At 66.2% G+C, this 56,020-nt stretch carries 50 protein-coding genes and 1 tRNA gene (2 of these 51 running past the window's edge); 16 read left to right on the forward strand and 35 right to left on the reverse strand.

Annotation, left to right across the window (positions count from 1 at the left end; all coding sequences use genetic code 11):
* From xrtA to ACFQ24_RS00400, 11 genes are all read right to left on the reverse strand, one after another.
* Window positions 1-588, reverse strand: partial view of an exosortase A gene (gene xrtA, locus ACFQ24_RS00350; protein ID WP_380908234.1) — the beginning only. The gene continues 945 nt to the left of window position 1, outside the view; the window shows 588 of its 1,533 coding nt (coding positions 1-588); the start codon lies at window positions 586-588; its stop codon lies off the left edge, out of view.
* Window positions 585-1,814 (reverse strand): TIGR03087 family PEP-CTERM/XrtA system glycosyltransferase, encoded by a 1,230-nt coding sequence (locus ACFQ24_RS00355; protein ID WP_380908236.1) that lies wholly within the window; start codon window positions 1,812-1,814, stop codon window positions 585-587. Before ACFQ24_RS00355 ends, xrtA begins: the two co-directional genes overlap by 4 nt.
* Window positions 1,811-2,881, reverse strand: coding sequence for a FemAB family XrtA/PEP-CTERM system-associated protein (locus ACFQ24_RS00360; RefSeq protein ID WP_380908238.1), 1,071 nt, complete (start codon window positions 2,879-2,881; stop codon window positions 1,811-1,813). Before ACFQ24_RS00360 ends, ACFQ24_RS00355 begins: the two co-directional genes overlap by 4 nt.
* The gene (locus tag ACFQ24_RS00365; RefSeq protein WP_380908240.1) at window positions 2,878-3,723 is read right to left on the reverse strand and encodes an XrtA system polysaccharide deacetylase; all 846 of its coding nucleotides are present in this window, start codon (window positions 3,721-3,723) and stop codon (window positions 2,878-2,880) included. The genes ACFQ24_RS00360 and ACFQ24_RS00365 overlap by 4 nt, the downstream gene beginning before the upstream one ends.
* A 16-nt stretch (window positions 3,724-3,739) precedes the next feature.
* Window positions 3,740-5,227: an XrtA/PEP-CTERM system-associated ATPase gene (locus ACFQ24_RS00370; protein ID WP_380908242.1), complete on the reverse strand. Its 1,488-nt coding sequence runs from the start codon at window positions 5,225-5,227 to the stop codon at window positions 3,740-3,742.
* Window positions 5,228-5,249: 22 nt separating this feature from the next.
* Window positions 5,250-6,785: a hypothetical protein gene (locus ACFQ24_RS00375; RefSeq protein WP_380908563.1), complete on the reverse strand. Its 1,536-nt coding sequence runs from the start codon at window positions 6,783-6,785 to the stop codon at window positions 5,250-5,252.
* Window positions 6,786-6,844: 59 nt separating this feature from the next.
* Complete coding sequence (locus ACFQ24_RS00380) at window positions 6,845-7,762, reverse strand: P-loop NTPase (protein ID WP_380908243.1); 918 nt, start codon at window positions 7,760-7,762, stop codon at window positions 6,845-6,847.
* Between the two features lie 22 nt (window positions 7,763-7,784).
* Window positions 7,785-9,305, reverse strand: coding sequence for an XrtA system polysaccharide chain length determinant (locus ACFQ24_RS00385; protein WP_380908245.1), 1,521 nt, complete (start codon window positions 9,303-9,305; stop codon window positions 7,785-7,787).
* On the reverse strand, window positions 9,305-9,949 hold the full coding sequence (locus ACFQ24_RS00390; protein ID WP_066767559.1) for an XrtA/PEP-CTERM system exopolysaccharide export protein: 645 nt from the start codon (window positions 9,947-9,949) through the stop codon (window positions 9,305-9,307). The genes ACFQ24_RS00385 and ACFQ24_RS00390 overlap by 1 nt, the downstream gene beginning before the upstream one ends.
* Before the next feature lie 132 nt (window positions 9,950-10,081).
* The gene (locus ACFQ24_RS00395; RefSeq protein ID WP_380908247.1) at window positions 10,082-11,314 is read right to left on the reverse strand and encodes a pyridoxal-dependent decarboxylase, exosortase A system-associated; all 1,233 of its coding nucleotides are present in this window, start codon (window positions 11,312-11,314) and stop codon (window positions 10,082-10,084) included.
* Window positions 11,311-12,822 (reverse strand): acyl-CoA ligase (AMP-forming), exosortase A system-associated, encoded by a 1,512-nt coding sequence (locus ACFQ24_RS00400; RefSeq protein ID WP_380908565.1) that lies wholly within the window; start codon window positions 12,820-12,822, stop codon window positions 11,311-11,313. The genes ACFQ24_RS00395 and ACFQ24_RS00400 overlap by 4 nt, the downstream gene beginning before the upstream one ends.
* Window positions 12,823-12,907: 85 nt before the next feature.
* Between ACFQ24_RS00400 and ACFQ24_RS00405 the strand changes: the two genes are divergently transcribed.
* Both ACFQ24_RS00405 and ACFQ24_RS00410 read left to right on the forward strand, forming a co-directional pair.
* A complete protein-coding gene (locus ACFQ24_RS00405; RefSeq protein WP_380908249.1) occupies window positions 12,908-13,918 on the forward strand; it encodes a GNAT family N-acetyltransferase in 1,011 nt (336 codons plus the stop codon).
* 27 nt (window positions 13,919-13,945) lie between these two features.
* Window positions 13,946-14,239 carry an acyl carrier protein gene (locus tag ACFQ24_RS00410; RefSeq protein ID WP_380908251.1) on the forward strand — a complete coding sequence of 98 codons (294 nt, stop codon included), beginning with the start codon at window positions 13,946-13,948 and terminating at the stop codon, window positions 14,237-14,239.
* A 57-nt stretch (window positions 14,240-14,296) separates the two neighbouring features.
* On the opposite strand, the gene trxB is transcribed toward ACFQ24_RS00410, so the two are convergent.
* Complete coding sequence (trxB, locus tag ACFQ24_RS00415; protein WP_380908253.1) at window positions 14,297-15,259, reverse strand: thioredoxin-disulfide reductase; 963 nt, start codon at window positions 15,257-15,259, stop codon at window positions 14,297-14,299.
* 273 nt (window positions 15,260-15,532) lie between these two features.
* Window positions 15,533-16,444 carry a subclass B3 metallo-beta-lactamase gene (gene bla / locus ACFQ24_RS00420; RefSeq protein WP_380908255.1) on the reverse strand — a complete coding sequence of 304 codons (912 nt, stop codon included), beginning with the start codon at window positions 16,442-16,444 and terminating at the stop codon, window positions 15,533-15,535.
* A gap of 95 nt (window positions 16,445-16,539) precedes the next feature.
* On the opposite strand from bla, the gene ACFQ24_RS00425 reads away from it, so the two are divergent.
* Complete coding sequence (locus ACFQ24_RS00425) at window positions 16,540-17,433, forward strand: LysR substrate-binding domain-containing protein (RefSeq protein ID WP_380908257.1); 894 nt, start codon at window positions 16,540-16,542, stop codon at window positions 17,431-17,433.
* Here ACFQ24_RS00425 and ACFQ24_RS00430 read toward each other — a convergent pair.
* The 4 genes from ACFQ24_RS00430 to ACFQ24_RS00445 form a co-directional block, all read right to left on the reverse strand.
* On the reverse strand, window positions 17,418-19,034 hold the full coding sequence (locus tag ACFQ24_RS00430; protein WP_380908259.1) for an FAD-dependent oxidoreductase: 1,617 nt from the start codon (window positions 19,032-19,034) through the stop codon (window positions 17,418-17,420). The two genes, ACFQ24_RS00425 and ACFQ24_RS00430, sit on opposite strands and share 16 nt — an antisense overlap.
* The gene (locus tag ACFQ24_RS00435) at window positions 19,034-20,035 is read right to left on the reverse strand and encodes a fatty acid desaturase family protein (protein WP_380908261.1); all 1,002 of its coding nucleotides are present in this window, start codon (window positions 20,033-20,035) and stop codon (window positions 19,034-19,036) included. The genes ACFQ24_RS00430 and ACFQ24_RS00435 overlap by 1 nt, the downstream gene beginning before the upstream one ends.
* A 91-nt stretch (window positions 20,036-20,126) precedes the next feature.
* Window positions 20,127-21,467, reverse strand: a complete 1,341-nt coding sequence (locus tag ACFQ24_RS00440) for a sensor histidine kinase (RefSeq protein WP_380908263.1) — start codon at window positions 21,465-21,467, stop codon at window positions 20,127-20,129.
* Complete coding sequence (locus tag ACFQ24_RS00445) at window positions 21,457-22,866, reverse strand: sigma-54-dependent transcriptional regulator (protein ID WP_380908265.1); 1,410 nt, start codon at window positions 22,864-22,866, stop codon at window positions 21,457-21,459. Before ACFQ24_RS00445 ends, ACFQ24_RS00440 begins: the two co-directional genes overlap by 11 nt.
* Window positions 22,867-23,035: 169 nt before the next feature.
* On the opposite strand from ACFQ24_RS00445, the gene ACFQ24_RS00450 reads away from it, so the two are divergent.
* The 5 genes from ACFQ24_RS00450 (at window position 23,036) to ACFQ24_RS00470 (ending at window position 30,299) form a co-directional block, all read left to right on the forward strand.
* Window positions 23,036-23,236, forward strand: a complete 201-nt coding sequence (locus tag ACFQ24_RS00450; protein ID WP_380908267.1) for a hypothetical protein — start codon at window positions 23,036-23,038, stop codon at window positions 23,234-23,236.
* 52 nt (window positions 23,237-23,288) lie between these two features.
* Entirely contained in the window at window positions 23,289-24,605 is a 1,317-nt protein-coding gene (locus ACFQ24_RS00455; protein WP_380908269.1) for an efflux RND transporter periplasmic adaptor subunit, read from the forward strand.
* 11 nt (window positions 24,606-24,616) lie between these two features.
* Complete coding sequence (locus ACFQ24_RS00460; RefSeq protein ID WP_380908271.1) at window positions 24,617-25,309, forward strand: ABC transporter ATP-binding protein; 693 nt, start codon at window positions 24,617-24,619, stop codon at window positions 25,307-25,309.
* Between the two features lie 33 nt (window positions 25,310-25,342).
* Window positions 25,343-27,847, forward strand: a complete 2,505-nt coding sequence (locus ACFQ24_RS00465) for an ABC transporter permease (protein ID WP_380908273.1) — start codon at window positions 25,343-25,345, stop codon at window positions 27,845-27,847.
* 175 nt (window positions 27,848-28,022) lie between these two features.
* Window positions 28,023-30,299 (forward strand): FdhF/YdeP family oxidoreductase, encoded by a 2,277-nt coding sequence (locus ACFQ24_RS00470; protein WP_380908275.1) that lies wholly within the window; start codon window positions 28,023-28,025, stop codon window positions 30,297-30,299.
* Window positions 30,300-30,323: 24 nt separating this feature from the next.
* Here the strand turns inward: ACFQ24_RS00470 and ACFQ24_RS00475 are convergent, their stop codons facing one another.
* The 10 genes from ACFQ24_RS00475 to ACFQ24_RS00520 all read right to left on the reverse strand — a co-directional run bounded on the left by ACFQ24_RS00475 (window position 30,324) and on the right by ACFQ24_RS00520 (window position 41,252).
* A complete protein-coding gene (locus ACFQ24_RS00475) occupies window positions 30,324-30,971 on the reverse strand; it encodes a peroxiredoxin-like family protein (RefSeq protein ID WP_380908277.1) in 648 nt (215 codons plus the stop codon).
* Between the two features lie 194 nt (window positions 30,972-31,165).
* On the reverse strand, window positions 31,166-31,957 hold the full coding sequence (locus ACFQ24_RS00480; protein ID WP_380908279.1) for a class II aldolase/adducin family protein: 792 nt from the start codon (window positions 31,955-31,957) through the stop codon (window positions 31,166-31,168).
* An 82-nt stretch (window positions 31,958-32,039) separates the two neighbouring features.
* Window positions 32,040-33,005, reverse strand: coding sequence for an ABC transporter substrate-binding protein (locus ACFQ24_RS00485; RefSeq protein WP_380908281.1), 966 nt, complete (start codon window positions 33,003-33,005; stop codon window positions 32,040-32,042).
* On the reverse strand, window positions 32,980-35,568 hold the full coding sequence (locus ACFQ24_RS00490; RefSeq protein ID WP_380908282.1) for a TonB-dependent receptor plug domain-containing protein: 2,589 nt from the start codon (window positions 35,566-35,568) through the stop codon (window positions 32,980-32,982). The genes ACFQ24_RS00485 and ACFQ24_RS00490 overlap by 26 nt, the downstream gene beginning before the upstream one ends.
* Window positions 35,569-35,690: 122 nt before the next feature.
* Window positions 35,691-36,653: an ABC transporter substrate-binding protein gene (locus ACFQ24_RS00495; RefSeq protein ID WP_380908284.1), complete on the reverse strand. Its 963-nt coding sequence runs from the start codon at window positions 36,651-36,653 to the stop codon at window positions 35,691-35,693.
* A 3-nt stretch (window positions 36,654-36,656) separates the two neighbouring features.
* A complete protein-coding gene (locus ACFQ24_RS00500) occupies window positions 36,657-37,745 on the reverse strand; it encodes an LLM class flavin-dependent oxidoreductase (RefSeq protein WP_380908286.1) in 1,089 nt (362 codons plus the stop codon).
* 33 nt (window positions 37,746-37,778) lie between these two features.
* Window positions 37,779-39,041 (reverse strand): rhodanese-like domain-containing protein, encoded by a 1,263-nt coding sequence (locus ACFQ24_RS00505; RefSeq protein WP_380908288.1) that lies wholly within the window; start codon window positions 39,039-39,041, stop codon window positions 37,779-37,781.
* Window positions 39,038-39,652, reverse strand: coding sequence for a cysteine dioxygenase family protein (locus tag ACFQ24_RS00510; RefSeq protein WP_380908290.1), 615 nt, complete (start codon window positions 39,650-39,652; stop codon window positions 39,038-39,040). Before ACFQ24_RS00510 ends, ACFQ24_RS00505 begins: the two co-directional genes overlap by 4 nt.
* Window positions 39,649-40,431, reverse strand: coding sequence for an ABC transporter ATP-binding protein (locus tag ACFQ24_RS00515; protein ID WP_380908292.1), 783 nt, complete (start codon window positions 40,429-40,431; stop codon window positions 39,649-39,651). The genes ACFQ24_RS00510 and ACFQ24_RS00515 overlap by 4 nt, the downstream gene beginning before the upstream one ends.
* Before the next feature lie 2 nt (window positions 40,432-40,433).
* Window positions 40,434-41,252, reverse strand: a complete 819-nt coding sequence (locus tag ACFQ24_RS00520; protein ID WP_380908294.1) for an ABC transporter permease — start codon at window positions 41,250-41,252, stop codon at window positions 40,434-40,436.
* A gap of 294 nt (window positions 41,253-41,546) precedes the next feature.
* On the opposite strand from ACFQ24_RS00520, the gene ACFQ24_RS00525 reads away from it, so the two are divergent.
* Window positions 41,547-42,383: a LysR substrate-binding domain-containing protein gene (locus tag ACFQ24_RS00525; protein ID WP_380908296.1), complete on the forward strand. Its 837-nt coding sequence runs from the start codon at window positions 41,547-41,549 to the stop codon at window positions 42,381-42,383.
* A gap of 14 nt (window positions 42,384-42,397) precedes the next feature.
* Here ACFQ24_RS00525 and ACFQ24_RS00530 read toward each other — a convergent pair whose 3' ends face one another.
* From ACFQ24_RS00530 to ACFQ24_RS00545, 4 genes are read right to left on the reverse strand one after another with little or no spacing between them, the layout of a single operon-like run.
* A complete protein-coding gene (locus ACFQ24_RS00530; RefSeq protein ID WP_380908298.1) occupies window positions 42,398-43,345 on the reverse strand; it encodes an NAD(P)-dependent oxidoreductase in 948 nt (315 codons plus the stop codon).
* Between the two features lie 2 nt (window positions 43,346-43,347).
* Window positions 43,348-44,517 carry an acyl-CoA dehydrogenase family protein gene (locus ACFQ24_RS00535; RefSeq protein WP_380908300.1) on the reverse strand — a complete coding sequence of 390 codons (1,170 nt, stop codon included), beginning with the start codon at window positions 44,515-44,517 and terminating at the stop codon, window positions 43,348-43,350.
* A 5-nt stretch (window positions 44,518-44,522) separates the two neighbouring features.
* On the reverse strand, window positions 44,523-45,512 hold the full coding sequence (locus ACFQ24_RS00540; RefSeq protein ID WP_380908302.1) for an ABC transporter substrate-binding protein: 990 nt from the start codon (window positions 45,510-45,512) through the stop codon (window positions 44,523-44,525).
* Window positions 45,502-45,645, reverse strand: a complete 144-nt coding sequence (locus tag ACFQ24_RS00545; protein ID WP_380908304.1) for a hypothetical protein — start codon at window positions 45,643-45,645, stop codon at window positions 45,502-45,504. Before ACFQ24_RS00545 ends, ACFQ24_RS00540 begins: the two co-directional genes overlap by 11 nt.
* Before the next feature lie 103 nt (window positions 45,646-45,748).
* Between ACFQ24_RS00545 and ACFQ24_RS00550 the strand changes: the two genes are divergently transcribed.
* Together ACFQ24_RS00550 and ACFQ24_RS00555 are read left to right on the forward strand one after the other, a co-directional pair.
* Entirely contained in the window at window positions 45,749-47,101 is a 1,353-nt protein-coding gene (locus ACFQ24_RS00550; RefSeq protein ID WP_380908306.1) for an FAD/NAD(P)-binding protein, read from the forward strand.
* Between the two features lie 111 nt (window positions 47,102-47,212).
* Window positions 47,213-48,550, forward strand: a complete 1,338-nt coding sequence (locus tag ACFQ24_RS00555; RefSeq protein ID WP_380908307.1) for an LLM class flavin-dependent oxidoreductase — start codon at window positions 47,213-47,215, stop codon at window positions 48,548-48,550.
* A gap of 68 nt (window positions 48,551-48,618) precedes the next feature.
* On the opposite strand, the gene ACFQ24_RS00560 is transcribed toward ACFQ24_RS00555, so the two are convergent.
* Together ACFQ24_RS00560 and ACFQ24_RS00565 are read right to left on the reverse strand one after the other, a co-directional pair.
* Window positions 48,619-48,933 (reverse strand): hypothetical protein, encoded by a 315-nt coding sequence (locus ACFQ24_RS00560; protein WP_380908309.1) that lies wholly within the window; start codon window positions 48,931-48,933, stop codon window positions 48,619-48,621.
* Window positions 48,934-49,007: 74 nt separating this feature from the next.
* Window positions 49,008-49,547, reverse strand: coding sequence for a MarR family winged helix-turn-helix transcriptional regulator (locus tag ACFQ24_RS00565; protein ID WP_380908567.1), 540 nt, complete (start codon window positions 49,545-49,547; stop codon window positions 49,008-49,010).
* A 125-nt stretch (window positions 49,548-49,672) separates the two neighbouring features.
* Here ACFQ24_RS00565 and ACFQ24_RS00570 point away from each other — a divergent pair.
* Window positions 49,673-49,747 (forward strand) — tRNA-Gln (locus ACFQ24_RS00570).
* Window positions 49,748-49,792: 45 nt separating this feature from the next.
* Here ACFQ24_RS00570 and ACFQ24_RS00575 read toward each other — a convergent pair.
* A complete protein-coding gene (locus tag ACFQ24_RS00575) occupies window positions 49,793-50,551 on the reverse strand; it encodes an enoyl-CoA hydratase-related protein (protein ID WP_380908311.1) in 759 nt (252 codons plus the stop codon).
* 100 nt (window positions 50,552-50,651) lie between these two features.
* Here ACFQ24_RS00575 and ACFQ24_RS00580 point away from each other — a divergent pair, with 100 nt between their 5' ends.
* The 4 genes from ACFQ24_RS00580 to ACFQ24_RS00595 are packed head-to-tail and all read left to right on the forward strand — an operon-like array spanning window position 50,652 to window position 55,604.
* A complete protein-coding gene (locus ACFQ24_RS00580; protein WP_380908313.1) occupies window positions 50,652-51,641 on the forward strand; it encodes a bile acid:sodium symporter family protein in 990 nt (329 codons plus the stop codon).
* A 59-nt stretch (window positions 51,642-51,700) separates the two neighbouring features.
* Window positions 51,701-53,311 carry a phytoene desaturase family protein gene (locus ACFQ24_RS00585; protein ID WP_380908315.1) on the forward strand — a complete coding sequence of 537 codons (1,611 nt, stop codon included), beginning with the start codon at window positions 51,701-51,703 and terminating at the stop codon, window positions 53,309-53,311.
* A gap of 41 nt (window positions 53,312-53,352) precedes the next feature.
* Window positions 53,353-54,348, forward strand: coding sequence for an aspartate carbamoyltransferase catalytic subunit (locus ACFQ24_RS00590; RefSeq protein ID WP_380908317.1), 996 nt, complete (start codon window positions 53,353-53,355; stop codon window positions 54,346-54,348).
* A gap of 32 nt (window positions 54,349-54,380) precedes the next feature.
* Window positions 54,381-55,604 (forward strand): dihydroorotase, encoded by a 1,224-nt coding sequence (locus ACFQ24_RS00595; RefSeq protein WP_380908569.1) that lies wholly within the window; start codon window positions 54,381-54,383, stop codon window positions 55,602-55,604.
* A 47-nt stretch (window positions 55,605-55,651) separates the two neighbouring features.
* Here ACFQ24_RS00595 and ACFQ24_RS00600 read toward each other — a convergent pair whose 3' ends face one another.
* Window positions 55,652-56,020 carry the 3' portion of a polyhydroxyalkanoate depolymerase gene (locus ACFQ24_RS00600; RefSeq protein ID WP_380908319.1) on the reverse strand. 855 nt of this gene lie beyond the right edge of the window, so 369 of the gene's 1,224 nt are visible here — the last part of the coding sequence; the start codon falls outside the window, past its right edge; its stop codon occupies window positions 55,652-55,654.

Below are 56,020 nucleotides of genomic sequence, written 5' to 3' on the forward strand. Positions count from 1 at the left end.
CTTTGCTCCGGAACAGGCTTCGGCCACCTCGAAATAGCCGGTCGGGGTGGTGATGAAGATGCCCTCCATATGCGCGGGGACGCCGGCGAGGTCGAGCAGCAGCATGGCGATGCGCGCCGTCAGCAACTGCAAGGGCGGGACGATCTCTTCGCCGAAGGGAACCATGAAAAAGGCGTAGAAGAGCGGGAACAGCAATGCGCGCGCGACGACAGGGCCGAGCATGGCCAGCACCGCACCCTGCAGCATCATTACCAAAGCGCCATGGCGTACCATCGCAACCCCTGCCGCCGATCCCACCAGCCAGGCCAGCGCGCCAAGGCCGAGCCAGGCGAGGCCGGGCGACCAGGCGACCGGCTGCAACTGGCGGAGCGTGGGCCATCTCTGCTGCACCAGCCAGCCGATCAGGAGTGGGATGAAGAGGCAATGGCCGAAGGTCGATGCGTTCCACCAGATGGTCACCATGCTGGTGACGTCGCGGAAGAACAGCAGGATGATACCGGCCGAGACCACGGCTAGCCCGGCCAGTTGCCTCCGCCATCCATCGATGCCGCGGGTCGCGCCGGCCAGAGGCAACGCCCCTCCGATCATGCCGCGCGAGAACCCATTTCAGCGGCGTCCGGGAACAGCAGCGCAGGCAATCCGGCCAGCGTGGCGGACCAGCGGTAGCGTTGCTCCATGCGACAGCGGGCAGCCATACCCAAATTTTCGGCTGAATTCCGATCGGCCAGCAGGGAGACGATGGCGGCGGCTTCGCCCGACGCATCGGCCGCGACCAGCAGGTGATCGCCATGCTGCGCATCGATGCCTTCGGCTGCCTGCGGCGACGCCACCACCGGGCGGGCCATCGCCATCGCTTCCAGCACCTTGTTCTGGATGCCGCGCGCGATGCGGAGTGGCGCAACGACGACATCGGCCGCAGCCAGCCAGCCGCGCACATCAGGCACGCCGCCGGTGACGATCACGCCGGGCAACGCCGCGAGCGCCTGCACCGCTGCCGAGGGATTGCGTCCGACGATGGCGAAGCGCGCATCGGGATAGGCTTCGCGCACGAGCGGTAACGCATCGCGCGCGAAGCTCTCGACCGCTTCGATATTGGGCCGATAGTCCATCTGGCCCGTGAACACGAGCAGCGGCCCCTCCCCTTTGTCGATCCTGTCGAAAGGCGCCGCTGGACCGAAATAGTCCAGTGCCACGCCGTTTTCGATGGCCACGATCCGGTCCGGGCCGAAACCGGCAGCCTTGCGGAACAGGGATGCTTCGGCTTCGCTGACGAACGCGCTCACATCGGCGCGGGCAGCCGTGCGTCGCTCGAAGTCGAATAGGACGCGACCTTCGCGACGGTTGACCCAGGCCATGGGGCCGCTGCCGGTCTCGCCATAGGCGGCATATTTGGCGGAGTCGTAATCGACAAAATCCATCAGGAAGCGGATGTGTTCGGGAAGAGGTGGCACGAAATGGGCCATCTGTGCCGAATAGGCGACGACCGCGCGAATGGGATGGCGGGCAAGCGTGTCGGCTACCCAGCGATGCAATCGCGGATCGTCGAACAGTGATACGAGCAGCGGCTGCCGATTGATCAGCCCTGCGACCCCGGCGACGAGTTTAGAGCGGTTTCGCATCAGCACGCACTGGCTTGCGGTGTCGCCCGCCATGGCGGCGGCAAAGCCCATGTCCCGGTCGTCATCGGCAAAGGAGCCGACATGGACGGGGGCAAGTTCCGTCAATCGCTTCAGCAGGTGATAGGAGCGGATCTTGTCACCGCGATCGGGTGGATAGGGAATGCGGTGGCAAAGGAAAAGTATGTCGCCGCTCATCCCAGACCCCGCGCGATCGGCGGGCCGATCAGATTGGCGATGGGCAGAGGCAGCTTCTTCCAGAGGTCGATCCGCCGCTGATATTTGGGGTTGTTGGGGCTGATGTCCCGCGCGGCTCCATCGGGGGACCAGCAATAATAACCGAGCGGGTGAGGCTCGAACCCGAAGCTCTTCTTCCATGCCGCCTGCCCGCTGTTCGCCTTGGACCGGCCGAAATCGAAATGGCTCATGCCCCGCGCCCGGCCATGGGCCATCAGGCGATAATACATGAGTTCGTTGGATCGAAGCTGGCGGGCTACAGCCAAACCACCACCCCAATAAGGCATGACGCGGCCGGCATGATAGAGGGTGAGAACCGCCGAGACAGGACGGTCGCCATCCAGCACCAGCAGGATGTCGGCATCGTCGCCGAACGCCTCAAGCACCGAACGGAACAGGGCGCGGGGGAATACGGGCGTGCCGAGGTTGCGGACGCTTTCGGCGTAGATGCGGTAGTGAGCGCGCAGAAATTCCGCATCGCGGCCAACCTTCGCCGTCAGCGAAGAATTGGCCAGTGCCTTGCGCAGTTCGGCGCGATGCTTGCGCGGAATCGCGAGCAGTTCGGCTTCATCATCGGTGGCGATCGGGCGCACGAAGCCCAGATGCTCGCCCTCGCGCCGTTCCCATGTCTCTCCTGGTGCGGCACCGCCGCGCAGTTCGACGGGTATGCCGCCACGTTCCCTCGCCATCTGCTGGGCGGCAGCGGCCAGCGACGCGGCTGCACGTGGATCGTCGGCCAGGATGCCGCCGTCGACCGCGAAGGCGGTCGATATCATCGCGCTGCCGAACAGCCGGCTCTTGAGGTGATGAAGCGGCAGCAGGCCGCTGATCTTGCCCGACGGCACGACGGCAGCCAGCAACAACGGCTTGTGACCGGTCGCACGATGGATGGCGCTGAGCCAGGCGGTCAGGTGAAAGGGCGTTCCATCGGGACGCGCGCGCACGAACGCGTCCGCGGCCGACGCCTGTTCTGGATTGGCAAGGTCCAGCGTGGTGATCGCCATATCGGCGCCCGTCCCGACGATCATGACGCGCGCGCCGCTTCCGCGTCCGCCAGCGCATCGACGCGCGTCCAGGCAAAGTCGCGCGTCAGCCGCCGCAGCTTGGCCGCCATGACGGAAAGGTTGCTATAATGGCGCAGCCGTGACCGCAGCGGTGCGCCGCTAACGCGGGGCTGATCCGGATCGATTTCCCACGGATGGAAATAGATGATGGCCGGCCGCGCCTCTTGCCCGTTCACCTGCCGGATGGCCCAGCGGGAAAAGCCATAGGGCAACAGGCGGAAGAAGCCGCCTCCACCGGCCGCCAAGGTGCGGCTGCCGAGTTTCGCGGTCGTGACCGGGAGTTCGATGAGGGACGCATCCTTCACCGGCTTCCAGGCAAAGCGCGGCGAGTCAGGCCAGCCATAATGGTCGTGCCGAATCGGCGCGACGCTGGAGGAATAGCGATAGCCCTCCTCCGCCAGGATCATATGCGCCCAGGGCGTCCGTGTATCGATGGAAAAGCTGGGTGCGCGATAGCCCGTCACGCGCTGGCCGCTCGCGTCCTCCAAGATGGTGCGGGACTTGCGCAGGTCGGCACGAAACTGGTCCGGCGTGAAGGTGAAGACGCGCGCATGATCATAGCCATGGCTCGCCAGCTCGTGCCCTGCCGAGACGATGCGGCGCATGAGCGCGGGATAGCGTTCCGCCACCCAACCCAGGGTGAAGAAGGTCGCCTTGACGCCGGCGTCGTCGAACAACTGGAGCACGGCGTCGGTGTTCGCCTCCACCCTGTGCGTCAGCCCGTCCCAATCGGCGCGGTCGATCGTGCGCTCGAACGCGCCGACCTGAAACCAGTCCTCGACATCGACGGAGAGCGCGTTGAGCATCGGACCGTCCGCCCTGTCAGGCAACGGCCTGCGCGTCGGCGTGCGGTCCTTCCTGCTCGACCCAGTCGACCAGCAGCGTCAGCACCCGGCGCAATGCGCTGTCCTGTTCCTCGGCACGAAATTCCAGCGCGGCTAGCCGTTCCTCGATCAGTTCGAAGCAGCCCTTGAGCGCTTCTGGATCGATTTCGGACGCGACGGGCGGCGCGAAAGGCGCATGCGACTGCATCGCGCGGAGGGAGGCGATTTCCGCTCGCAGCCCCTCGATCTCGGCCAGCATGTCGGATCGCAACGTTTCGGCCTGTTCCGCGACAACGATGTGGACAGCTTCCCCCACTTGCGCGTCGGCCTGGTCCGAGACAGTGACCGCCGCTTCGACATCATCTTCAGAGACAGCGACGTGGACAGCCTCATCATCGGGAAATGCAGCATCGTCGGCGCGTTCGTCCTCGTCCGACGCCCGGTCCAAGACAGGCTCGGACGCGGCGAATGCGGGGCGCTGGAAGAGCGGCGTCACCACGTTGGAGGTGGCGGGATATTCAGGCTGTTTGCCCTTTGTTTCCTTCGCGATTTCCTGCGCGCTGTCGGCAAAATGATCGCTGGCGTCCTCGACGGCGTCAACATGCTGCCCTGCCGAGGCATCGATATCCTCCACCTCGTCCAAAGCCGAAACCGTCATCGGCGTCGGGGTCACGTCGATGTCCAGCCCCATGTCGGCGACGACTGCTACTACGACATCCTCGTCCAGCACGGCAATCTGCTCGATGGCGCCAAGCAGCAGGACGCGGCTGGTCAGCGCATTGAGCCGGCGCGGCACGCCCGAGGTCGCCGCGTAGAGCGCGGAAAAGGCGTCCGGCGTGAAGATCGGCGTGCCGGTCCAGCCCGCGACGGTCAGCCGATGCAGGATATAGGGCTCGATCTCCCGCTCCATCATCGGTTCGAGATGATGGGTGGCGATGACGCGCTGGCGCAGCTGTTCCAGGTCCGGCGACTTGATGAGGTCGCGAAATTCGGGCTGGCCGAGCAGGAAGATCTGGAGCAGCGACTGGCCGCCCAGCTGGAAGTTTGAGAGCATCCGCAGCTCTTCTATGGCCGAGACGGGAAGGTTCTGCGCCTCGTCGACGATCAGCAGGGTGCGACGCCCTGCGCGCGCCTGCGCATAGAGGAACGCCTCGATCTGCCGCAGCGTCGCCGCCTTGTTCTGCCCGTCCGTCGCAAGGCCGAAGCTCTGCGCGGCGAGCCGCAGCATGTCGTCGCCCTCGACCTGGGTCGACACGATCTTGACCGCCGTCAGGCGCGCCGGGTCGATGGTCTGCATCAGGTGGCCGACAAGGGTGGTCTTGCCCGCGCCAATGTCTCCGGTGATGACGATGAAGCCTTCGCCCTGCGCAAGCCCATAACCAAGGTAGGACAGCGCCTTTCGGTGCGTCGCGCTCTCGAAATAATAATGCGGGTCCGGCGTCAGCTGGAAAGGGCGGCCCTGCAGTCCGTAGAATTGCTCGTACATCTCGTCTTCTCCCCGGCGGCCGTCAGAAGCTGTAGCGCAGGCCGACCTGCCCCATCAAATTGATGAGCGTTTCCAGATCGTCCGCCTTCACCCCGTCGATTCCCAGCGAGGCGGACGCGGACAGGTTGCGGCCGATGTTGCGGTTATAGCTGCCGAACGTGCCGTAGTTCAGCACATCTTCCCGATTGCCGCTGGCATCGAAATAATTGAGATAGGTGGCGACGTCGATGCTGTCGCGATTGCTGGGCGCATAGCTCACCGTGCCGATGCCATACCAGTTCTGATCGCGCGAGCCGCGAATGAGGACGGTCTGGCCGTTCGGGGTGATGAACTTGCGCTGCGAATAGCCAAAGCCAAGGCCGTAGCCCCACTGGCCGCGCTGCAACGCATATTGCGCCGCCACGCCGCGATAGCGGAAGTTGGCGCCGGTGATGCCAGCCAGCGCGTCGTTGAAGCACTGGCCCCCGCCGGTTGCCGAGAAGGCGCAGCCGGTGATGTCGCCGGTGAACGGATTGCGGGCGATATTGAACTGGCTGCCGGACAGTGCGGCCACGTCGCCCGTGATGATGCGGCCAAAACTGTCGATGCCGTCGAACAGCGCGATTGCGAAGCTGCTGTCTCGGCCCTGCCAGTTGAAGCTGCCCTGATAGGTCATGCCGCCGTAGCGTTCGCCCACCCGCGCTTCCAGGCTGGTGCGGCGGCTGGGCCGCCAGAGGACGCCCACGTCCCAGATGATATCGTCGAAATCATAGACCAGCGCGCGCGGCGAACTTTCGTCCGTCACATAGCGGCCGCCGCGAATGACCGGCACGCCGTTCGCATCCAGCAGCGGAGACCGCTGGCTGATCTTGATATCCTCATAGCCGACGCCGCCCACTGCCGCGAGGGTCGGAGACAGGGGCACAGTCGCGTCCAACCGTCCCCAGGCATCCTCGAACCGCTGGTCAAGCTGGCTGGCGTCTTCCCGGTCATAGCCCGCGCTGGCGACGAGACCTACGCCGGGGATGAGCGTGTCGGGCGCGAAGCCCACCGATCCGAGCAGGCTGTGCGTCCAGCTATCGGCGAAGGCGTCGCTGAGCTGCCCGCCGGCAAAATCGCGATGGGTGCTGTCATCGATCCGCGCGTAGCCAAGGCGGTAGGCCGCGTTGACGTCGAAATCGCCGAGCCTGGTCGTGTAGGACGGGCCGACATAGCCAGCATAGACCTGCGTCGAGAGGCTTCCCCGCTGGGCAAAGGCGCCGCTGTAGCCGTCCGTGCGGGCGCGGGTGGCAAGCCCGCCCGCCTGCAGCGCCAGGCCGCGCGCCAGCCTGACGTTGGCGGTGGCGATGCCGCTGATCGTGTCCTGATCGGTCGCCTGTCGGCCCCAGCCGAAGCTGTGGTTGTACTGGACGTCGATAGCTGCTTCGACCCGGCGGGTGTGGACATCCGCCGCGACCCCGGCCACGACGTTGGTATAGGTCAGCACGTCGCCTTCGCCCTTGATGGGGGCGATCACGACCTGATCCATGCCGAGATAGGGCGTCACGTTGACGCGCCGGTCGCTGCCCGACTGGGCCATGGCAGGCGTTGCCGCAACCGCAGCGAGCGACGCGCCCGCCAGGAAGAACCGAGCGAGGATCACCGGGTTTCTCCTTCGGCATAATAGCCGCCAAAGCGGCGACGGCCGCTGTTGAAGCGCACGGCATTGAGCAGGAGGCGAACCTGCGCCCCGCCCTTCACCATGCCGATAGCATCGCGCAGCGTGCTTTCGGATGTCCGGTCGGCGCGCACGACCATCAGCGCGACAGCCGCATGGCTGGCCAGCACCGCCGCGGCTGACGCCGCCAGCAGCGGCGGCGAATCGAAGATCAGGATGCGGTCGGGACGGCCTTCGGTCAGGCGGCCCAGCAGCTGTTCGGTGCGTGCGGACGCCAGATATTCGGTATCATTGTTGCTGGGCGCGCCGGCCGGCAGCACAGCGAGCGACGCGATATCGGTGCGGATCACGCAGTCCTCGATCGCGATCATCGGGTCGGCGAGCGCGTCCATGAGGCCGGGGCCAGCCTGAAGGCCGAGCGCCTGGGGAATGCCGGGCTTGCCGAAATCAGCGTCGATCAGCAGGATTTCTCGGTCCTTCTCCGCCGCGAGGCTAAGCGCGAGGTTGACCGCGCAGAAGCTCTTGCCGTCGCCGCTGTTGGCGGAGCAGACGAGGATGCGGTTGCCACGCGGATGCCCCTGAAGCTGCGGCAACAGATCGCGCTTGAGCAAGCGAAACTCCTCGCTCATCGCCGTGACTGGACCATCCGGGCGCAGGAAACCTGCTTCCGCCAAGGCAATGCGATCGATCGGCTGGACCGGACCGGTCCACGCCTGCGCGCGATATGGGGTGGCGGCAGCGGACGGCTCCACCGAGGCAACAACCGGCATCGGGTCGATCATCGGCGGCGCATCGACCGCAGGCGCGGCGCGACCGCGCAGCGCGGCCTGGAAATCATATATCTCGGTCGCCCTTTCGATCAGCGATCCGCGACCCTTGATGGAGCTATGCTGGTTCATCTTGTCTGCTTCCCTGCCCATCTCAAGCCATGCCGCGCTGGACGAATTCGACCGCGATGAGCAGCAGGCAGGCGGCAGCCAGCCCACCGCTGGCACCCGCGAACCATTTGAGCCGCTGCCGTTCCAGCGCGACCTGTGTGGCTGTGAGCGTCTCGCTGATCGACCCGGCGACGGGCAGGCCCAAAGTCCTTTCCAACCGTGCGGCAGTGGGGAACGTGCCTTTGAGCTGGCTGAGCGCGAAGGCGACGCCAACGCCCGCACCGATGCCCAGCACCAGGACGCCAAGCAGCAGCAGAGGACGGTTCGGCGCGGACGGCGCGGACGGCATGTCTGGCGGCGTGATGACGCGGAACTGAACGGCGCCGGTTTCGGTCTTCACCTCGCCGCGCAGGCGCAGATCCTCGCGGTCGGCGGTCAGCTTGTCATACTGAACTTTGAGCGCGGCATAGTCGCTGTCGAGCTTTTCCTGTTCGGACGCGCCGCCGGGTTCGTCGACCTGGCGGCTCATCATCGCGTTGAGATCGGCCTGAAGCTGAGCCTTGCGCGCGCCGAGCGCCTGCACGGTCGCAGCGCGTTCGGCCTGCATCGACTTGATCGAAAGATAGGCCGGATTGGGCGTGCCGCCGCCACCGGCGGACCCACCCCCGCCGGTGCGGCGCAGGCTATCAACCTCCCGCTGGGCGGCGATGACGTCGGGGTGGTTCGCGGTCCAGCCGCGCGCGCGCATGGAGGCAAGGTTCGCCTGCGCCTGCACCAGCGGCGACGCGCCGCCCGAGGCGGAAACGCCCGGCAGGCTCTGCGGCGTGCCCGCCAGCTGGCCGTTCATGGCGGACAGTGCGCTTTGCGCCTGCACCAGTTGCGAGTCGATCTGGTTGATTTCCATGCGGGCGGCGTCCATCCGCTGGCTGATCGATCCCGCGCCGGGCAGCAGGCCCATATAGCGCTGCGCGAATTCGGTTCGGCGCTGGTCGGCCGCCGCCAGTTGCTTGCCGCGAACGGCGATCTGCTGGTCGAGGAAGGCCAGGCTCTGCTTCGTTTCCCGACGGTCGCCGGACAGATTTTCCTCCTGGAAGATGTCGATCAGCTTTTGCACGACCTGCTGCGCGATGCGCGCGTTCGCTCCGTCCGACAGGCTCGAATCGGCAGACACGGCGCTGATGTCGATCATGCTGGGATCGGCCTGCGCCATGACGGTGATGTTCTCACGCAGCTTGGTGATCTTCGCCGCCACATCAGCCGGGCCGGACACCGATTGCGACAAGTCGGTCGAGCGAACCACCTTTTCCAGATTGTCGGCGCTCGTCAGCGTCTGACGCAGCCGGTCGAGATCCTGCTGCGACTGGACCTGGGTGATGCCGACCTTGTCCTCCAGCAGCGACTGGGTGTTCACATAGACCCGCGCCTTGGACTGGTAGCTGTTGGGGATGAACGCGACGCCCAACCAGCCGAGCATGCACACGCCCCAGGCCACCGCCAGCGCGATCCAGCGGCGGCTCCACAGGCCATGGAGCAGGACACGCAGTTCGTCATATAGAGCGGCCATCAGAACATGCTCTCCGGGATGATGATGACGTCACCGGGCGCGAGCATGACGTTGGCGCGCGTATCGCCCTTCTTCAGAAGATCGCCCAGGCGTACCTGAAATTCCTTCTGCTTGCCGCTTTCCTTGTCGAAGCGGACCAAGCGGGCGCGGTTGCCCGCCGCATATTCGGACAGGCCCCCGACCGCGATCATCGCGTCGAGCAGCGTCATGTTGGCGCGGTAGGGGATGGAGGCGGGCTTTTCGGTCGCGCCGACGATCCGCACCTGCTGACTGAAGGTGCCGCTGAAATTATTGACGATCACCGACACGAGGGGATTTTCGATATATTGCGACAGCGCCAGCTTGATATCCTCCGCCAGCATCTTGGGCGTCTTGCCCACGGCCGGCATGTCGGTGATCAGCGGCGTGGTGATGCGGCCGTCCGGGCGCACCTGAACCTTCGCGCCCAGTTCCGGATTGCGCCAGACGAAGATGGTGAGATCATCGAGCGGGCCGATGACATATTCCTCGCCCGGACCTTCCTGCGTGGAGACGAAGGACGCAGGCGGCAATTGCGGTCCCGATCCGCCCGAGGCGCAGCCCGAAAGCGCGACCGCTGGTAGCGACGCGCCAATCAGAAGCCGGGAAACCGTCAGGAAACGCATAGACAAACCCCTTCACCGGGCCGTGCGCGAACCGCCACCGACTCTGGTTCGGCGACTTGGCGGCACAAGGCTTTGGGCTTCTTCTTGCCGGCAAAGGGTAAAAATAGCGTTAGGAGTTAAGTCTGCGTGAAATCAGCCAAGTAAAAGTTCGCGAGGACTTGGATGACCCAGAAATGCCGCAGGGCTGGCGGAGGCACCATAAGCCCCGGCAAGGAAGATGGCGATGAAATCCCCCTCCCGAACCGTAGGCAGCGCAACCTTGTCGCCTAGCCGGTCCAGCGGCGTGCAGAGGCAGCCGACAACGGTCACCGGATCGGCGGCAGGTGGCGCGCCGAAGCGGTTGGCGACGGCAATCGGATAGTTGCGGCGCACCACCGTGCCGAAATTACCGCTGGCGGCGAGCTGGTGATGCAGGCCGCCGTCGACCACCACGAACGTCTCGCCCTGGCTGACCTTCACGTCGAGGACGCGGGTCAGATAGACGCCCGCTTCCCCGACCAGCCATCGGCCCAGTTCCAGCGCCATGCGGCTGTCGCGCAAAATATCCGGCAGGCTGTCCATTTCGCTGTCCAGCGCCACGCCGATCGGCCGGATATCGAGGGCCGTGTCGCCGGGGAAATACGCAAGACCGAACCCGCCGCCCAGATTGACGAGCGGCGGGGCTGCGCCGACCTGATCCGACAGGCGGGCGGCGAGCGCAATCGTGGCCGACTGCGTTTCGATGATCGCGAGGGGGTCCAGATTCTGACTACCTGCAAAGATATGCCAGCCGCGCCAGTCCGCGCCAGCGTCGATCATCGCGCGCGCCAACGCGGCGGCACGGTCCGCGTCCACGCCGAAGGGCTTTGCCCCGCCCCCCATGCGCATACCCGATCCCTTGAGGTCGAAATCGGGATTGACCCGCACCGCGAGGCGCGGCGTCTTGCCCAGCCGGTCGGCGGCCGCAAGCGCCCGCCGCCCCTCCCCTTCGGACTCCAGATTGATGGTCACACCGGCGAAAATGGCGGCTTCCAGTTCGTCATCCCGCTTGCCCGGCCCCGCGAAACTGATGCGATCTGGAGCCATGCCGGCGGACAGCGCCATGTCCAGTTCGCCGCCCGACGCGATGTCGAAACCATCGACCTGTCCGGCCATGCGGGCGAGCAGAGGCGCAAAAGGATTGGCCTTGATGGCGTAATGCAGATGCAATCCATCCGTCATGGCTTCGCGGAAGCGGCGGACCTGCGCCTCCACAATCCCCATGTCATAGGCGAAGAGCGGCGTGTCGCCTGCCTCATCGACGAGCGCCGCCGCGCCGCAGCCGGCGATCAGCAGCATCCCTTCCTCCGCCGTAAACCAAGGCGGGATGGGTCCGGTGGGCTTCACGCGCCATGCTCCTTCGCCAAAGCAACCCGGTCGATCTTGCCATTGGGATTGCGGGGAAATTCGGGAAGAAGGATGATGTCCTTGGGCTGCATGAAGTTGGGGAGTTCCTGCTTGAGGTGAGCGGCGACCGCCTCCACGGCTTGCGGGGCGGCCGTCCGGATCAGCAGGCGCACGGCCTGCCCGAGCCGGTCGTCCTTTATGCCGAGCGCGACGGCTTCGGCAATGCCTGGGACGGAAACGGCGGCCTCCTCTATCTCGGTCGGGCTGATCCGGTTGCCGGCCGACTTGATCATCGCGTCGTCCCGACCGACGAAATAGAGCAGCCCTTCGGCGTCCCGTCGCACCGTGTCGCCGGACCAGACCGCCATGCCGCCATAGCGCGATGCGCTCGGGGCGGGCCGGAACCGCTCGGCGGTGCGGACGGGATCGCGCCAATAGCCTTGCGCGACCAGCGGGCCGGAATGGACCAGTTCGCCCGGCTCGTCGTCATCGGTAACGCTCCCATCGGGGCGGACCACCAATATCTCCGCGAAGGGAATGGCGCGGCCCATGGAATCGGGATGCGCTTCCACCAGCGCCGGCGGGAGATAGGTCGAGCGGAAGGCTTCGGTGAGGCCGTACATGGGATAGAGATGGGCGTCGGGAAACAGCGCGCGCAGCTTCGCGACAAGTGGGCGCGTCAGCGCGCCACCGCTGTTCGTCAGGCGCTTGAGCTTCTCGGCTGTTTCCGCAGGCCAGTCCAGTTCGGCAAGCTGCACCCACAGCGGCGGGACGCCGGCCAGCGTGGTGATGTCGCGCCGATCGACCAGCTTCATGACGTCGCGCGGCGTCAGATAGTCGAGTGGATAGACGCACCCGCCCGCATACCAGGTGGAAAGCAGCTGATTCTGGCCATAGTCGAAGCTGAAGGGCAGGACGCAGGCGGTGCGATCCTCCGCCGTTAGCTCCAGATAGTCGGCCACGGCGACCGCCCCCAGCCAAAGATTGGCGTGGGTCAGGACCACGCCCTTGGGCCGTCCGGTCGATCCGCTGGTGTAGAGGATCGCAGCGATACCATCTGGCGTGGCGGATGAGGGGCCGAGCGGATCACCACCGCTCATGGCGCAGGCTGCGTCGTCCTCCCTATGAAGCTGGCAATCGGCGGGCACGTCGCCATCCAGCAGGGTATCGAGCCGGGCGGCGGTGCCGATCAGCAGCCGCGCGCCGCTGTCCGACAGGATGTGCGAGACTTGCGCATGTTTGAGCAGCGGGTTGATGGGCACATGGACGAGGCCGGCGCGTGGCGCGGCGAGCGGCATCAGCGCGGCGACCGGCCCCTTTGCAATCCAGCTCGCGACGCGCGCGCCGGGTTCCAGCCCGAAACCGGCTAGCCAGGCGGCCAGCCGGCCCAGCGCCTGCTCCAGTTCCGCATAGTCATAGCTGCCCGACCGCCCGTCGAGCGCCATGCGCTCGGCGCTGCCGCGCAGCAGCAGATGGTCGATCGGACGAAACTCCGCGCCGTCGATCAACGGATGGGCTTCAGTCACAGGCGCTTAACTCCATGGCGATCTTTTGGTCCTACAGGTGGCGCGAGCGTGCGGTGGAGATAGTCGGTTGCTGGCGTCAAGGGAATATCACAGCATGGAGGAGGTGCGGGGCGCGCTTGCGTCCCGGCTGTCCCCCGTGCCCTTGCCTTCGCTGTTCGACCGGATCGAGTGGTATGAGGCGCTGCATCGCCATTGCTTGGCCGGAACATCCCCTCGCATCATTCAGGCGGTGGAGGGCCATGCCGAAGTCTGGATGATGCTGGCGTCTCCCGCGCCGCGGCAGGCGACCGCGCTCGCCAACTGGTATAGTTTCCGCTGGGCACCGCTGTTTCTGGGCGAGCCGGACGGCGAGACGCGGGTCAGGTTGCTGGACGCGGCGGCGCGGCAGATGATGCACGGGCGCGCGCATGTCGATCTTTATCCGCTGGAAGCGCCGGACGAACTGCTGGCGGCGCTACGCCGGACTGGCTGGTTCGCAGTGGCGAGGCCGATGGGCGGACGGCACCTGTTGCGGGTCGAGGGGCGCAGCTTCGCCGACTACTGGTCGGGGCGGCCGGGCCGGTTGCGGGCGCTGGTGCGGCGCAAGGGACGTGCCGATCCATTCGCGCTGTCCATTCACGACATGCTCTCCGACGCGCTGTGGGCGGATTATGTCGCGGTCCATGAGAGTAGCTGGAAAGAGCCAGAGCCGGCGGGCGGGCTGGCGCTGTTGCGGGAGATCGCGGAACGGGAGGGCGCAGCGGGGCGGCTGCGGCTGGGTTTCGCGCGGCGGGACGGCCGTGCGGTGGCGGCGCAGCTGTGGACAGTGGAGGGCGGCGCGGCGCTGATCCACAAGCTCAATCATGATCGCGCGCTCGACGCGCGATCGCCCGGCACGCTGCTCAGCCACGCCATGTTCGCCCATGCCATCGATGTCGACCGGGTCGAGACGATCGATTACGGCACCGGCGACAATGCCTATAAGAGCGACTGGATGGATGTGCGCTTGCCCCTCCACCGCATCGACGCCTTCAACCCGCGCTTCGCTTCCGCCTGGCTGCCAGCGGCGCGGACGGCGATTTCCGCGCTTGTCGGCTGAGCCGGCAGCCATTACGTAGCGCGCACCATGCAAGCCCATCAATCCCAACCGGTCGACCGGATAGCCGATGTGGAAACCCAGCTTCGCACGCTGCTGCGTGACGTGCTTGGCCTGACGCAGGAGCGGGTCGATGGCTTCGACGCCGAAACCGCCTTGTTCGGCGCGCTGCCCGAACTGGATTCCATGGCGGTCGCCGGGCTGCTGACAGAGATGGAGGACCGGTTCGGCATCCTCATCGAGGATGAGGATATCGACGGCGACACGTTCGAGACGTTCGGGTCGCTGCTGGCCTTCACCCGGATGAAGACGGCCGAGGCTTAGAACGTTCTAATTGCCGCATTTCCGAGCCAGCGGACGATTCGTCCGCTTCGAAATTGCTTAGGCCTCCACCAGTTCCTCGAAATCCTGTTCCTGCAGGAAGCGCTCGACATCGAGCGCGGCCATGCAGCCCATGCCTGCGGCCGTCACCGCCTGGCGATAGATTTTGTCGGTGACGTCGCCTGCTGCAAAGACGCCGGGAATGGCGGTGTGGGTCGTGCCCTTTTCCACCACGATATAGCCTTCGTCGAGCGGCAGCTTCTCAGCGAAAAGCTCGGTCGCGGGATGGTGGCCGATGGCGACGAAGCCGCCGTCGGTCGGGACATGGCTCTTCTCCCCCGTCACCGTGTCGATGAGGTCGACGCCAACCAGCCCTTCCGGCGCGCCGCCGCCGACGAAGCGTTCGACCGCCTTGTTCCAGAGTATCTTGATGTTCGGGTGGGCGTGGAGCCGCTGTTGCAGGATCTTTTCCGCGCGAAGCGAATCGCGGCGGTGGATCAGCGTCACGTCATGGCTGTGGTTGGTGAGGTAGAGCGCTTCTTCGACCGCGGTGTTGCCGCCGCCGATCACCACCACCTTCTTGCCGCGATAAAAGAAACCGTCGCAGGTGGCGCAGGCGGAAACGCCCTTGCCCTGCAAATGCTCCTCGCCCTCGACGCCCAGCCATTTGGCCTGCGCGCCGGTGCAGATGACAAGCGTGTCAGCGACATAGAGCGTGCCGCTGTCGCCGCGCAAACGGAAGGGCCGTTCGGAAAGGTCCACGTCGACGATCTGGTCGTACATCATCTGCGCGCCGACATGCTCGGCCTGCGCCTGCATCTGCTCCATCAGCCAGGGGCCCTGGATGACATCGCGGAAGCCGGGATAATTTTCAACGTCGGTGGTGATGGTGAGCTGGCCGCCCGGCTGCATCCCCTGCACCACGATCGGCGCTAGGCCGGCGCGCGCGCCGTAAATGGCGGCGGACAGGCCGGCGGGGCCGGAACCCAGGATCAACATGCGGGTGGAATGGGTGGCGCTCATGTCAGGCTTTCACTTAGATAGCGATTCGATATGGGGCAGAGATAGGCAGCGGGCCGCTCCGCGCCAAGCGAAGGATTTGCTTTGGGGCATGCAAGCGGCGCTGGGGTGGACGTTCGAGCGCTCCTACGAAGTTCATACCGTCTGGCCCCGGAAATCCGCCGAAAACGCTTCCGAAGCGTCCGCGAAGCGCTCCCGACGCTTCCCCGACGCGCTTCGGACGCGCTCGCGACGCCTCCCCGGCTGGTCGGCATGGGTTCCTCGGGGCAGAACGAATCAGGGGCGTTTGCGCTCCGAAGCTAGGCGCTTCGCCAGCAGACGGCGGGACCGTTCGACATAGCGGCGGCAGGCCCCAGGACCGCTGGCATAGCGTCCGCTCCCCGCATTGTCGGGATGTGCCGATATCAAAATGTCGCATTTGAGCGCCTCCATGCCCCGATAGCTGGCCGCGAATCCTTTCAGGATGGGGGCGCTTGACGGCGCGGTGAAGCGATAGCCCGGCGCGGACACCGGGTTGAGGCTGGACGCGAAGACGATCTGGCGACATTTCCGGCCTTCGCACGCATTCCAGCTCCAGCTCATGCTGCCCATCGTGTGCCCCGGCGTCGCATGCGCCGTGATCGCCGTGCGGCCCAGCGTCACGCGCTCGCCGTCGCGTACCGTGCGGACCCGCGCCACGGCCGGCCACGCGCCGCCATAGCCATGTTGCGGGTCACTGGCTGCATGACGACCGGCGCGCAGCCCCTCTGCCGCTTGCACGCTCGCCACCACGACTGCGCCCGTCGCGCGGACCAGAGCGGGAATGCCGCCGGAATGGTCGTAATGCGGCTCGGTGCTCAGAATAAATTTGATGTCTTTGGGATCGAAGCCCAGCTTGCGGACATTCGCCAATATGGCGGGCGCGGCCTGCGGCAAGGCTGCGTCGATCAGGATCAGGCCAGCGCCGGTGTCGATCAGGGCCACGCTCAGTCCGCCGAACCCCACCAGATAGCTGCGGCCGAAAACCCGCTGCGGCGGCACAGGGGCGAGCCATTCCCCCGCCATGTCGAGGGCCATCGGGCGGGTCAGCGGATCGTCCGCCGGAGCGACGCCGTCGCCGGTAGCAATGGGGCGTGCCCCCGCCGCCGTGACGCCGGGGATAAGGTTCAGGACGGCGACCGCCGCCGCGAGGCGTAACACTGCAGACATTTTCATCTCCCTTCGCGACGGAGATGCCGATCCGGTGAGAAGGGCACAAAGCATCATTCCTCGACAAAGCCATGAGATTATTTGATGACAGGATTATGGATCGCGCCCAGCTCCCCCTCAACGCCCTGCGCGCCTTCGAGGCGGCGGCGCGACACCTGAACTTCACGCGGGCGGCGATCGAACTGTGCGTCAGCCAGGGGGCTGTCAGCCATCATGTGGCACAGCTTGAGCGACGGATCGGCGCGCGCCTGTTTCACCGCCTGCCCCGCGGACTGGCGTTGACGGACGAAGGGCATGCGCTGGTCCCCATCCTGGCCGATGCGTTCGACCGCATGGGCGCGACGCTGGATCAGTATGAAGGCGGCCGCTTTCGCGAGGTGGTGAAGATCGGGGTGGTCGGGACGTTCGCGACCGGATGGCTCCTGCCGCGGCTCGATGCGTTCGCCCGCGCGCATCCGGCCATCGACCTGCGGATTTCCACCAACAACAACCGTGTCGACCTGGCGGGAGAAGCGCTGGATTTCGCGATCCGGTTCGGGGACGGCGCATGGCACGGCACCCATGCCGATCCGATCCTGGACGCGCCGTTCACTCCTCTGTGCGCGCCGGCCGTTGCGGCGCGGCTGACCTCGCCCGCCGACCTCGCCCAAGAGCGGTTGCTTCGATCCTACCGCCCCGATGAGTGGACGCTCTGGTTCAAGGCGGCGGGCGCGCCGGTTCCGTTGCAGCGAGGCCCCATGTTCGACAGTTCCGCCCTGATGATATCAGCGGCGATCGGGGGGTTTGGCGTGGCCCTTGCGCCCCCGGCGATGTTTATGCGGGAACTGGCGGCGGAACAACTGGTCCAGCCGTTCCCGATCGTGATCGACGCAGGAGGCTACTGGCTGACCCGCCTGATGTCGCGGCCGGAAAATGAGGCGATGCGATGCCTTCGCGATTGGATTATGCAACAGGCCGCTTTTGAGGGCGGCGGTCAGTCGTTGAGATAGTCCCAGACCCGCGAGATGACCACCGACCCTTCGCCCACAGACGACGCGACTCGCTTGACGGAGCCGGAGCGGACGTCCCCCACCGCGAAGATGCCGGGGCAGGAGGTGGCGTAGGGCGATCCGCCCTCGACCGCGTCCCCGGTCATCACGAACCCCTTCTCGTCCAGTGCGACGAGGCCGGTCAGCCAGTCCGTATTGGGCGCGGCGCCCACCATGACGAACATGGCGCAGGTCGGCACGGTCTGGTCCTCGGCCACGCCTTCCTGCCGGATCGTCACCGCGTCGAGCGTTCCCGATCCGTGCAGCGCCACCACCTGCGCGCCATATTCGATGCTGATGGCGGGATCGGCCTCCAGGCGGCTGGACAGATAATGGGACATGGACGTGGCGAGCGTGTGGCCGCGCACCAGCAGGCGGACATGGGCGGCGGTGCGGCTGAGATACATGGCCGCCTGCCCCGCGCTGTTGCCGCCGCCGATGACGATGGCCTCCGCACCCTGGCAATAGCGCGCTTCATTGTCGGTCGCGGCATAATAGATGCCCGCCCCTTCAAATTCGGCAAAGCGGGGAATCGGCAGGCGACGATATTGAACCCCGGTCGCGACGATGATGGCCCCTGCCCGCACCTGATGCCCATTGTCGAAGGTGGCGCAGAACTGGCCGTCATCCAACCGGTGCAGTTGATCGACCCGGCGCGGCATGACGAAGCGGGTGCCGAACTTCATCGCCTGCACCTCGCCACGCCAGACGAGGTCCGCGCCCGAGATGCCAGTGGGGAAGCCCATATAATTTTCGATCCGGCTGGACGTGCCCGCCTGCCCGCCGATGGCGATATCCTCCACGACCAGTGCCTTCAGCCCCTCCGCGCCCGCATAGACGCCCGCCGCCACGCCCGCCGGGCCGCCGCCGACGATGATCACGTCGAACGCCTCGCATTCGCGCACGTCGCGGTTGAGGCCGAGCAGTTCGGCGACCTTGTGCGGCGTCGGCTCCTCTATCACCCGGTCGCGGCCGAAGATCACCGCCGGACGGTCCGAAGGGATGGCGCAGCTGGCGGTGATGCGGTCTGCCTCCGCACTGCCGATGGGGTGGGACGCGAACGGCAGGCGATTGCGGCTGGCGAATTCGGCGATGCAGCGTATGTCGCGATCCTCTTCCTCCCCGATGAGGACGAGCGCACCGTTGCGATTGTCGAGCTGCCGCCGACGCCGGGCGGACAGGACGGTGATGATGATGTCGGACATTTCAGGCATTTCCGCCATCAGGCGCAGCATGGCGTCGCGCGGCACTTCCGTCACCTGGGTGTCGCGCACGGCCCGCATCGGCATGGTCCACACGCCGCCGCTGAGGAAGGAGATTTCGGCCATGAACTGCGTGGGGCCAAGCGTCGAGGAACCGTAGCGGCCGCCGGTATAGGCATCGACCACCTCGATCTCGCCATCCTCGACATAGACGAAGCTATCGACCGGGTCGCCGGGCTGCACGATTGTCTGCCCCGCCGGATAGTGGGCGGGTGCTCCCGCCGCGCGCAACGCCTGGACATGGTTGGGGGCGAGCGGCACCCGCTGCATCTCATTGAGATCGCGGCCGATGGTCTCCATCAGGCGCGCGCCTTGGGATCAGGGGCGCGAGGCGCTGCGGGCGGCATCAGTTCCCGGATCACGCCCCAATAGCCCTGCGAGATATGGGCGTGCGCGGCGAAGGCGGGATCGGTCATCAGGTGCTGGTGCAGCCGGCGCAGGTTGGTCCAGGGGACCGAGGGGAACAGATGATGTTCCAGATGATAGCTGACGTTGAGCGGCGCGATCAGGAAGCGGTCGAGCAGCGTCGGGATGATCGTGCGCGTGCCGTTCAATTCCCGTTCGTTGGCGACGCCATTATGCTCCGCGATCGCCCTGATCCGGTTGAAGACATTGGCCCAGATGAATTGCGGGATCAGCAGCAGCCCCAATATCTGCCAGCGCCATGGCAGGCAGAGGATGAAGCCGTAGAAGGCGACCGCCCAGACCACGTAGCGGATGCGCAGGGCCAGTGGATAGTCATAGCCGAAGCGGCCGGGATTGTGGAAATTGGCGAAGGGTGCCCAGATGCGGCTGTCGCGCGCCATGCGATAGAAGTTGAGGCCGGTGACGCTGCGCACCAGCAGCCAGGCCATGGCGGCGGGGCTCTTGGGGAAATGCTGGTCGGGATCGCGCCGCTGCACCCGATAATCGCGGTCGCGCAGCGTGTTGGTGTAGCGGTGGTGATAGAGATGATTGGCGCGGTAGAGATGGATGCTGAAACCGAGCGGATAGGCGACGAACAGGTCTCCGACGAGGTCGTTGACGCGGCGATTGCTGAACAACATGCCGTGACACGCGTCATGCATCATCACCGCCAGCACTTGAATGCGCGATCCGATGACGAAGCCTGCGATCAGATAGACCGGCACGCTGTCGACGCGGATGGCGAGCGCGCAGGCAGCGATCATGATGGCCCATTGGAGCAGCAGCAGGATGGCATTGCGGCGATTATCGATGACGGACAGCTGCCGGATCAACGGTAGCGTGCCGCGCCGGGAATAGCGGTATCCCGGCGGACGCTCCAGGGCGATTTCCTCCACGGGCGGGTGTCTCCGATGCCGCAACAAGCCGTGCCGAAGCCCTATGGCCGGTGCCGGGCGGCGTCAAGCGCCCTGCACCGAGGCGCGCAGGCTAGAGCGTCAGGCGGAACAGCGCGCCGCCGGACGGTGCCGCGTCGATCTCTATGCTGCCGTCATGCGCCAACAGCACCTGCCGCCCGAAGCTGAGGCCGATGCCGTTGCCGGTCTTCTTCGTGGTGAAGAATGGCAGGAAGATGTCATGACGCAGCGCTTCGGGCACGCCGGGGCCGTTGTCCGCCACCTCGATCCGGGTGCGGCCGGCGCTGATGGCGGTGATGCCGAGCGATATTTCGGGATTGTCGCGATGGCATTCCGCAGCGTCGGCCGCGTTGCGCAACAGGTTGATGACCACCTGGGCGAGCAGGTCCGGGTCCGCGTCGATACGGTGGTCGGCCGGGCTGACGCTGACGTCGAGGCGGATGCTGGAGCGGTCAATGTCTGCGGAGAAGAGCTTCGCCAGTTCGTCAGCGAAGGGGCGCGCCGCGAAGAGGCGACGATCGACCTGCGGCGGGCGGGTGATGGTGCGATAGGTTTCGACGAAATGCATGACGCCATCCGCCCGGCGGGCGAGCGTGTCGACCGCCGCGCGCGCATCCGCGATCAGCGCGTTCCCGCCATCGTCGGCCTGCTCCATCAGGTCGGACGCGGTGCGGGCGAGCGAGGTGACGGGGGTCATCGAGTTCATGATCTCATGCGTCAGCACGCGGATGAGGTCGCTTTGCGCGGCGACCTCAACGGCATTGAGCGCCTGCTGGATCACCTGAACCGCGATGACGCGGGTCGCGCCGCCAAGCCGCGTCAGGCTGCCGCAGCGGATGAGGACGCGCTGGGGGCCGATGTCGGTTTCGATCAGCATCGTCTGGCTGCGCCCCGGCTCCAGCGCGCCCAGCGTCGCGGCGAAATGGCCGCCATAGCAGGCATAGTCGTCCGGGCGCACGCCGACATGGCGGTTGAACAGCTTGCGCGCCGCCTTGTTCACCGGTTCGATCCGCCCTTCGGGATCGACGGTGAGCAGGGCTGTCGGCGCGTCGTCGGCCAGCGCCTCGTAGAAGCGGGACGCTTCCTGCAAGCGCACCCGGTCGTCGCGCAGCTTGCGGATGCCACGGTCGAGCGCGTCGCCCAATATGTCGAAGCCGCTGTCCGATCCGGGCCGGGCGAAGCGCGCCTGAAGATCCCCGAACTGGATCGCCTCGACGAAGCGGGCGACTTCGTGATTGGCGCGGCGCACATGGCTCCAGAGTGCCATGGCGCTGACCGCCGCGCCCGCCGCACACAGGATGCGGACCGCGCCGAGGCCGGGCGTAAGCAGCGACCAGGCCAGCGCCGCGAGGCAGGCCAGCACCAGCAGAAGGCGCAGGGCGAGGCCCAGCGCGTAGTGACGATCAAAGCCCATGTTTTTCCATGCGGCGATAAAGGGAGGCGCGGGTCAGGCCGAGTTCGGCGGCCGCGCCCGAGATATTGTAGCCATGTTTGGTGAGCGCCGCCTCGACCAGCCGGCGCTCCACCCGTTCGAGGTTCATGTCGTCGGGCGGCGGGGCAGCCTCCACCACGGCGGCGCGATCGACGCGGACCGGCGGCGCGCCTTCGGGCGGGCGGAGGGAAATATCGTCCATGCCGAAGGGCGCATCGCCCGCGAGGATGACCGCGCGCTCGATCGCGTGGCGCAGGGCGCGGACATTGCCCGGCCAGTCATAGGCGACCATCGCGGCCATCAGGTCCGGCGCGATCGGATGGACCGGCTCGCCATATTTGCGGGCGTAGAGCGCGTGATAATGGGCGACGAGCGCAGGGATATCCTCCCGCCTCTCCCGCAGGGGCGGCAGGACGATCTCGACCGTGTTGAGGCGGAACAGCAAGTCCTGGCGGAAGCGGCGTTCGTCGGCGATCTGGCTGGCGCTCAAGTTGGTGGCGGCGATCACGCGGATGTCCACCGGCACCGCCTTGTTCGCGCCCACCGGCGTCACCTTTCGCTGTTCCAGCGCGGTCAGCAGCTTGGGTTGCAGATGCAGCGGCAGATTGCCGATCTCGTCGAGGAAGAGCGTGCCGCCATTGGCCGCCTGCAACCGGCCGATGCGGTCGGCGCGCGCGTCGGTGAAGGCCCCCTTCACATGGCCGAACAGTTCGGAATCAATCACGCTTTCGGCCACCGCGCCGAGATCGACCGGCAGCATGATGCGGTCGGCGCGGCCGGAGCGGCGGTGCAGTTCGCGCGCGACCAGTTCCTTGCCCGTGCCGTTTTCGCCCAGGATCAGGACATTGGCGTCGGTGGGCGCGGCGCGGTCGATCAACTGCTGCACCCTGACCATGGCGCGCGATGTGCCCAACAGCGGCGTTTCCCCGGTGGGTGCCGCGGCGATCATCGCCACCTTGTCCTTTTCCGCCACATCCCGGCGCGATGCGCGCAGCGCGGCTGCGGTCCGCACGGTGGCGAGCAGCCGCTCGTTCGACCAGGGCTTCGTCACGAAATCGGTCGCCCCGCGCTTCATCGCCTCGATCGCGACCTGCACCCCGGCATGGGCGGTGATCATCACGATTACGGCCTGCGGATCGCGCGCGAGGAAGCGGCCGAGCCATTCGAACCCTTCGGCCGCATTGGTCGCGCCGCGCGAGAAATTGGCGTCGAGCAGGATCGCTTCGGGCGTGAGGCCCGCCGTCGCCGCGAATGCGGCTTCGGGATCGGGATAGGTCTGGACGTCGCGGAACAGACTGCGCAGCAGCAGGCGGGCGGCCAGCAATATGTCGTCATCGTCGTCGACGACGACGCAGAGGTCGAAGGGCTTAGCCGGCGTCATCTGTCCGCTCCCGCACAGTCACTGTCCGGAACCGCGCAATCAATAATCGTGCCATATGCGCGTGGCTTGCCCGACAGCGGCGAAAGATGCGCTGTTGCCGCAAATGGCACGCCCTTTGCGACGGGATAGCCGAACGGCCCGGCCGCCAAAGCCAAAGGGAGATTTGAGAATGTATCCGCGCCCCCGCTCCTCATTATCCCCATTCCTCTTCGTGCCCCTTGGCATTGCCGCCATCCTGCTGGTTTCGGGCGCGCCGATGGCCGCCTCCCGTGCTTTTGGCTGCGAAACGCCGCGCCAGATGACGGCGCGGGACGCCACGCCCCGTTGCCCGCTTCGCCCGGCGGCGACCTGCAAGCCCTTTCTGGCCTGATGTTCGGGATCGGACAAGGGATGATCGAAATCGGACAGCATAGGAAGCGGGCATGAGCGTGGTCAGCATGGCAGCCGAACCCAAGCGCGCCGAACAGCCGCGCAGCGGCGGCGCGATGGACAAGGTGGTGCAGCGGCGGACGCTGCCGCTCAAGGCCAAGCTGGCGCTCGGCGCTGTGGGCGCGGCCGCGCTGCTGGGCGTCGCGTGGTTCGCCATGCCGGACAGCAGCAGCCAGACAGTGCCGACCGACCGCGTGGTCGTATCGACGGTGACGCAGGGGCGGTTCGACGACTTCCTGCCGCTGCGCGCGCGGGTGACGCCGCTCATCACCGTCTATCTCGACGCGATCGAAGGCGGCCGGGTCGAGGAGGTTCTGGTCGAGGACGGCGCCACCGTGCAGAAGGGCCAGCTGCTGGCGCGGCTGTCCAACGCGGAACTGCAACTGTCCGTGCTGGCGCGCCAGACGGAAGTGACGCAGCAGCTCAATTCCATGCGCAGCCAGGAACTGGCGCTGTCGCAGACCCGGCTGGCGAACAGCCGCGCGCTGCTGGAGGCCGATCTCGCGCTAAAAAAGGCGCAGCGGCAATATGACCGCGAGGCGCCTCTGGCCGCGCGCGGCTTCGTGGCGGGGCGCACTTTTGAGGACACGCGCGACGACATCGCCTATCAGCGCGACCGGCACGCCGTGCTGGCGACGACCCAGCGGAACGACGAGCGGCTGCAGACCAGCCAGCTCGCCCAGTTGCGCGCATCGGCCGACACGCTGCAATCCAGCCTGGCGGTGGCGCGCGGCAGCCTGGAAGCGCTGAACCTGCGCGCGCCGGTGGCCGGGACGGTTTCCGCTTTCTCGATCCAGGTGGGCCAGTCGATGGCGCGGGGCGAGCGGCTGGGGCAGATCGACAGCCCGGGCCGCAACAAGCTGGTGGCCGCGATCGACGAATATTATCTGCCGCGCGTGCAGCTGGGCCAGACCGCCAACGTGGAGTGGAACGGCAAGCGCTACCCGATGAAGGTCGCGAAAATCTATCCCACGGTGCGCAACGGGCAATTCGAGATCGACCTGCAGTTCCTGGCAGGCGAGCCGCCGCAGATCCAGCGCGGCCAGACGTTGCAGGCGAAGCTGACGCTGGGCGATCCGGTGCGTGCCCGGCTGATCCCCAACGGCAGCTATTATAATGAAACCGGCGGTGCATGGGTGTTCGTGGTGACGCCCGATGGCCGCGAGGCAGTGAAGCGCGCCGTGCGGCTGGGCCGCCGCAATGCCGATTACATCGAAATTCTCGACGGGCTGGAGCCCGGCGAGAAGGTGCTCACATCCCCCTATTCCGGTCTCGCCGACAAGGATCGGCTGGTTCTCGAACAGAAATGAAAGGCAAAGACATGACCCAAGCGATGCTCAGCCTGCGTGAACTCAGCCGCGTCTATCGCACCGACATGGTGGAGACGACCGCGCTCGACGCGATCGACCTCGACATTTTCGAAGGCGAGTTCGTGGCGGTGATGGGACCGTCCGGCTGCGGCAAGTCGACACTGCTGAACGTCATCGGGATGCTCGACAGCCCGTCGAGCGGCTCCTACCGCTTTGGCGACATCGAGATTGCGGGACTGCCCGAACCGAAGCTGGCCGGCATCCGCAAGACGCATCTGGGCTTCATCTTCCAGAGCTTCAACCTGATCGACGAGCTGACCGTGGCTGAGAATATCGAGCTGGCGCTGCTGTATCACGCCATGCCCGCGTCCGAACGCAAGGCGAAGGTCGAGGCGGTGATGGACCGGGTCGGCATCGCCCATCGCGCCCGCCATCGGCCGAGCCAGCTGTCGGGCGGCCAACAGCAGCGCGTGGCGGTGGCCCGCGCGCTGGTGTCGCAGCCGCGCCTCATCCTGGCGGACGAGCCGACCGGGAACCTGGACACCAGCCATGGCGAGGAAGTGATGAAGATGCTCCAGACGCTGAACGCCGAAGGATCGACCATCGTCATGGTCACCCACTCGCCCGCCCATGCGGATTATGCCAGCCGCGTCGTCCATATGCTGGACGGCCGCGTCCTGCAGGAACGGCGCCGCGCCGCCTGACCCCCTACCCCTCAAGCGCACGGAGACGAGCCCATGTGGCGCAATTATCTGACGGTCGGGCTGCGGTCGCTGCTCAAGAGCCGGACCTATGCGGCGATCAACATATTGGGACTGGCGACCGGAATGGCCGCCTGCCTCATCATCCTGCTGTTCGTGCGCAACGAGCTGACGTTCGACGGGTGGATGGGGCATGCGGACCGGACATTCCAGGTCCAGACCTATTATACCGATCCCGAAAACGGCCAGCAGAATAATTTGCAGATGGCGCCCTATGTTGCGCAGGCGGCGCTGCGGAAGGATTTCCCGCAGATCGAGGCTTCGGTCCATATGCTGTCGGCCGGGCCGGTCGTGCTGCGCAACGGTGAGGCGAGCGAGGTTGAGGACATGCAATATGTCGACGGTCCGCTGTTCGACGTGCTGGACCTGCCGCTGGTCAGGGGCGACCCGCGCACCGCCCTCGCCAAGCCGGGCGACCTGGTGCTGAGCGAGAGCGAGGCGAAGCGGCGGTTCGGCGACGAGAACCCGATGGGGCAAACGCTGACGCTGATCTCCCGCGGCAATTCGGCCGACTATCGCGTCACCGGTATCTTGAAGGATCTGCCAAAGGCGTCGCACCTCAAAATTTCCATGCTCGCGCGCTACGATCCGGTGAGTTTCTGGGCGCAGCTGCCCGATTTCCTGCGCGAATATGGCTGGCAGTCGGGCTGGATCTACACCCGGCTGAAGCCCGGCGCGGACGTGGCCACGATCAATGCGCAGCTGCCGCAATGGGAGAAGCGCAATATTCCCGACCAGTTTTTCGGCGGCCGCCGGCTCAACCAGGGCGACGACATGGATTTCGCGCTGGTCAATGTGCGTGACGTGCATCTGGGCAAGGCGCAGAACGGGGCGATGACGCCGGGCAACGATCGCCGGTCGATCGTCACTTTCGCCATCGTCGCGCTGCTGATCCTGGGCATGGCCTGCGTCAACTTCGTCAACCTGGCGACGGCCCGCGCCAGCCAGCGCGCCCGCGAAGTGGCGCTGCGCAAGGTGCTGGGCGCGAATCGCCGGCAGCTGGTGCTGCAATTCATCGGTGAATCCATCCTGGTGTCGGCGGTCGCGATGCTGGTGGCGCTGGCGCTCACGGAATTGCTGTTGCCGCTCGTCAGCCGCTTCCTCGACGCGGAGCTGACGCTGCATTATTTCGGCAGCGGCGGGCTGATCCTGCCCATCGTCGGTCTCGTCCTGTTCGTCGGTGTTGCGGGGGGAGCCTATCCGGCCTTCTACCTGTCGCGGTTCCAGCCGGCGCGGGTGCTGAAGGCGAACAAGTCGGCGGCGGACGCGGAAGGATCGGGCCGGTTGCGCAGCGCGCTCGTGGTGGCGCAGTTCGCGGTGTCGATCGGGCTCATCATCTGCACCGCCGTCGTCTATGCGCAGACGATCTACGCCCGCAATTCGGACCCCGGCTACAAGCGGGAGGGGCTGATCCAGATTTCCGGGATCAGCCGCCCCCAGCTCAATCCCGTGCTGGACACCATGGTCGCGGAAATCGGCAAGCTGGACGGCGTGACGGCGGTCGGGCGCACCACCATCGGCATCAACACCAAGAACAGCACCAACAACGGCATCATCGTGCCGGGGCGGCACGACCCGATCAACATCGGCAGCTATCAGGTCGACACCAAATTCTTCGACACGATGGGCATCAAGCTGATCGCCGGACGGACATTCGACATCAACCGCCCGATCGACGATGCGACGCGGCCTTTTCCCGCCGATCCGGCGGCCGAGCGGGCCTTTGCCGCGCGGGGGGCCAATGCGGTCATCAACGAACTGGCCGTCCGCCGGCTGGGCTTCGGATCGCCGCAGGAGGCGATCGGCAAGCAGGTCCGGGCCAGCCTGGTGCAGGACGAATATGGCGGCAGCGTGCCCGTCACCATCATCGGCGTGGTGCGCGATTCCCGCTTCCGGTCGATCCGCGATCCGCTGGACCCGATCTTCTTCTACTATGACCGGGACAATCATAACGAGATGCTGGTGCGCTATAGCGGCAATCCGGCGACCGTGCTGGCGCGCATCGAGGCGGTGTGGAAGCGGCTGGCCCCCGACGTGCCGTTCAGCGCGCGCTTCGGCGACGACATCGTGCGAGACCTCTACCATGCCGAGGAATCGCGCGCGCAGGCCTTTGCCGCCTTCGCCCTGCTGGCGGTGATCGTGGGCTGCCTGGGGCTGTTCGGCCTCTCCGCCTTCACGGCGCAGCGGCGCACCAAGGAGATCGGCATCCGCAAGGTGCTGGGTGCGAGCACGGGACGGATCGTGCAGCTGCTGGTGTGGCAGTTCAGCCGCCCGGTGCTGATCGCCAACATCATCGCCTGGCCGATCGCCTGGTGGGTGATGCGCGACTGGCTGAACGGGTTCGACGCGCGGATCACGCTGACCCCATTGCCCTTCATCCTGGCGGGCGGGCTGGCGCTGCTGATCGCGGTGGCGACCATCGGCGCGCACAGTTTTCGCGTCGCGCGCACCAATCCCATCCATGCCCTTCGCTATGAATAGGCAGGTCCGCCACGCCCGATAAAAATTGCCTCTCCCGCCAGTTTCCGGCAACCAGCGACGGACGCGTTTCTTGTTTCGCCCGAGCGGCGATACGACCGACGCGTCCGTCCTCAAAATGAGGATCGGTCGCGCCGCGTGCCCGATGCGCAATCGATCGCACCAGGAGACTGCCCGGATGGCGAAGCGGAAGGATACGGTCCATTACAACGGGACCAAAGGCGGATGGGGATCGCTGAGGGGCATAGCGGAAGTCGCGTGGCGCGAGCGGCCCACTCTCGCGGCGATCGACACGCTGCGGCGGATGAACAAGGCGGGCGGCTTCATGTGCGTGTCGTGCGCGTGGGGGAAGCCCGAACATCCCCATGCCGCCGAATTCTGCGAAAACGGCGCGAAGGCAACGCTATGGGAACTGACCAGCCGCCGCTGCACGCCCGAGGTGCTGGCGAGGCACAAGGCAAGCGACCTCAAGACATGGAAGGACCATGATCTCGAGCAGCTTGGCCGCCTGACCCACCCGATGCGGTTCGATGCGGAGCAGGACATCTATGTCCCCTGTTCCTGGGACGAAGCGTTCGCGGCGATCGGCCGGGAATTGAAGGCGATCGATCCCAAGTCCGCCATATTCTATGCGTCCGGGCGGGCAAGCCTGGAAACCAGCTATCTCTACGCGCTGTTCGCCCGCGCCTATGGCCACAACAACCTGCCCGACAGTTCCAACATGTGCCACGAAACCACGTCGGTGGCATTGCGGACCGTGATCGGTTCGCCGGTGGGCACTTGCGTCCTGTCCGACTTCGACCATTGCGACGCCATCTTCTTCTTCGGCCAGAATACCGGCACCAACAGCCCGCGTTTGCTGCATCCCTTGCAGGAGGCGGTGAAGCGCGGCGTCAAGATCGTCACCTTCAACCCGATCGTCGAGAAGGGGCTGGAGGTGTTCAAGAATCCGCAAAGCCCGGTGGAGATGCTGACGCCCAAGGCGACGCGCATCTCCAGCCTTTATCTGCAGGTCAGGACAGGCGGCGACATCGCGGCGATCACCGGCCTCATCAAATATGTGCTCGCGGCCGAGGAACGGCGATGGTCGCAGGAGCAGGCCCATGTCCTCGACATCGACTTCATAGAGCAGCACACGGCCGGTTTCGCCGCGATGAAGGCGCATGTCGACGCGACCGGATGGGACGAGATAGAGCGGGAGAGCGGGTTGTCCCGCGCCGATCTGGAAGCGGCGGGGCAGATCTATGTCGAGGCGGAGCGCGCTATCTGCATGTGGGGCATGGGGCTGACCCAGCATGTCCACGGCTTCGACAACCTGACCATGTTGACCAACCTGTGGCTGCTGCGCGGCAATGTCGGGCGCGAAGGCGCGGGCATATCGCCGGTGCGCGGTCATTCCAACGTACAGGGGCAGCGCACCGTCGGCATTTCGGAGAAGCCCGAGCTGGTGCCGCTGGACCGGATCGCCGCGCAATATGGGTTCGAACCGCCGCGCGACGAAGGGATGAACACGGTCGAGGGATGCGAGAAGATCCTGTCGGGCGAGGTGCGCGCCTTCATCGGGCTGGGCGGCAATTTTCTGCGCGCCATTCCCGAAAGCGAGAACATGGAAGCGGCCTGGACCAAGCTCAACCTGACGGTGCAGATCGCGACGAAGCTCAACCGCAGCCACCTCGTCAACGGCAAGGTCGCCTACCTCCTCCCCTGCCTCGGCCGGTCGGAGCAGGACATGCAGGAGAGCGGCGCGCAGGCGGTGACGATGGAGGATTCGCTGTCCTGCATCCATGGTTCGTTGGGCAAGAACCGGCCGGCGTCGGCGCATCTGAGATCCGAGGTCGCGATCGTCGCGGGCATGGCGAAGGCAACGCTCGCGCCCAATCCGAGGCTGGATTGGGACGCGTGGACGGCCGACTATGCGCGCATCCGCGACGCGATCGAAGCAACCTATCCCGAGCAGTTCCACGACTTCAACGCGCGCGTGTTCACGCCCGGCGGCTTTTACCGCGGCAATAGCGCGCGGGAGCGGATATGGAAGACGAAGAGCGGCAAGGCGCAGTTTACCGTGCCGACCCGGATGAACGCCCTCGGCTTCGCGCCGGCGGAGGGGCGTTTCCGGCTGATGACGCTGCGATCCAATGACCAGTTCAACACCACCATCTACGGCTATTCCGACCGGTTGCGCGGGATAGAGGGGACGCGCGACGTGGTGTTGATGAACCCGGACGACATGGCGGCGGCGGGCCTGACCCGGGGGCAACGCGTCAGCCTGGCGAGCGACGCGGGGGACGGCGTCCATCGCCAGGTCGACGGCCTTGCCGTCACGCCCTTCCTGCTGCCGCGCGGCTGCCTGGCGGGCTATTATCCCGAGCTCAACCCGCTGATCCCGCTGTGGCTGCACGACGAGCAGTCGAAGACGCCAGCATCGAAGGGCGTGCCGGTCCGCATCCTTAGCTGACGGATGGATCGAAAGGGCGCGGCCCTAAAGCAGCGCCAGGATGCTGTCCGCCTCGGGCCGGTCGAGCCAGTCGGGGCTGACCTGAAGCGCGCGGACGACGCGGCCGGGGCCGACCAGCAGCACGGCGGGTTGGGGCAGCGTCCAGCTGCCCGTTCCGGTGACTTCGCCGATCCATCCGACCGGCGGCGGCGAAGGCCGGTCGTCGGGATCGAAGGCGATGCCGATGTGGCGGGCAAGGCCGTTGTCGGTGTCGGTCGCCACGGCGAAAGGCAGATCGTGCCGGACCTTGATGTCCATCAGACGATCCGCACGCTGCGGGCTGAGCGCCACCAGCGGGATGCCGCGCTCCGCCAGTTCCGGGTACAGCGTTTCGGCATAATAGGGCAGCGCGATGTTGCAGGCGGGACAGCCCGCGAAGCGGAAGAAGATGAAGAGCGCGGAGCGACTCTGCGTCAATTCCTCCAGCGTCAGCCGCTCTCCGCCGACCTCCTGAAAGGCGAAGTCGGGAAGCGCGTCGCCCGGCTGCGCGATAGCCGTGGGATCGAAGCGCTCCGTCAGGACGCGGCGCTGGCCGGCGTTCGCTTCCAGCTGGGCGGGCGCCCAGCTCCGCTCTCTTTCCGCCTGCAAGGCTGCGTAGCGGCTTTTAAGGGAGTGGGTGAGAAGTGTCGCCATAGTCGGAGCTCCATACGGGTTCGATCCATGATGATGGCGGAGCGTCATTGCCGCCAACGAGAGTTGCTGCTGAAAAAGCGATGATTTTTCATAGATTATGTGTCTGCGCGTCAGGGAGCGTCCTGCCGCGCGGACTGGCGCTGGTGATGGGACGAGGCCTAGCTTCAACTGCCGCTTGGTCATGGCGTGCCCTTTCAGGCGTCGAAGCCGGGCGACTGGCGTTCCGCCTTGCGCAGGGCGGCCTCCCAGACGAGGTCGTAATGCGACTTGCCGCCCTCGACCGGCTTGCGCTGGCGGCTGATCTGGCGGCGCACTTCCTCCTGCGCGGCTTCGGGCGCGATCAGGACATTGTCGCGGCCGACGGCTAGGCTGCGGACCTGGGCCTTGCAGGCTTCCTCCAGATGATAGATGCCACTGAATGCCTCGCCCGGAGACGATCCCAAGGCCAGCGTGCCATGGTTGCGCAGCAGCATGACCTTGGTGTCGCCAAGGTCTGCGACTAGCCGCTCGCGCTCGTCCAGGTTCAGCGCCACGCCTTCATAGTCATGATAGGACAGGCGCGGGATCAGGGCGAGCGCGCGCTGGTTCAGCGGCAGCAGCCCTTCGGCATGGGCGGAAACCGCCATGCCGTCGGCGCTGTGGAAATGGGCGATGTAGTGGGCGTCCTCGCGCGCGCCGTGGATCGCCGAATGGATCACATAGCCGGCATAGTTGATGCCATAGTCGCTTTCCCCGATGACGTTGCCATCGAGATCCACCTTTACCAGGCTGGACGCCGTGATCTCGTCGAACATCAGCCCGAAGGGGTTGATGAGGAAATGATGGTCCGGTCCCGGCGCCCGCGCGGAGATGTGGGTGTAGATGAAGTCATCCCAGCCATAGAGGGCGGAGAGGCGGTAGAAGGCGGCAAGATCGACGCGGACCTTCCATTCGGCTTCGCTGATGTCGGAATGGCGGAACCGGTCGTCTTTCAGGACTGTAGCCATGGCGATGCTCCTTTGGGCGCAAGTGTAGAGGGACGGCATGGGGCCGCCCAACGAGGATTTCTGAAGGGTCGCGAAGCACCGCTCATGCCGGGAAGATGCCGGGATCGATGATGGACGCCACATCGACATGAGCGGGCAGTTCGCCATCGGCATGGAAGCGATCGACGACGCGCTGAAGCGGCGCGATGACGGCGGCGTCAGGCGCGATCAGCACCGGATTCTGGCGCTCGACGATCAGTTTTGCGAGCTTGGGATCGACGCCGGTGGCATTTGCGAAGACGGCGGCATAGTCGGCCGGGTGCGCCTGCGCCCAGAGGCTGGCCTTGCGGAAGCGGGCGAGCACGTCCTTGAGCGCGGCCCGCTTGGCGGGATCGTCCAGCGCGGCCTGCGACGCGGCGATGAGGGTGAGGCCGGTGTTGATTCCCTGCCCGTCCCGCAACACGCGCGCGCCGCGTTGTTCGGCCGCGATCTGATAGGTGCCGAAGGTGGCCCAGGCGTCGATCCGCCCGGCGGCGAAGGCAGCGGCGGCATCGTTGGGCAGCATGAAGCCGATGTCGACCTTCCGCCGGTCGAGCTTCGCTTCCTTGAGCGCTTGGAGGAGGAGATAGTGCGAGATGCTGCCGCGCGCGCTGGAGACGATGACGCGGTGGCCAGCAAGCTCGGCCACTGATCGGATCGGAGAGCCGGGCGGCACGATGATGCCGATGTCGCGGGTGGAGGAGACGGCACCGGCGATGATCTTCAACGGCACCTTCGCCGCTGCCGCGAGCACGACCGGCAGGTCGCCCGCCGGCGCGATATCGACCGCCCCGGCGTTGAGGGCTTCGAGCAAAGGCGCGGCTCCGACGAAATTCGCCCATTCTATGTCGTAGGACAGGTTGCCAAGTGCATGCGCCGCCTCCGCCTTCGACTGGAGGAGATGGACCTGATCGCCCAGCACCAGCTTGGTGCCACCGCCCTTCCCGCCCCCGCCACAGGCGGACAGGGCAAGGGCGGCCGCGCCGGCAAGGAAGGTGCGCCGGTCAGAATGCAAGAGCGATCCGTCCATAATAATAGCCGCCTGCCGGGTTGAAGGGCGACGGGCCATAATAGCCCTGCCCAGTCTGGGGATTGCCCGGCCCGTTGGTTTCGGGGCGGACGTCGAAGAGATTGGTCGCGCCGACCGAGAGGGTTGCGAAGTCGGTCACCTTCGCGCTGATGCTGGCATCGGTGATGATCTTCGCGCCGAAATAACGGTCGTCGCCGGCCGCCGTGCGCTGGGTATATTTACCGTAGCGGGTGGCGGTGACGCTGACGCCGAAAATGCCCTTCGACCAGTTGAGCGTGCTCACCAGCTTGGTGTGGGGCTGGAGCACTTCCAGTTCCCCGATCTTGTCGCCGCCGAAGAAGACGGAGCCGGCGCCGAGCAGCGACGTGCCGTTGGCGGCGAAGAGCTGCGACGGGGTGGCGACGACATCCGTCACGTCCGTCTTGGAATAGTTGAACGCCAGCGTCAGGCCGAACTTGCCGAGATCGCCAATGGTGCGGCTATAATCGGCGACGAGGTCGAACCCCTTGGTTTCCGTGTCGGCGGCGTTGATGAAATATTCCGCCTGTTCGATGTCGGAGAGGCCATTGGCCGCGAGGATCGCTGAGATGCCGGGGCCGAACAGGCGGCCGGTCCTCTCCACTCGGTCCTTGATTCGAATATAATAGCCGTCGAGCGTGATCGAGAGCGCCGGCGTTGGCGTGAAGACGAAGCCGAGGCCGGCGTTCCAGGTCTTTTCCGCCTTGAGCGGCTTGGCGCCCAGCAACTGGCCGACGGTCGAGTCCGCCGTCACCAGCTTGGCGACGGTGGGGCGCAGTTCGGTCTGGCCAGTGGCGGGGTTGAAGAAAGAGGAGGTGCGGCCGTCCGTCTGCGCATAGCCGATCTGCGTCAGCGAAGGCGCGCGGAAGCCGGTGCCGACCGTGCCGCGGATCGCCAGCGCGGGGCTAAATTCGTAACGGCTGTTGAGCTTGAGGCCGATGGGGCTGCCCGATCCGTCGTCATAATGTTCGGCCCGGATTGCCGCGCCGATATACCAGGCGTCGGCGGGGTAGATGCCAAGGTCGACATAGCCGGCATAGACTTTCCGGCTGATGTCGGCTTCGTCCGCCGGCGAGAGGACGATCGCGCCCTGCACCACCGGCGAGGCGATGCGCCCGACATTCCAGTCATATTGCTGATCGCCGGGTTTGAAGGTGTAGGTCGCGGGCTGATAAGCGAGCGGATCGCCGGCGAAGGTGCGGAAGCGGTCGAGCCGATATTCGCCGCCGATCGAGATTTCGAGCGGCTTTGCGAGGCCGATGTCGACGCTGCGGTGCAGGTCGGCATTGTGGGTCCATTGGCGGAACTCGAAATTGGCGAGGTTGGGCCATTCCGTGGGGCCGGTCGGCCCGAGCGAGGGACGGACCGACAGCTTGGAGAATTGATGGCTGTAATTGCGGCCGAAGGAGGAGGAGACGTCATAGTCCCACCCTGCCAGCGTGCCGCGCAGGCCACCGACGAACTGGAAGTCGTTTTCCTCGATATTGTTGAGCGGATAATAGCCGTCCGGGAACTGCGCCGTGAAATTGGCGGTGCTGTTGGGGCGACGGAAGTTGTTGCCGATCTGCGCGTCACGCTCGCCATAGGTGCCGAAGCTGTAGAGGGTGACAGTCTCCGTCACCGGCAGCTCGGCATTGTAGCTGAGGTTGAACGCCTTGATCTGAGGATCGCCATTATGCGCGCCGTCGCGGTTCCACTGCGCGTTGCGGGCGTTGGCGGCGGCGACGTTCGCCTCCACCTGGGCGCGGGTGAGGCCGCTCGTCGCCACCACCTGGTCGATGGTGCGGCCGGGCGGAAGGCCATAGAGGTTGGTGTCGGTGGCGGGCAGGTTCCACCATGCGCCGCCCCGCTTGCGGATGTCGCCGCTGATCGTCAGGAAACCGCCATTGTCGCCGATCTTCGTGCCGTAGCGGATCGTCCCCTTCCAGCTGTCCGGCTTGCCATTGGCGTCGTAGAGCGTGCCGTAGGTGAAATCGCCGCTCAGCCCTTCCTTCTTGGCGAGCTGGATGTTGATGACGCCGGCAATCGCGTCCGTACCATATTGGGCGGCGGCCGAATCCTTCAGCACTTCGATCCGGTCGATCGCGCTGGTGGGAATGAGGTCGATGTCGACCGGGTTCGCGCCCGATGTGTCGGCCGTCGAATTGTTGAGAAACGCGCCGTTGTGCCGCCGCTTCCCGTTCACCAGCACCAGCGTATAAGCGGGCGCGAGGCCGCGATTGGTGACGGGGCGGCCGATGGAGAAGACGCCGGCATGGGTCGCGCCGAAATTGAGCGACGGAAGCAGCTTCGACAGCGCCTCGCCGAACTCGGCCGAGCCGGTCGCCTGCAGCTTTTCCGCGCCCACGACATCGATCGGCGCAGGGCTTTCCGCGACCGTGCGGGGCGCGCCACGAACGCCGGTGACGATGATCGTGCCGGCGTCGGCCGCGGCGTCCGCGGCGGCCTGATCGGGCGCGGAGACGCTCTGCGCGCCGGCCGGCGAGACAGCGAAGGTGACAGCCGAAAGCGCTGTCGAGAAAAGAAATAGGCGGCTTTTGATCATTGTAATGAGTCCCCCACAGGATGTTGAGGGCGGTCTATTCTCTATGGATTTAGTTGATAAATGAGTTCGGTCATCCATCGATGACTTCAGCTAAACTGAAGATCGGCTTGGTTGCGGAAAACTTATTCTTGGCCCTTGCCGAAGCTGCCGTCGAAGGCGAGCCGCACGTCGCGCGGGCCGGTGATGAGGCCGGCCTTCTGGAAGCGGGCGGTGATCGCTTGCTCATGCGCGACGATGCCGGCGTCGATCGGACGCGAAACGCGATTGCTCCGTTCGAAACTGGCGCGCGCGATGTCGAGCGGCAGACCGGTCTCCTTCGAGAGCACCTGCGCGAACTGATCGGGATGCTGCCGCGCCCAGGCCACGGCCTTCGCTTCCCGTTTCAGGAAGTCGGCAAGCAGGGCGCGCTTGGGATCGATCGAATCCGCATGGGCGATGTCGATATAGAGCGGCAGGCCATAATCCTTCGCGTCCGCGACGGCGCGCGCGCCTTCCTTGATGGCGACGTTGGTATAGGGCGTCCATGTGGCCCAAGCGTCAATGGAGCCGCTGTCGAACGCTGCCTTCGCATCGCCCGGCGGCAGGAAGGTGACGCGCACCTTGTCCACCGGGATTTTGGCGCGCTCCAGCGTCTGGAGCAGCAGATGATGGCCGATCGACCCGCGCGTAGTCGCGACGGATTTGCCCACCAGATCCTGCGGGCCGCGCAGGGGCGAACCGTTCTTCACTAGGATGGCGAGCGCTTCGGGCGCCTGGTTGGCGGGGGCCTGCACGGCGATGGCCTTGACGGGGCTGCCGCTCTGATAGGCGAAGATGAAAGGCGCGTCGGCAGCAAGGCCCAGATCCGCAGCGCCGCCGCCGACCGCCTCCAGCAGCGGCTGGGCGGCGGGAAATTCCGACCACTCGACGGTGTAGGGCGCGCCTTCCAGAGCACCGGAGGCGAGCATCATCGCCTTGACCTGCCCCTTCTGGTTGGCGACGCGCAGCACCTTGTCGTCGCCGCGATGAAAGGTCGCGGCGGCAAGGCCGAGGCCCGCCACCGCGACAATGGCCGCCGACAGGAAGGCGACTTTTCGTTTCGACATGGATCAGCCCGCCAGTGCGAGGCCGGCCGCGTCGCGCTGCGCCACCTTGGCGCGCACGAGCGGCAGCAGTTCGCGGCCGTAAAGGACGGAATCACCCAGCGGATCGAAGCCGCGGATCAGAAAATGGTCGATGCCGATGTCATAATAGTCGAGCATGGCGTCTGCCACTTGCTCTGGCGTGCCGACGAGGCCGGTGCTGTTCCCAGCCGCACCGGTCAGCGCCGCGACGCCAGTCCACAGGCGCTTGTCCTGCCGGTTGCTGCTGGCAGTTTCGAGGAGGCGGAGCGAGCCTGTATTGGGCGGCCGATGGCCAGTGAGCGGCAGGCCGGCGGCGACGCGATTTTCGCGCACCTGTTCCTCGATCTCGGCAGCGCGCTTCCAGGCTGCTTCCTCAGTGTCGGCGATGACCGGGCGGAGCGAGAGCGAGAAGCCGGGGCTGCGGCCATAGCGCACGGCGGACTTGCGGACGGCGCGGACCGTGTCCTGCACGGCGGCGAGGGTTTCGCCCCAGAGCGCATAGACGTCGGCATGGCGACCGGCGACATCGATCGCCTCGTCCGACGATCCGCCGAAGAAGACGGGGAGATTGTCGGGCTTGATCGCGCTGAACGCCTGGCGGATGTCGTAGAACTTGCCCTGATGATCGAACGGGTTTGCGGCGGTCCATTCCTGCCGCAGGATGGTCAGATATTCGTCCGTGCGGGCGTAGCGGTCGGCCTTCACCGTCTTCGTGTCGCCGTCGCGCGCCATTTCTTCATCGGGGCCGCCGGTGATGATGTGGACGGCGACGCGGCCACCCGACAGCTGGTCCAGCGTCGCGAGCTGGCGCGCGGCGACGGTCGGCTGGGTGAAGCCGGGGCGATGCGCGACGAGGAAGCCGAGGCGCGTGGTGCGCGCGGCGGCATGGGCCGCGACGATCTGGCTTTCCGGGCTGTTGGAGCCGAAGGGGATGAGAACGCGGTCGAAGCCGCCCTCCTCCTGCGCCTTCGCCGCCGCATCGACATAGTCGATGTCGAGCGCGCGGCTGCGCACGGCCGACTGGGTTTCGGAAGCGTTGTTGAAGCCGATATAGCCGATGAATTTGACGCTCATGATGCGTCCTCCTCGATCCTGAGTTCGGTCTGGTCAGATGACGTAGAAGCCGTGGGTGCCGTCGCGCTCCAGTTGGGCGACCAGGCCATATTCCCAGTCGAGATAGGCCTGCATCGCGGCGGCCTTGTTGTCGGTGCCTTCATAAGGGCGCTTGTAGCGACCTTCGGGACCGCGGGGCGACGGCGCGCCGTCAGGGCCGCGCTCCAGCTGCGCGGCGGACCAGTCGACGTCCAGAACATAGACTTCCCAGCCCAGCTGCGCGAGCCACGAGGCGGTCATGTCGGCGCGCACACCAGTGGGATCGGTGACGACGATGCGCGCGCCGCGCACTGGCGCATTATGATCGGTTTCCTGCACGAGCTGGCCGCCCTGCGCGTTGCGGAAGCCGGGCAAATGGCCGCTTTCATATTCGCGCGGCTGGCGCACGTCGTAGAGATAGAGGGTGCGCGCCGTTTGGGCTTTCAGCGCCTCCAACTCGTCCCAGCCGATCCGCTTGACGCCGGCGCGATAGGCGACGTCGCGGGCATGGGCGCGCGCTTCCTCGGTCGCGGCGTCGTCCACTTCAGGCGCGGCGCGGGTCTGGCCGGTTTCCAGATCCTGCCCCGCGAGCGTCCAGCCGATCGTGCCGTTGCGCAGCGCGTAGACCTTGTTCGGGATGCCGGCATTCACCAGCGACTGCGCGCCAATGATCGAGCGGGTACGGCCGGCGCAGTTGACGATGATCGTGGTGTCGGGATCGGGCGCGATGGTCTGCGCGCGCAGCACCAGTTCCGCGCCGGGCACGCTGGTGCCGGTCGGGATGCTCATCGTGTTATATTCGTCGTAGCGGCGGGCATCGAGGATGCGGATGTCGGCCTTTTCGCGGATCAGGGCCTGGACTTCCTCGGCGGGCAGGCTGGGGGTATGGCGGCGATGTTCGACCAGTTCGCCGAACGCCTTGCTGTAGCTGTTGACGTCCTCGAACAATTCATAGCCGGCGTCGCGCCAGGCGGTGAGGCCGCCTTCCAGCTCACGCACATCGGTATAGCCCAACGCCTCCAGGCGAACGGCGGCCTTGTGCGCCAGGCCTTCGCCATTGTCATAGACGACGATCGGCGTGTCGAGACGGGGGATGCGCCAGCGCGCTTCTTCATCGACGCGGCGGAGGGGAATCTGTGCGGCGAAAAGCGGATGACCCTGCGCGAACTCATGCTCCTCGCGCACGTCGATCAGGGCGATCTCGCTGCCGATCAGGAGCGCGTGGCGGATGTCCTGCGGGGTGGACGTCTGGATGCGGTCAAGCGTGTCGGTGGTCATGCGTTTCTCGATCTGTCCCAGAGGTTGGGGATGACGCGATTGGCGTATCCCGAGATGAAGGTCTTGGGCGTGCCGTCCAGAGCGTAGGTCGCGCGTTCGACCGCGCCGATATTGGCGCCATAGACGTGGATGCTGACGGACGGCCGGTCTGCAAGGCCGTTGGTGACGCGGTGGATGTCGCCGATGCGCGGCGAGACGGCGTCCACTTCGCCGGCGCGCAGAAGCTCCTCCCCCTGCGCCACCAGTTCGCCCGAAGGGAGGCGGTCGAAGCGCTCCACCTTCTCCACACCGCGCAGGACGCCGACGAGTCCCCAGACGCTGTGGTCGTGGATGGGAGTGGACTGGCCGGCGCCCCAGACGAAGCTGACGACGCTGAAGCGTTCGCGGCTGTCGCAATGGAGCAGATATTGCTGGTAGCGATCGGGATTTGGCTGGGCGAACTCTTGCGGCAGCCAGTCGTCGGTGGCGATCAGGCGCGCGAGCAAGGCGCTGCCGCTGTCGAGGATCGCCTGTTCATCGCGGGTTGCCGCCAGCAGATCGGCAAAGGCGGTGACGAAGCCGCGCAGACGGGTCGTGTCGATCGGCCGTTCGAGGGTGGCTGCTGCCGTCATTCGGCGGCTTCCAGCGTGGGCGCGAAAGGGACAACGCCATGATCGTCGCCGCCCAGGGTGGAGAGCAGCTTTTCGCGCAGGCGGGCGGAGAAGCTGGCGCGCTCGCCGCGCGGTGCGGTGATGCGTTCTTCAGCGACGATGCGGCCCTTGTCGAGCACCAACACGCGGTCGGCGAGCGCGATCGCTTCCTCGACATCATGGGTGACGATCAGCACGGCCGGGCGGTGCCTGCGCCAGAGCGACAGGACGAGGTCGTGCATCCTGTAGCGGGTGAGCGCGTCAAGCGCGGCGAAGGGTTCGTCGAGGAGCAGCAGCTTGGGTTCGCGCACCAGCGCGCGAGCGAGCGCGGCGCGCTGCGCCTCCCCGCCCGAGAGGGTCAGCGGCCAGGCGTCGATGCGGTGGCCAAGACCGACTTCCTTCAGCGCCGCTTCGGCGCGGGGGCGGATGTCGCCCTTGAGGCCGAGACCGACATTCTTCCAGACGGGTTTCCAGGGAAGCAGGCGCGCGTCCTGAAACACGACGGCGCGACTGTCAGGCACTTCGACATCCTGCCCCTGCACTTCGTCGAGGCCGGCGAGCGTGCGCAGCAGCGTCGTCTTGCCTGAGCCGGAGCGGCCCAGCAGGGCGATGAACTCGCCGGGCGCGATGTCGAGATCGAGGCCGTCGATGATCGTGTTGGGGCCGAAGCGGCGGGTGAAGCCGCGCAGGCGAACGACCGGATCGGGACGGGGCTGGTGGACGGCGGTGTCCACCGCGGAAAAGCCGAGGCGAGCATCCATGCTTATTGCTCCACTATGCTGGGGCGCCAGATGAGGGCGCGGGCTTCGAGGGCGCGGACCAGCCAGTCCGCGCCGAGGCCGAGGATCGCGTAGACCATGAGGCAGACGACGATGATGTCGGTGCGCATGAAATCGCGGGCGTTGTTGATGAGGTAGCCAAGACCGGCCGAGGCATTGATCTGCTCCGCGACGACCAGGACCAGGATGGAAACCGAGAGGGCGTAGCGCAGGCCCACCAGCAGCGAGGGGAGCGCCGAGGGCAGGACGATATGCCAGATCTGTTCGGCGCGGCTGAGGCCGAAGCTCTTGGCGGCGTCGAGCAGGCGCGGATCGACGCCGCGGATGCCGCTGTAGAGGTTCAAATAGACCGGGAAGATGGTGCCGAAGGCGATCAGCGCCACCTTGGGCGTTTCGCCGATGCCGAACCAGACGATGAAGAGCGGGGTGAGCGCCAGCGCGGGGATGGTGCGCTTGATCTGCATGAGCGGATCGACCGCCAGCTCGCCAGCGCGGGAAAGGCCGGCGGCGAGGCCGAGGGCAAGACCCAGCCCTACGCCGATCAAAAGGCCCGCGGCGACCCGGGCGAAGGAGACGAGCAGGTTGGAGGGCAGTTCGCCCGAGATCACCATCTCAACAAGTGTGCCGATCACCGCCGAGGGCGCCGCCAACGTGCGTTCAGGGATCAGGCCCGACCGCGATCCCAGTTCCCACAGCAGCAGCAACAGCACCGGCGAAAGCCAGCGGCCGCCAAAACGGGAGAGCGAAAAGCTCCGCTGCCGCGCCGTCTTCGGGTGTGACTGTCCAATCGCCAAACTTGCCATGATCCGCTTTCTTCATTCAGATGCGGCAAAGCCCATCATGTATTGTCTACCAATTCAATTAAGTTTTTCTCCGCTGACCTATGAGCGATGATCATAAGGTTCGATTTGGCGCTCCGGAGCGTCGACGCACCGCAGAAAATGGCGGATCGCGGCCCCTCTCTCGTTCTGATCAAGATTTATTTGCCGTCCATCAATCTCTACTATTTTGCTCGATATATAAGTGCAGGCGATAGGAGAGGCTCCGTTCCCTCCGCTGGGTCGGGCCTGTCCTCCCCTTCTGCGAGAAAGTCCGTCGTGCCGGTCAACCTTCCCACCAACCTGCTGCGCAGCTTCGTCGCCATCGTGGATACCGGATCGATGCTGAACGCGTCGGAACAGGTGTTCGTCACCCAGTCGGCGCTCAGCCTTCAGATCAAGCGGCTGGAGGAGCTGGTGCAGCAGACCCTGTTCCTTCGCGAAGGACGGCGGCTGAACCTCACGACTGCGGGCGAGGTGATGCTGGATTATGCGCGCCGCGTGCTGCTCCTACATGATGAGGCGGTGGCGGCGGTGAGCGCGGGGCGCTTCGCCGGGCCGGCGCGGATCGGGATGGTGCAGGATTTCGCGGACACGCTGCTGTCCGGGCTGCTTTCGCGCTTTTCGGAGCTGCACCCCGACGCGCAAATCTACGCCCGGGTCGCCGGCACCGCCGAGTTGCAGGCGCTGCTGGATCGCCGGGAGCTGGACATCGTGCTGGGCTTCGCCGCGCCCAACGATCCCCATGCGGTGACGGTCGCGGCGATGAGCTGGTATGGCGACGCGGGCCTCCTCGATCGTCCCGTCATCCCCCTTGCCGTGCTGGAAGAACCGTGCCGGTTCCGCGAGGCGGCGATCCGGTTGCTGGAGGACGCCGGGTTGCAATGGCGGATCGCGGTGGAGACGCCCAATCTCGCCACGCTGAAGGCAGCGGTCGGCGCGGGGTTGGGCATCACCTGCCGCACCCACCTCTTCATCGGGAAACAGGAAGCGCTGGCGCATGATCGCTTGCCCGAGCTGCCGCGCGTTGCCGCCATATTGCGGGCGGGCGACAAGCTGGACAGCGCGGCGCAACGGCTGACGGAACTGGCGCGGGAGACGGTGCAGGCGCTCTGACGCGCCGATGCCGTTTAGTAACCCCGCGCTGGATCGATCACGTCTGTGGGCGTTTCGCCGCGTACGAAGCGGCTGATGTCGTCGCGCACCTTTTCCAGCAGGCGGTGCCGCATCAGCGTGTAATTGCTGGAGATGTGCGGCGTCAGGCGCACCTTGGGATGGACATAAAGCGGATGCCTATCCGGCAGCGGTTCCGGTTCCGTCACGTCGAGCGTGGCGAAGCCGGGGCCGTCCGTCCGGTCGAGCGCCCGGATCAGGGCGTCCTGGTCCACCACCGATCCGCGTGCCACATTGATAATGTGGGCGCCGGGCTTCACCCGCGCCAGCAGTGCATCGTTGAAGAGATGGCGTGTCTGCGGCGTGGCGGGCACGGCGATCGCGATATGGTCGGCGCGGGCGACCAGCGCGGGCAGATCGTGCAGCAGTTCGACGCCACTGATCCCCGCCTGCGCGCCCGATCTACGCAGCGCCACCACCTGCGCACCCAGGGCGAGCGCGCGCTGCGCCACCGCCCGGCCGATCGCGCCCAGCCCGACAATGCCGACTGTGGTGCCGGACACGCGGCCGAGGGGCGTCTGTTTCCATTCCGCGCGAGAGCGGACCGTCACTGCCTCCAGATTCTTCGCCTGCGCATAGATGGCGGCGATGACATAGTCGGCGATCTCGTCCGATGCGACGCCCCGGCCGCAGGTGACGAGCGGCGCGTCGAGCAGCCAGTCCGGATAGAAATCGATGCCGGCAGACGCGCTATAGACCCATTTCAGCCGGCCTGGCCAAAGCGAGGGCCGCTGCACGCGAGGCTGACGCCAGGCGGGCGACGGGCGGACGAGCAGCAGGTCGGCTTCGGCAGCGGCGGTCCAGGGTTCGTCCTCCGCCACGTCGATGACGACCGGTGCGATCGGATGCTGCCCCAGGCCCTTGTTGAAATCAGCGTCCAGCTGGCTGGCTATGATGAGCGACATGGTTACTGCCCCAGCGCCGCGCGGCCGGCGGCGACCAATATCGTGTCGGTCTGCGGCGAATGGATGCGGCTGCACAGCACGTCGCGATAATGGCGTTCGAGCGGGTTCTTGCGGCTGAGGCCGGGATTGCCGGTCAGTTCCAGGCCGATCTCCACCGCGCGGATGGCGTTGGCGGTCGCGACATATTTGATGGTGTTGACCGCGATCGCGCTGGGCGGCGACCCGGCGTCGTAGCGCGCGGCGGCATCGCGGATCAGCGTGGCGTTGACCTGGAGCAACGCTTCGATCTCCCCAAACTTCTCCTGTACGCGCGGCAGGGTGGCGAGCGACGCGCCGAGGTTGGAGGGTATGCGATCATTGAGATAGGCCGCGAGCCAATCGCGCGCGGCCCGCGCCACCCCATCATAGATGGTTGAGATGGCAAGCGCGTTCCAGATGGCGAGGCTGGGGTCGCCCGCTGCCGCCGCCCATTGCTGCGGCAGGCGCACATCGACGGCATGGTCGAGCGGCGTCGGCGTGTCGGCGAAATGGACGGCGTGGCTGACGGTGGCACGCATCCCCAGATGATCCCAGGCGTGTTCGATCGTGACGCCGGGGCTGCCGGCCTTCACCAGGAAATTGCCGACGCGGGGATTTTCCTCGTCGGTCTTGGCCCACACAGAGTACCAGTCCAGTCCGGTCGATCCGGTCGAATAGATTTTCGTGCCGCTGATCGCCCAGCCGTCACCCGTGCGCCGCGCGATCGTGGCGGGCAGGCCGCCGCGCACCGGGGTGCCGAGTTCGGGTTCGACGCGCAAGCCCCCGATCAGGCCCCTGCCCGCGACCGCATCGGCAGCGAGCCGCTCATAGATGGCGGGCCAGCCCTGCGCGCGATGCGGGTTGGCATGATAGTGATAGGTCATGAAGAGGATGAGCGCGGTCGATGGCTCACCCTTCGCCACGGCGGCGAGCACGCGCAGCGCCTCTGACAGGTTCGCGCCGCGCCCGCCCAGTTCCGGCCGCACGGTAAGGCCGATCAGCCCCTCCCGCGCCAGCAGATCGAAGGGCGCACGGGGAAATTCGCCGCTGCGATCATAAGCTTCGGCATGAGCAGCCAACTCGCGTGTCAGCCAATCGAGATAATCGTCGGTGATCTCGGGAAGATCTTCGGAAGCGGCGAGACGGGTTGCCATGATGGTCAGCCTCTTTTCGGGATGGCGGAATTGAAGCGATCGTCCCACAGCGGAAGGATATCGACCTGCTTGGGTAGCAGCTTCTGCGCGTAGAAAAGGTCGGCGACCTTCTGCTGCGACGCGATGGCTTCGGGCGTCACCGGGCGCAGTTCGTAGGTGGCGCTCTTGCGCTTGAACTGGTCCTGCACATAGGCGAGCGGCACCCCGATATCCTGAGACACGACGCGGGCCCATTCGTCCTGATGCGCGGCGGCCCAGTCGTAGGCTTGTCGAATGAGGCCCAGATATTCGGCGATGACCTTCGCCTTCTCCGGGTCGGCCAGGGCATCGACATGCGCCGCGACGAGATAATTGCCCGACAGGATGCCATAGGCGGTGCGCAGGATGCGCGCGCCTTCGGTCGCGATCGCGCGCTGGATGGGGAAGCCGTAGATCGCCCAGGCATCGAGCGCGCCCTGCGAAAAGGCCGCTGCCCCGTCGCTGACGCCCATCGCCACCGGCTTGATGTCGTCCCAGCTGAGGCCAACCTCCTCCAGCATCCGGATGAGGAAATATTGCGATGTGGTGGCGCGAACGTAGCCGACGCGCTTGCCCTTAAGGTCCGCGATGCTCTTCGCGGTCGATCCCTTCGGCACCAGTACGACCTGATTGTTGACGTCGCCATGCGCGACCGCGATCTGGCGGAAGCTCTGAATGGTCGAAGCGGCGGCGAAAATGGGCGGGATTTCGCTCATGCCGCCATAATCGAGCGAGCCGCCGTTCAACGCCTCGACCACAAGATGGCCCGACTGGAACTCGCTGTAGGCGATGTCGAAGCCTTCGGGCTTGATTCCGGCGGACTTGAACAGCAGCCGCGAATCGCCGTCGCCCTTGCCCGTGATCGACACGCGCAGAGTGGGCTTGGCGCTTTTGGTCGAGCCGCAGGCCGCGAGCAGCAGGCAGGAGGCTGCGCTGCCACCCAGCAGCAACCGGCGGGAAAAGCCTTCAGCCGCCACGCGCGCCTTCCCGGGTCGCCAGCGGCTCGGCCGCGCGCTCGAACAGGATGACGTTGGGATCGCGCAGGATTTCCCGCGCCGCGGTGTCTCTGAAACGCTGCCACCGGATCAGCAGGGATCGCAGATGTGCCATAGATATTTGTCTCCGAATCTCTGTAGACAGCTATTTATCTATGAGATGAGTAGAGATATGTCCCACAAGCGATGCTGCCGGACCCATTAGAAATGCTTGATCGATGCTGAGCGCCGGCCATGTCGCCATCGTGGGCGGTGGCTTCAGTGGCACGCTGCTGGCCATCAACCTGCTGCGGCACGGCGACGCGCGCGTGACCCTGATCGAGCGGAGGGGCGACCGGCTGGGCTGCGGCCTGGCCTTTGGCGCGGCGCATGGGGACCACATTCTGAACGTCCGCGCTGCCAATATGAGCGCCCTCCCCGACCAGCCCGACCATTTTGCGCAGTGGCTGAAAGCGCGCGAGGCTGGACAACAGGCCAGCTTCGCGACGCGCCAGACCTACGGGCACTATCTGCGCGACCTGCTCAACGACGCGTTGGGGGATGCGGGCGACCGGCTGCGGCTGGTGGAGGATGAGGCGATCGACATTGTTCTTTCCGATTTTGGTGCCAGCATCCGCTTTCGTTCCGGCGCGCGCGTGGACGCGGACATTGCGGTCATCGCGCCCGGCAACCTGCCGCCGCACGACCTGCCCGCCTTCGCCGGCCTGTCGCATCCCGCCTATGTCGATGATCCCTGGACGACCGGTCTGGGCGAAGGATTGGATCCCAGGGACGAAGTGCTGCTGCTCGGCAGCGGCCTTACGGCGGTAGACTGCGCGCTGAGCCTCGCGTCGGCAGGCTTCGCGGGACGCATCGTCGCGGTCTCGCGTCGCGGATTGATGCCCCATGCCCACGCATCGGTGAAGACGGCGAAGCCTCTTCCTGAACGGCCGACCGGATCGGCGTCCGCGCTGCTGCGGCAGGTGCGGACACAGGCGGAAGCGGTCGGCTGGTACGCGGCGATTGATGCGTTGCGACCCTTCACGCAGGATATCTGGCGCGCGGCGGATGCGGGCGACCGGACACGCTTTCTACGTCATCTGCGCCCCTATTGGGACGTGCATCGCCATCGCATCGCGCCGGCAGTGGCCGAGCGGCTGGCCGCGATGCGGGCCGAAGGGAAGATGGAGATAAAAGCGGCGAAAGTCGTGGAGGCGGAGCCGGAAGGTGACCAAATCGCTGTCGCCCTTCGATCGCGCGGCAGGGATATGGTCGCGTGGCGGCGCTTCGCCCGCGTGGTCAACTGTACCGGTCCGCTCGGCGACCTGCGCCGGGTGCGCGACCCGTTGCTGCGCACGCTGTTCGACAAGGGCGCGATCTGGCCCGATCCGCTGGCAATCGGCATCGATGTCGATCGCCAGTGTCGCGCCATCGCTGCATCCGGTGACGCGCAAGACCGCCTGCGCGTCGTCGGTCCAATGACGCGTGGTGCCCATTGGGAGATCGTCGCGGTTCCCGACATCAAGCGGCAGGTGTGGACGCTCGCCCGCGAGATAAGCCACGCCCATTGGGTGGAGGCGGCGGGGCTTTGAAACCCGTCACCTATTTGCCCAAGTCATAACCGATCCACGACTTCGCGTTGGTTGCGCCGACGCCTCTGCTCCTATGCTGGCGTCAAATCCCGCATCCGAAAGGTAAGGCGCATGGCAAAATCCCCCCACATCAAACTTGGCTTCATTCTGCACGGCGTCGGCCGGACCTGGAACGACTGGCGACATCCCGACCGGGACGTCAATGCCAGCACCAGCCTGTCCCACTATCAGCAGCAGGCGGCGACCGCCGAGCGGGGCAAGTTCGACTTCCTGTTCGTAGCGGACAGCCTGTCCATCACGGAAAAGTCGAGCCCGCACTATCTCAACCGGTTCGAGCCGATCACCATCCTGTCCGCGCTGGCCGCGACGACATCGCGCATCGGCCTGGTCGGTACGCTGACCGTCAGCTATTCCGAACCCTTCAACGTCGCGCGTCAGTTCGCCTCCCTCGACCATTTGAGCGGCGGGCGCGCGGGATGGAACGTGGTCACGTCCTGGCTGGGCGACACGGCAGCCAATTTCAGCAAGACCGAGCATCCCGCCCATGCCACCCGCTACAAGATCGCCGCAGAATATCTGGACGTGGTGAAGGGGCTTTGGGACAGCTGGGAGGATGGCGCACATGTCGCCGACAAGGAAAGCGGCCAGTTCGTCGATCCCGATCGCCTGCACCGCCTGGACCATCAGGGCGAATTTTTCCAGGTGCGCGGCCCGCTCAACATCAAGCGGACGCCGCAGGGCCAGCCGGTGATCTTCCAGGCCGGCGCATCGGAGGACGGGCGCAGCTTCGCGGCGCGCCATGCCGAGGTGATCTTCACCCACGCGCCGACCAAGGAAGAGGGGCAGTCCTATGTCGCGGACGTGAAGGCGCGGGCCAGAGGCTTCGGCCGCGATCCCGACCAGCTGTTCGTCCTCCCCGGCATCGCGCCGATCGTGGGGGACAGCGACGAGGACGCCGAGGCGCGTTATCGGGAACTCGCAGCGCTGGAATCCATCGATACGGGCCTGGGGTTCCTATCCCGCACCTTCAACGACCATGATTTCCGGCAATATGATCTCGACTCGCCCTTCCCGGATGTCGCGCATATCGGACTCGACAGCCAGCAGAGCGGCACGCTGCGCATCCTGGCGGAGGTGCGGGCGGAAAATCTGACGCTGCGGCAGGTGGCGGAGCGGCTGGCGACGCCGCGCGGCGCGTTCGTAGGATCGCCGGAAACGGTCGCGGACCAGTTGCAGCAATGGTTCGAAGAAGGCGCGGCGGATGGATTCGTGATCTTCGAACCGTTGCCGGGACAGCTCGAGCTGTTCGTCGAAAAGGTGGTGCCCATCCTGCAGGCGCGCGGACTGTTCCGCGCGGAGTATGAAGGAACGACCTTCCGCGCGCATCTGGGCCTGTCCGAGCCGGAAAATCGCCATGCGGCAGCCAGACGGGCGCAGAGCGCGGCCTGAGGCCGAGACGGCTGCCCTCAAGCCGGCGATCCGGGCGCGGACATTCATCCGCGCCCGGACGAAGGCGATCAGTCCTTCTTGATATCGTTGCCCGCGCGTTCCAGCGCGCCGCCGACGTCGCGCTTCGCCTCGCCCGCTTCCCGCTGGGCGTCGGCCGCCGCATTGTCGGTCGCCGCGCCAACCCTGTCCGCGCCATTGTCGATCGCATTGCCGGCCCGGTCGAGGCCGTTGTCGATCTTCTCGCCGGCCGTGTCGACCGCATTGCTGACGTCATTGCCGATGGCCGATCCGGCATTTTCCAGATTGTCCTGGGCCTTTTCCGAGCAGGCCGACAAGCCGGCGACGGCCAGAACGGCGACGCCGGTGATCAGGGTTTTGCGCATATATGTCTCCTCTTACCCCATAGATGATGGAGCGGGTTAAGCGCCGGAACAGGAATAAAGTTGCGTTAAGGCAACTATCGACCGCGCAGGCCAAAGACCATGGACCGGTCGGCTTCGGGGATGAGCCCTTCCAGAACGCGCCAGAATCCGGTCACGGACCCCTGCCCCGCAAGCGCATAAGCCGCCGCCATCTTTTCCCTCAGCGCGCGGAAGAGTTCCGCCTCCAGTGCCTGGCCTGCGGGGCTCAATCGCAGCAGCTTCTGCCGGCGGTCGCTCGTGCCGGGGCGGGTTTCGATATAGCCGCGCTCGATGAGGTCGTTCAGTACCCGGCCGAGCGATTGCTTCGTGATGGCGAGCAGGCGCAGCAGATCCTTGACCGTCAGGTCCGGCTGGCGCGAAATGAAGTAGAGCGCGCGATGATGAGCACGGCCGAGCCCCTCCGCCGCGAGCCCCTCGTCGATCGAGCGGGTGAGCGCGGAATAGCCGAAATAGAGCATCTCGATGCCCCGGCGTATCTCGTCTTCACGCAGGAACAGCGGGGATGCTGAAGAAATCTGGGCCGGGGAAAACTGGGCCGGGGAACTCTGGGTCGTGGGCGGGGGCGAAGCGGGCATGACGATGGCGATCCAACGGGAAAGGGCAGCTGTCATATTGGCCGCATCAAACTAGCATGACTAGGCTTTCCTTTCCGCAGCGACGCGTTATATGGCGGTCCGCACCGGCGACACGCCGGTCCTGCTGGGGCGTAGCCAAGCGGTAAGGCAGCGGTTTTTGGTACCGCCATGCGGAGGTTCGAATCCTCCCGCCCCAGCCAGATGTTCTCCTCCGCCGTCAAACCTCGTGGTCGGGCCGCGTAGCGCTAGCCCCTCCTGAATTGCGGTGGACGCTTTTCGAGGAAGGCAGCGAAGGCTTCCTGCGCTTCGGCAGAACCAAGCGCCGCGCGGAACAGCACGGCTTCTTCCTCCATCCGCGCGGCGAGCGCGCTGCGGTCCCCCCGCATCAGCCGGCGCGTGTCGGCCAGGGCGCGGGGCGGCTTGACGACCAGAGCGGCAGCCTTGACGCGGGCGTGATCCAGCAGGTCCGACTTGGGGACGATAGCGGTAACGAGGCCCGCGCGGTCGGCGGCTTCGGCATCCAGCGGCTCCCCGAGCAGCAGCATCGCGGCCGCCTTGGCATGGCCCAGCAGGGCCGGCGCGAGCAGGCTCGACGCGGCTTCCGGCACCAGCCCCAGGTTGACGAATGGCATGACGAACCGGGCGTCGGGCGCGGCATAGACAAGGTCGCAATGCAGCAGCATCGTCGTGCCGACGCCGACCGCCAGCCCCTGAACCGCAGCGACGAGCGGCTTGTAGAAGGCGGCGATCGCCTGAATGAAGGCGAAGGCGGCAGCCCCGCCTTCCGGGCCGGCCATGAAATCGCCCAGGTCATTGCCGGCGCAGAAGGCATCGCCGCGCCCCGCGATCAGCACCGCCGCCACGTCCGGCCGTTCGGCCGCCTCCGTCAGGGCGGCGGTCATGGCGCGGTACATCGCGCCGGTGAGCGCGTTCTTCTTGTCGGGGCGATCGATGTGGATTTCGATCACGCCATCCTGATCGACGATGACGATGGCTTCGGTCATGACGCATCCTCTGCTTGTCTCTGTTCAAGGGGAATTTGTTGGCGCAGCCGGGGCGCGGCGTCTATCCCCCCTCCATCCCCTTTCCACCTGCGATCCTGTAATGAACCGCCTCCGCCAAGCGCTCGACCCTTTCCTGCTGTTGCTGATCGCGACCGTCGCCCTAGCGTCCGTGCTGCCGGCGCGGGGCCAAGGCGCGCGCATTGCCGATGGGCTGGCGGACGCGGGCATCGTGCTGCTTTTTTTCCTGCACGGCGCCAAATTGTCGCGCGGAGCGATCTGGGGCGGGGCGAAGGCGTGGAAACTGCATCTGGCGACTCTGGGCACGACCTTCGTCGCTTTTCCATTGATGGGACTGATCATCGGGCGAGTCGGACTGGTGCCGGCAGATATGCGGGCTGGCCTGCTGTTCCTGACGCTGCTGCCTTCGACCGTGCAATCCTCCATCGCCTTTACCGCCATCGCGCGGGGCAATGTGGCCGCGGCGGTGGTGAGCGCCTCCTTTTCCAACCTGCTGGGCATCGTGGTGACGCCGCTGCTGGTGGCGTTGCTGATGCAGCGGAGCGGGACCGGCGGGCTCATATCGCTTTCGTCCGTGGAGGGAATCCTGTCGCAGCTCCTGCTGCCCTTCGTCGTCGGGCATCTATTGCGTCCATGGATTGGCGGCTTTGTGGATCGGCACAAGGCGATGCTGGGCCGGGTCGATCGCGGGTCGATCCTGCTGGTCGTCTATGCGGCCTTTTCGGCGGCAGTGGTGGAAGGATTGTGGAGCAAGGTGTCGGCGGAGGAACTGACCGTGCTGGCGGCGATCTGCGTCGCGCTACTGATCGCAATCCTGCTGTTCACCTATGCGGTCGGGCGGATGTTGGGGCTGAGCCGCGAGGATGCGATCGTGCTGCAATTCTGCGGGTCGAAGAAGAGCCTGGCTTCGGGCGTGCCGATCGCGGGCGTGCTGTTCCCGGCGAGCGCGGCGGGTCCGATCCTGCTGCCGGTGATGCTGTTTCACCAGATCCAGTTGATGGCCTGCGCCTGGCTGGCGCGGCGATATGGGAGCCAAGCGGACGGGAAAAGAGACAGCGAAGTGGACAGCTGATTCGCAATATGCACGATAGCTGTTTTACGTAGGTAAAATAGCGGGGCTGGAGGGCGGTTATGGGAAAATCCAGGAGCGCGGTCATCATAGGCGCGGGCCATAACGGGCTGGTCTGCGCCTTCTACCTTGCGCGGGCCGGCTATCGCGTGCGCCTGCTGGAGCGGCGGGCGGTAGTGGGCGGCGCGGCGGTGACGGAGGAATTTCATCCCGGCTTCCGCAATTCGACCGCCAGCTACACCGTCAGCCTGCTTCACCCCAAGATCATCGGCGACATGACGCTCGCAGACCATGGCTATCGCGTGATCGAGCGGCCGATCAGCAATTTCCTGCCCCAGCCGGACGGCGGCTATCTGAAGCTGGGCGGCGGTTTGGCGCGGACGCAGGCCGAGTTCGCGCGGTTCAGTGCGAAGGATGCCGCCGCCCTGCCCGCATATCTTGATGCGCTGGAAGTGGCGGCGGATCTGCTGCGCGACCTGGTGCTCGCCTGCCCGCCCAATGTCGGCGACGGCATGGACATGATCGTCGCCGCGCTGAAGCAGGGGCGGCGGGTAGCGCGGTTGTCGCTGGAACAGCAACGCGACCTGCTGGACCTGTTCACCAAGTCGGCGCGGGACGTGCTCGACAGCTGGTTCGAGAGCGAGGCGGTGAAGGCGGCGTTCGGATTCGACGCGGTGGTCGGCAATTATGCCAGCCCGGATACGCCCGGCAGCGCCTATGTCCTGTTGCACCATGTGTTCGGCGAGGTGAACGGGAAGAAGGGCGCGTGGGGCCATGTGGTCGGCGGCATGGGCGCGATCACGCAGGCGATGGCGCGGGTGGTGCAGGCCATGGGCGTGGAGATCAGCCTGGAATCGCCCGTCGCCCGCGTGCTGGTGAACGGTGGCCGGGCGGTCGGCGTGACGCTGGAGAGCGGGGAGGAGATCCTGGCGGACGTGGTGGCTGCGAATGTCGGGCCGAAGCTGCTGTACCAGCGGATGATGGACACGACCGACCTGCCCGCCGATTTCGTGAAGCGGATCGGGGCGTTCAAGACGGGGTCGGGCACGTTCCGGATGAATGTGGCGCTATCCGCCCTGCCCGACTTCTCCTGCCTGCCCGGAACGGGCGAGCATCACCAGTCTGGCATCATCATCGCGCCGACGCTGGACTATATGGACCGGGCCTTTATCGACGCGAAGCGCGACGGATGGTCGAGGGAGCCTATCGTCGAGATGCTGATCCCCTCCACGGTGGACGACAGCCTGGCGCCGGAGGGTGCCCATGTCGCCAGCCTCTTCTGCCAGCAATTCGCACCGACCCTGCCGGACGGGCGGAGCTGGGACGAGGAGCGAGAGGCGGCGGCGGACAGGATCATCGCGACCGTCGATGCTTATGCGCCGGGGTTCGCCGACAGTGTGATCGCGCGGCAGATCCATTCGCCACTGGACCTGAAGCGCAAGTTCGGGCTGGTCGGCGGCGACATCATGCACGGCCACCTGTCGCTGGACCAGATGTGGGCGGCGCGGCCGGTGCTGGGCCACGGTGCCTATCGCGGGCCGGTGAAGGGGCTTTATATGTGCGGCGCGGGCGCGCATCCGGGCGGCGGCGTGACCGGCGCTCCGGGGCATAATGCCGCGCGGGCGATATTGAAGGATGGCAGTCTGACGGGATGGTTGAGGGGGCGGGCCTAGCGCCTTGCCCTGCCCCGCGACCTGTCCTAAAGCACCGGCTCATGCCCGACATCTTCATTCCCGACGCCGCCCCTGACCTTAGCGGGCGGGCGTTGTTTCCGCACAGGCATCTGCTGTCGATCGCGGACCTCAAGCCCTGGGAAATACGCTTCCTGCTGGACGAAGCCGAACAATGGGCGCAGGCGAACCAGGGCCGGGCGCGCAAGCATGACGATCGCCTTGCCGGAATGACGCAGATCAACGCCTTTTTCGAGAACAGCACGCGGACTTTGCTGTCGTTCGAGATTGCGGGCAAGCGGCTGGGCGCGGACGTGGTCAACATGGCGGCGGCGACATCCAGCGTGAAGAAGGGCGAGACGCTGATTGATACGGCGATGACATTGAATGCCATGGCCGCCGACGTCATCGTGATCCGGCATGCCAGTTCGGGCGCGGTGGCGCTGATCGCGGACAAGGTGGACTGCCCGGTGCTGAATGCGGGCGACGGATGGCACCAGCACCCGACGCAGGCGCTGCTCGACGCGCTGACCATCCGCCGGCGCAAGGGGAGCTTCGAGGGGCTGGTGGTCGCGATTTGCGGCGATGTGCTGCACAGCCGGGTCGCGCGGTCCAACATGCTGTGCCTTGCAGCGCTTGGGGCGCAGGTGCGCGCGGTGGCGCCGCCCACGCTGCTCCCGCCGGAGGTGGAGATGCTGGGCGCGACGCCCTACACCCGCATGGACGAGGGGCTGGACGGCGCGGACGTGGTGATGATGCTGCGGCTCCAGAACGAGCGGATGGACGGCGCCTTCATCCCGTCGGCGCGGGAATATCATGCGCTGTACGGCCTGACGCCGGAACGGCTGGGACAAGCCAAGCCCGACGCGCTGGTGATGCATCCGGGGCCGATGAACCGGGGCGTGGAGATCAGCAGTTCGGTGGCGGACCATCCGGAGCGGTCGGCCATTACCGAGCAGGTGGCGATGGGCGTGGCGGTGCGCATGGCGTGCCTGGACGTGCTGACGCGCGGCGCGCGCGGCGTGGAGGGATGGTCTTGAGCGTCCCGACCGAGAAGGAACAAGGGATGGGCGTGAGCCGTATCGCGATCGTCAACGGCCTGCTGGCCGATCCGGCGGGCGATGCGCCTGCCCCTGGCGTGGTGCTGATCGAGGGCGACCGGATCGTCGCGGCGGGCACGGTGGATGTGCCGTCCGACGCGGAGCGGATCGATGCGCAGGGGCTGGTGGTCGCGCCGGGCCTGGTCGATCTGGGCGTGTTCGCGACGGACAAGCCGGCCTTTCATTTTGGCGGGATCACGCGCGCGGCATTGATGCCCGACCAGAGCGCGCCGCTGGACGAGGTGGGCCTCATCCGGCAGGCGACGCGGGCGGGCAAGCCCGATTTCTGGGTGCATCCGATCGCGGCGGCGACGCGGGGGCTGGCTGGCCATGAGATGGCCGAGATCGGCCTGATGCAGGCGGCGGGCGCGAAGGCGGTGGGCACCGGGCGGCAGTGGATCGCGGATTCGGGCGTGATGCTGCGCATCCTGTCCTATTCCAGCGGGCTGGGCTTGACGGTGATCGCCCATGCGGAGGATGGCGGGCTGACGGCCAAGGCGGTCGCGACCAGCGGCGAGACGGCGACGCGCCTTGGCCTGCCCCACGCGCCGGCCTGCGCCGAGGCGATGGCGATCGCGCGCGACCTGATGCTGGTGCGGCAGACCGGCGCGACCATCCATTTCCGGCTGGTGACGACAAGGGCCGGCTTCGACCTGATCCGTGCCGCCAAGGCGGAAGGATTGCGGGTGACGTGCGGGATCAGCCCCGCCTACCTGTTCCTGAACGACCAGGCGGTGACGGATTTCCGGACCTTCACGCGCCTGTCCCCGCCCTTGCGCAGCGAGGAGGACCGGCAGGCGAGCCTGGCCGCAGTGGCGGACGGGACAGTCGATGTCATCACATCCAGCCATGACCCGCGCGGGCCGGAGGACAAGCGCCTGCCCTTCGCCGACGCAGCGCCGGGCATGGCGGGGGCGGAGACGCTGCTGGCGCTGTCGCTCAATCTGGTGCGGGACGGGCTGGTGTCGATGGGGCGACTGATGGCGCTGCTGTCGGCCAATCCGGCGCGGATATTGGGGGTGAATGCGGGCAGCTTGACGAGCGATGCTGCCGCGGACCTGATCTTTGTCGATGCCGATGTGCCGTGGATCGTGGATTCCGGCAGGATGGCGGCGGCCGCGGGCAACACGCCGTTCGACCGGCTGCCGGTGCAGGGCCGGGTACGGCGGATCATGAAGGGCGGGCAGTTCCTCTGACGCGTCCTCTTCCGCACCGGGAGGAGTCCCGCCCGGACGCGGGGGGGTCAGTTCATGGCGAGGATCATGTTCCGCACCTGCGGATAGATCTGCTTTTCCCATTTGCTGCCGGAGAAGACGCCGTAATGGCCGACGCCCAGTTGCAGATGGTGCCGCTTGAGATGCGGGCGCAGGCCCGAGCAGAGCGCATGGGCGGCGGAGGTCTGGCCCACGGCGCAGATGTCGTCGCGCTCGCCTTCCACGGTGAGCAGCGCGGTGCGGTGGATCGCGCCGGGATCGACCCTGCGGCCGCGCACCGTCAGTTCGCCCTTGGCCAGCAGCGTCCGCTGGAACACCATGTCGACGGTTTCGAGGTAGAATTCCTTCGTCAGATCAAGGACCGCGAAATATTCGCCGTAGAAATTCTTGATCTTGTC

This window comes from Sphingobium olei, from assembly GCF_042678845.1.
Taxonomy (GTDB): Bacteria; Pseudomonadota; Alphaproteobacteria; order Sphingomonadales; family Sphingomonadaceae; genus Sphingobium; species Sphingobium olei.

What these genes read in the sequence shown, in the direction of transcription:
- ACFQ24_RS00355 (WP_380908236.1), bottom strand. Translation starts at nt 1,814, where the DNA reads ATGAGCGGCGACATACTTTTCCTTTGCCACCGCATTCCCTATCCACCC.
- ACFQ24_RS00360 (WP_380908238.1), bottom strand. Translation starts at nt 2,881, where the DNA reads ATGATCGTCGGGACGGGCGCCGATATGGCGATCACCACGCTGGACCTT.
- ACFQ24_RS00365 (WP_380908240.1), bottom strand. Translation starts at nt 3,723, where the DNA reads ATGCTCAACGCGCTCTCCGTCGATGTCGAGGACTGGTTTCAGGTCGGC.
- ACFQ24_RS00370 (WP_380908242.1), bottom strand. Translation starts at nt 5,227, where the DNA reads ATGTACGAGCAATTCTACGGACTGCAGGGCCGCCCTTTCCAGCTGACG.
- ACFQ24_RS00375 (WP_380908563.1), bottom strand. Translation starts at nt 6,785, where the DNA reads ATGGCCCAGTCGGGCAGCGACCGGCGCGTCAACGTGACGCCCTATCTC.
- ACFQ24_RS00380 (WP_380908243.1), bottom strand. Translation starts at nt 7,762, where the DNA reads ATGAACCAGCATAGCTCCATCAAGGGTCGCGGATCGCTGATCGAAAGG.
- ACFQ24_RS00385 (WP_380908245.1), bottom strand. Translation starts at nt 9,305, where the DNA reads ATGGCCGCTCTATATGACGAACTGCGTGTCCTGCTCCATGGCCTGTGG.
- ACFQ24_RS00390 (WP_066767559.1), bottom strand. Translation starts at nt 9,949, where the DNA reads ATGCGTTTCCTGACGGTTTCCCGGCTTCTGATTGGCGCGTCGCTACCA.
- ACFQ24_RS00410 (WP_380908251.1), top strand. Translation starts at nt 13,946, where the DNA reads ATGCAAGCCCATCAATCCCAACCGGTCGACCGGATAGCCGATGTGGAA.
- trxB (WP_380908253.1), bottom strand. Translation starts at nt 15,259, where the DNA reads ATGAGCGCCACCCATTCCACCCGCATGTTGATCCTGGGTTCCGGCCCC.
- bla (WP_380908255.1), bottom strand. Translation starts at nt 16,444, where the DNA reads ATGTCTGCAGTGTTACGCCTCGCGGCGGCGGTCGCCGTCCTGAACCTT.
- ACFQ24_RS00425 (WP_380908257.1), top strand. Translation starts at nt 16,540, where the DNA reads ATGGATCGCGCCCAGCTCCCCCTCAACGCCCTGCGCGCCTTCGAGGCG.
- ACFQ24_RS00430 (WP_380908259.1), bottom strand. Translation starts at nt 19,034, where the DNA reads ATGGAGACCATCGGCCGCGATCTCAATGAGATGCAGCGGGTGCCGCTC.
- ACFQ24_RS00440 (WP_380908263.1), bottom strand. Translation starts at nt 21,467, where the DNA reads ATGGGCTTTGATCGTCACTACGCGCTGGGCCTCGCCCTGCGCCTTCTG.
- ACFQ24_RS00445 (WP_380908265.1), bottom strand. Translation starts at nt 22,866, where the DNA reads ATGACGCCGGCTAAGCCCTTCGACCTCTGCGTCGTCGTCGACGACGAT.
- ACFQ24_RS00450 (WP_380908267.1), top strand. Translation starts at nt 23,036, where the DNA reads ATGTATCCGCGCCCCCGCTCCTCATTATCCCCATTCCTCTTCGTGCCC.
- ACFQ24_RS00455 (WP_380908269.1), top strand. Translation starts at nt 23,289, where the DNA reads ATGAGCGTGGTCAGCATGGCAGCCGAACCCAAGCGCGCCGAACAGCCG.
- ACFQ24_RS00460 (WP_380908271.1), top strand. Translation starts at nt 24,617, where the DNA reads ATGACCCAAGCGATGCTCAGCCTGCGTGAACTCAGCCGCGTCTATCGC.
- ACFQ24_RS00465 (WP_380908273.1), top strand. Translation starts at nt 25,343, where the DNA reads ATGTGGCGCAATTATCTGACGGTCGGGCTGCGGTCGCTGCTCAAGAGC.
- ACFQ24_RS00470 (WP_380908275.1), top strand. Translation starts at nt 28,023, where the DNA reads ATGGCGAAGCGGAAGGATACGGTCCATTACAACGGGACCAAAGGCGGA.
- ACFQ24_RS00475 (WP_380908277.1), bottom strand. Translation starts at nt 30,971, where the DNA reads ATGGCGACACTTCTCACCCACTCCCTTAAAAGCCGCTACGCAGCCTTG.
- ACFQ24_RS00480 (WP_380908279.1), bottom strand. Translation starts at nt 31,957, where the DNA reads ATGGCTACAGTCCTGAAAGACGACCGGTTCCGCCATTCCGACATCAGC.
- ACFQ24_RS00485 (WP_380908281.1), bottom strand. Translation starts at nt 33,005, where the DNA reads ATGGACGGATCGCTCTTGCATTCTGACCGGCGCACCTTCCTTGCCGGC.
- ACFQ24_RS00490 (WP_380908282.1), bottom strand. Translation starts at nt 35,568, where the DNA reads ATGATCAAAAGCCGCCTATTTCTTTTCTCGACAGCGCTTTCGGCTGTC.
- ACFQ24_RS00495 (WP_380908284.1), bottom strand. Translation starts at nt 36,653, where the DNA reads ATGTCGAAACGAAAAGTCGCCTTCCTGTCGGCGGCCATTGTCGCGGTG.
- ACFQ24_RS00500 (WP_380908286.1), bottom strand. Translation starts at nt 37,745, where the DNA reads ATGAGCGTCAAATTCATCGGCTATATCGGCTTCAACAACGCTTCCGAA.
- ACFQ24_RS00505 (WP_380908288.1), bottom strand. Translation starts at nt 39,041, where the DNA reads ATGACCACCGACACGCTTGACCGCATCCAGACGTCCACCCCGCAGGAC.
- ACFQ24_RS00510 (WP_380908290.1), bottom strand. Translation starts at nt 39,652, where the DNA reads ATGACGGCAGCAGCCACCCTCGAACGGCCGATCGACACGACCCGTCTG.
- ACFQ24_RS00515 (WP_380908292.1), bottom strand. Translation starts at nt 40,431, where the DNA reads ATGGATGCTCGCCTCGGCTTTTCCGCGGTGGACACCGCCGTCCACCAG.
- ACFQ24_RS00520 (WP_380908294.1), bottom strand. Translation starts at nt 41,252, where the DNA reads ATGGCAAGTTTGGCGATTGGACAGTCACACCCGAAGACGGCGCGGCAG.
- ACFQ24_RS00530 (WP_380908298.1), bottom strand. Translation starts at nt 43,345, where the DNA reads ATGTCGCTCATCATAGCCAGCCAGCTGGACGCTGATTTCAACAAGGGC.
- ACFQ24_RS00535 (WP_380908300.1), bottom strand. Translation starts at nt 44,517, where the DNA reads ATGGCAACCCGTCTCGCCGCTTCCGAAGATCTTCCCGAGATCACCGAC.
- ACFQ24_RS00545 (WP_380908304.1), bottom strand. Translation starts at nt 45,645, where the DNA reads ATGGCACATCTGCGATCCCTGCTGATCCGGTGGCAGCGTTTCAGAGAC.
- ACFQ24_RS00550 (WP_380908306.1), top strand. Translation starts at nt 45,749, where the DNA reads ATGCTGAGCGCCGGCCATGTCGCCATCGTGGGCGGTGGCTTCAGTGGC.
- ACFQ24_RS00555 (WP_380908307.1), top strand. Translation starts at nt 47,213, where the DNA reads ATGGCAAAATCCCCCCACATCAAACTTGGCTTCATTCTGCACGGCGTC.
- ACFQ24_RS00560 (WP_380908309.1), bottom strand. Translation starts at nt 48,933, where the DNA reads ATGCGCAAAACCCTGATCACCGGCGTCGCCGTTCTGGCCGTCGCCGGC.
- ACFQ24_RS00565 (WP_380908567.1), bottom strand. Translation starts at nt 49,547, where the DNA reads ATGCCCGCTTCGCCCCCGCCCACGACCCAGAGTTCCCCGGCCCAGTTT.
- ACFQ24_RS00575 (WP_380908311.1), bottom strand. Translation starts at nt 50,551, where the DNA reads ATGACCGAAGCCATCGTCATCGTCGATCAGGATGGCGTGATCGAAATC.
- ACFQ24_RS00580 (WP_380908313.1), top strand. Translation starts at nt 50,652, where the DNA reads ATGAACCGCCTCCGCCAAGCGCTCGACCCTTTCCTGCTGTTGCTGATC.
- ACFQ24_RS00585 (WP_380908315.1), top strand. Translation starts at nt 51,701, where the DNA reads ATGGGAAAATCCAGGAGCGCGGTCATCATAGGCGCGGGCCATAACGGG.
- ACFQ24_RS00590 (WP_380908317.1), top strand. Translation starts at nt 53,353, where the DNA reads ATGCCCGACATCTTCATTCCCGACGCCGCCCCTGACCTTAGCGGGCGG.